The organism is Stenotrophomonas sp. Steno-C15, assembly GCF_056393265.1.
On the sequence record NZ_JBWJPF010000007.1, the window covers coordinates 113236 to 155302 of the forward strand.

Consider the following 42067-nt stretch of genomic DNA (forward strand, 5'->3'; position numbering starts at 1 on the left):
TGGCGCGGTTGGCGTAGGCCACGCTGCCGGCGCCAAGCGCGGTCGTGCCTTCCCCGACCGCGGCGCTCGCCTCGCCTGCGGCCAGCGCGTTGTCGCCGTCGGCGTAGGCGCCGGCATTGCTGTCCTCGCTGCCGGTGGCGGCGAGGTAGGGCACTGGATCAGCCTCGACATCGGCGGCGTACACGATCTGCTCCGGCGCGGACACCTGCTCGACGCCCAGCGCCGTAACGATCCCGCTGGCCAGGGCGGAGCAGGACACCAGCAGCGAGCCGGTGGCCAGCAGCGCCGCGACCTGACGGCGGCGCCCGGACCGCGTCCGGCTGCACGCGATTTCGGACACAACCACCTGCCGGCCCAGCGCGGCGTTCCACACGATACGGTAAATCCGGTTCATTGCTCTGATCCTCGATCTGGAGTGCAGGCCCGTCGTCGTGGCTGCCCGCAGGGCGTCGACGGGTGGGGCGGTGTAGTCGTCGTGTCACGGCAGTGGCGTAGGTGCCCGCCGACAACATGAACGTAGGCCCACCGAAAGGGCATGTCGACTGCAACTCCTGACAGAAATATGATCGGTTTCTCGCCATCTCTTCACGCCGCCCATGCTCCGTTCATTCCTGCGCTGGCTGGACCGGGCGCCGATCGAAGACCCGGTGGACCGCCGCAACGCGCGCGTCATCCAGCTGCTGCTCCTGTTCCTGGGGGTGACCATCCCGGCGACCCTGGCCTTCGCGGTGATCGTGGCCTGGTCCCAACTGGTCTCGAGCGAGGTGCACTGGTCGACGCATGCCTCGTTGGCGATGAGCCTCTCGATCGGTGCAGCCGCATGGATCGGACTGGTACTGACGCGGCGTGGTGCGTTCGCTGCGGCGGTCAAGCTGTTGATCGGTGCCATGCTGCTGGTCACGACGATCAATCTGGGCGTGAACGGCCTGCAACGGCAGATGCCCGACCAGCTCGCCCAGATGCTGGTGCTCGTGCTGAGTGGTCTGGTGCTTGGTCGTGGCGCGCTGTGGACCACGCTGGCGGTCCTGGTGGGCAGCGTGGTGCTGGGTGCAGGACGCGATGCGATGAGCGTCTTCGCCGATGCTCCGGCGCGTGCGTTCTACAACCTGCCCCCACTGCTGTTCACCTACCTCCTGGTCACCCTGCTGATCGACCGGACGACCCAGGCCCTGCGCGAGAGCCTGCGCGAGTCGAACGAGCGCGGGCGGCAACTTGCCGAAGAGATGCGCGAACGCGAGCGCACCCATGCCCAGCTGATCCATGCGCAGAAGAAGGAGATCACCGAACGCATGGCCAGCGGCATGGCGCATGATTTCAACAACATCTTTGCGGTGATCGTCGGCTTCGCCAACCAGCGGCATGAAGACGACGGCGAAGGCAGCCGGCAGCGTCTGGTGCAGCTTGAAGGCCACCTGTCAGACGTGGAGGAGACCGCGCGGCGTGGCATGGCCATCAGCCGGCGGCTGCTCCGTTTCAGCCGTCGTGATGGCGAGCAGGCCGTCGTGTTTGATGCCGCGCAGGCGGTCCGGGAACTTGAGTCGATGCTGCGCCAGTTGCTTGGGCCGGGGATCGTACTGTCCGTGCGCAGCGATGGTGAAGCGGCGCCGGTGCGGATGGACCGCAGCCAGTTCGAGCTGATGCTGTTGAACATCGCGTCCAATGCCCGCGATGCGCTCAGCGATCACGGGCGGTTCGAGATCGACATCGACCGCGATGGAGATCGCGTCCGCATCCACCTGCGTGACAATGGCAGCGGCATGCGCGCCGAGGTGGCGGCCCGGATCTTCGAACCCTTCTTCAGCACCAAGCCGGCGGATTCGGGCACGGGACTGGGGCTGGCGGTCGTGAACGAGCTGGTGACAGAGGCCGGCGGTGGCATCGGCGTCGAGAGCATCTGTGGCGAAGGAACGACGTTCCTGATCAGCCTGCCGTGCGCCCGGCAGGATTCAGCATGTATCCCCGGCCATGAACCACCGTAAGAGGCAGTTCCATGCCACAGCGCTTGCGTGTCTTCACGCGCAGCCGGTAGACCATGGCGTCGAGCCGGTGCGCATCGAAATCGTCTGAATCATCTGCAATGGCCAGGATCAGCTGCTCGCGTGACACCAGCGCCCCGGCGTGCTGGAACAGTTCCGCGCACAGGCTGCGCTCGCTGCGGGTGAGCGCGGCCGAGGTGCCGTCGGGCGCGATCAGGCCCCATTGGTCCTCACTCATCCTCCAGCCGGGCAGTGACCGGTTCGCTGTTGCCGGCGTGGCGATCCGTCGTGCCAGGCTGTGCAGTGCCGCCGCCAGCAGATCGATCTCGATCGGCTTGGAAAAATACACGTCGGCACCTTCGGTCAGGCCGCGGATACGATCACTCACATCGGCAAGGCTGGTCAGCATGATGACGCCGAGGCCCGGTTGTCGTTGGCGCATTTCGCGCGCCAGGCTGAAGCCATCGCCGTCAGGCAGGCTCACGTCGAGCACGAGCAGGTCGGCGGGCTGTCTCTCCATTCCGGCGCGGAAGGCGGCGACGCTGGCGTAGCCGGTCGCCAGGAATCCATAGCGCGCCAGGCCTGGCAGGATGATGCGCTCGCGCAGGGCAGGCTCGTCCTCCAGTACCGCTACCCTCAAGCTTTCTGATTCCTGCACATCCACGTCCAGATGCCTGCGCCCTTTGTCGGTTGATCATAGCCGCATGCGCGCTGCCCCCGGGAGGGGCCGCGCGGGTCGGCGCACCGATGCAGGGGGCCGATTCCCTTCGCGGCGACCGAACGGAAGCCTCTGCCAGGCGCTGGATCGTTCCATGGCCGCGGTTCTCTTCATGAACGACGCATTGCCGATGAAGTCCTGATGACACCGATTTCACTCGTAGTTGCCAGCGGCAGGCGGAGACTGGACCCATCCCGGAAGACAGGAGCTGGCCATGAAGACCTCGACCCGACTGCTCGTGCTGGGCACCCTGATGGCGGCATCGTCGATGGCGGGTGCGCAGACCTACGGGCCCCGCGATGAAGGCCGCAAGTTCAACGACGGCAGCCGTGTGGAATGCAGGAACGTTGAAGTCCAGCGCAACTCGCGCGATCCGAACCGCATTGCCGGTACTGCCACAGGTGCGGTGGTGGGCGGCCTGCTGGGCAACCAGGTGGGCGGAGGCAATGGCAAGAAGCTCGCCACCGTCGCCGGTGCAGTCGCCGGCGGCGCCGCCGGACGACAGATCCAGGGCAACCACCAGCAGAAGACCGGCGATCGGGTGGTGGAACGTCGCTGCGAGCGCGTCTACCGCTGATCGCCGTTTTCCCCTTCCACGTAGTGATGCAACGAACGCCGGCTCCGTGCCGGCGTTTGTCTGTGCTCAGGGGCGCACCCCGCCCGACGGCCTGCCATGCAGCCGCCAGATGGCAAGACCGCCGTAGATCACCAGCAGCGCCGCGAGCGTGGCAAGTTCACGGCTGACTTCGTCCAGGCGTGCGTCCATCTGGTTCAACCGCACCATCAGATTGATGCCGGAGGTGGTCGGCAGCAGCTGCGCCAGCCACACCAGCGGGCGGGGCGTCATCACCGCCGGCCAGGAGAGGTTGGCGAGGAAGAACAGAGGAATGGAGGTGGCGATGATGTACTGGAAGGCGCGTTCGCGGGTGCGGAAGAAGCTGCCGATGAACAGCCCGAAGGCCACGGTGGCGGCAATGAACAGCGTGCCGCCCAGCAGCTGGCCCAGCGGATTTCCGCCGCGCGGGTAGTCCTGTACCCAGGCGGTGAAGCCGGCGTAGTAGAACAGGCCGAACAGCCCGATCAGGCCGAAGCCCATCGCCATGCCTGCCAGGGTCGGCAGATCGAAGTGCAGCCGGCGGCCGAGCACCAGACGCCGCCCTCCCAGCAGTACCCCGATGCCCATCAGCAGTGTCTGGTGCACGATCAGTTCGGCCACGCCGGGTACGATGGCGCTGCCATAGCCTTCCTGCGTGTTGTACAGGGGCCGCTGCACGAGCGTGACCGGCGCTGCCTGCGGCGCGCCCATGAACGCGGCCTGGGTCACGGCGGCGTCGCGGCCGAATGTGCCCAGCGCATCGGCGATGCTGCCCAGCACCCAGCTGGCGCGTCCCAGGTAGGCGCCATTGCCCAGCAGGACCAGCTTGGCTGGCTGGCCACGCAGGATGTCGCGCTCCAGGTTCGCGGGGATGAGCACGATGCCTTCGGCATGCCCCGCTTCCAGCTGACGGCGCGCGCTGTCCAGGCCCGCCGGCTGGCCAACCACGCGCGCCACGCGCAGGCCATCGAGGATGCGCAGCAGTTCGCGGCTGGTGGCACTGTGATCCTGATCGACCACCAGCACCGGCAGATTGCCGGCCACCTGGTGGCGGTACGCGGCGGGATAGAAGAACGAGTACAGGATGACCGCACCGACCATCACCACGATGGCATAGCGGTCGCCGAGCACCGCCAGCAGGGTCTGCCGCAGGCTGCGCCAGACCGTGCTCATGCGTCGGCTCCGGCCGGTCGCGCGGCCTCCGGGGTGCGGCCGAAAGCGATCAACCGCAGGCTGCCGATGCCGCCGGCCACCACCGACATCAACACCAGCGTGGCCAATGGCCACAGCGAGACGGACAGCGGTGCGCCGACGAACTGCTGCTCGGTCTGCACCTTGATGTACGCACTGAGTGGCAGCAGCTGGTGCCAGATGCGGGTGAACAGCGGGCCATCCAGTACCGGGAAGGTGGCACTGGAGAAGGCCAGCGCGGTGCCGATGGTCAGGCCGACCACCGACAGCGCGGTACCCATGTCACGGGCAAGGCCGACGAAGAACAGCGCATATGCGGCCGTGGCCAGGTAGAACGCCGGCTGCGCAGCCAGCAGCAGGAGCAGACTGCCGGCGATGCCGTCCCCGCGCAGCCATGCGAGGTAGCCGACGCCCAGCGCGCCGTACAACGCGAACAACAGTACGTAGGGCGCGAGCTTGCCGGCGATCGAGGCCCACGGGGTGTCACCGAGCCAGGCCGGCAGCGTGCCATCGCGGATTTCCCGGCCCACGCTTCCGGCCACGGCCAGTGCCAGCACCAGCGACAGGACGGCCGGGAAGATCAGCGGCAGCAGGAACAGCTCATAACTGCGTGCAGGGTTGTAGAGGATGTCGGACTGCACGGCGATCGGGGCGGCGCGCAGCTTTGCGGGCCCCACCTGCAGGCCGATGCGCTCGCGCAGCATGCGTGCATTCCAGGCCGACACCGCATCGGCGATATCGCGCGCGGCCGATTGTCCGGTGGTCATGTAGGTGGCGTTGTAATAGGCGAACACCGTGCCCTGGCGGCCGCGCAGGGCCTGACGGGTCACGTCGCGCGGCACCAGCACCACTGCGAACACCTCCAGGCTGCGCAGCTGCGAGCGCGCGGTGTCCATGTCGGCGGGCTGGCGGGCGACGCGGACCCCCGGGCTGGCATCGAGCATGCGCAGCAATTGCCGGCTGTCGCTGCTGTGATCGAGGTCGACCACGGCGATGGGTACATCGCGCATGACCGATGGCGTGAACATCCAGGCCATCAGTACCAGCATCAGCAGCGGCAGCACCGTGACCAGCGCCAGGTCGGCACGGTTGCCACCAAGACCCCGCAGCTCGCGCTGCCAGGCAGCAGCAAAGCCGTTGCCACCAGGGCTCAGTGCTGGGGCCATGCGAACAGCACGCTCATGCCGGGGCGGAAGCCCTCGATGCGGCGTACCGGGCGCACCCGCACCTCGAAGCTGCGGACATCGTAGCCGGACGACTGCCGGGTGGTACGCCAGGTGGCATAGTCGCCGGCCGGGTTGATGAAGTAGACCTTGAACTCGCTGTCCTGACCGAGGGCCGGCACGCTGCCACGCAGCGTGCTGCCGACCTTCAGGCCCTGCATCTGTGATTCGCGCAGGTTCATCGATACCCACATGCGGTCGATGTCGACCAGGGTGAATACCGGGTAGCCGGCGGGTACCAGTTCGCCGGGATCGGCCATGCGCTTGTTGATCTCGCCGGCCACCGGTGCACGGCCCTCCACTTCGACGCGGGCCGCATCCACTTCGGCCACGGCGCCCTGCGCCTGCTGTACCTGGCCCTGCGCGGCACGCTTGTCCTGTTCCCGCGCACCGGCCAGTGCCATGTCGTACTGGGCACGGGCGGCACGGGCCAGCTCGCGCGAGCTGGTGGACTGGGCGAGTGCTTCGTCGCGCTTCTGCCGGGTCATCACCCCTTCGTTGAACAGGTTCTCCACGCGGCGGTAGGTGGCTTCGGCCAGCGTTGCTCCGGCTTCGGCACGCTTCCAATTGGCTTCGGCAGCACGGATGTCCTCACTGCGCGCACCTTCGGCAGCCTTGTCGGCCACCGCCTGCGCAGCGGCCAGAGCGCCGCGTGCCTGCTGTTCCTTCGCCGTCACTTCGGGGCTGTCGAGCAGGAACACGACCTGACCGGCCTGCACGCGGTCGCCTTCGCGAACCTTCAGCTCGGCGACACGGGCGGTGATCTTCGCGGCGACGTTGATCGTGTCCGCGTCGGCCATGCCCTGGATCTGGTCGGCCGGGCTGCGCCAGGCGAGCCACAGGCCCAGCGCCACCACTACCAGCAGCACCACGAGCAGGATCCGGCCAAGCCGGCGCTTGCCTGGTGGTGTCGCTTCATCCTGCAATACGTCACTCATGGTCGATCACCTCATCTGCGCGACGCCGGAATTCCTCGAAGCGGTCCATCTGCCCACTGATCTCCAGCAGCTGTGCCAGCGCGACATCGTACTGGTAGGCGGCCTGTGCACGCTCCACGCGAGCGCCTCCCAGACCCAGCCGCGCATCGATGACGTCCAGCGACGTGGACTGCCCCTCGCGGAATGCCAGCTCCTGCAGGCGCAGGTTCTCCTGTGCCTGGGCGATGCTGCTGTCGAGCAGCACGAACTGCTGGCGTGCCGTTTCCAGCTCGTTCCACGCCTTGCGCACGCCGAGCGCGACCTGGTTCTCGGCTTCGCGCAGTCCGGCTTCCGCCTGCTCCTGCTGCGCACGTGCCGCGCTGATCTGCGCCGGTCGCGAGTTCGGCGACAGGAAGGTGTACTTCAGGCCGATGCCGAACGCCCAGTCCGGATCGGTCAGCATCTCGTCGCGGCGACGGAAGTCGTACTGGCCAAAGGCGAATATCTGCGGCTTGAGCTTGGCCTGTTGTACGCGCACGCCCTGTTCGGCCTGCGCCACCATGGCCCGCAGCCGTGCGATCTGGGGTTGCCGTGCCTGCGCGATGCGCTCGAAGCTGGCGGCCGGCTCCAGCGGCACGCGCTGCACGAACAGGGGGGATACCGGCTGCACCTCGCCGCCACTGCGCAGCAGGGTGGCCAGCGCGGCCTTCAACGTGGCCAGGTCGTTGACGGTCTTCTGGTACTCGCGCTCTGCCTTGTCGCGCGCCACGGTGGCCTGCAGTCGCTGCGCGCGGGTGGCGAAGCCTTCGCGCTCCAGCTTCAGCGCATCGGCCAGGTGGCGTTCCAGGCCATCACGGACGTCACGGCGCACGTCCACCGCCTGCTCGGCCAGGCGCTGGCCGAAGTAGGCCTGGGCCAGCTGCACGGTCAACGACTGCCGCTGTGCTTCGCGTTCCGCGCTGGCCTGCTCGTGGGCTGCGCTGGCGGCACGCTGTGCGGCAGGAATGACGCCACCGGTGTACAGCGGCAGCACAGCGGTGACGATCGGGCGGGTGCGCCAGTCGCGTTCGGTGAACGACAGGGGGGAATCGATGCCAAAGGCCTCGGCCACCGGTGCCAGCGAGCCCAGTGGCAGGGTCAGGGTCTTCTGGAACTGCAGGCGGCGGACCTCGCCGGTGATCTCCGGCAGGCGCAGAAGGCGCGTGGCCTCCTGCAGATCCTGCTTGTTGCGGACGGCGGCGTCGGCCGCGGCCAGCGCGTCGGAAACCTGTTCCAACCGCTGCCGCGCCTGTTCCCAGTCCAATGCCGGTGTATCGGTGATGGCCTGCGCTGACGTGGCAAAGGGCAAGCAGGCCGCAAAGGCCATGCCGGCGACGCCCATCGCGCTGCGCATCCTTGTCCGTGGGCGGCTCACACGCATGCCGTTCCTGTAGTTAAGAAGTGAGCAAACGTTAGTGGTCTGCGCGTGAAGCCGGGGTCTGCGGTCGTCGTGTGGGTCTCAACGCAGGGCGCCGCTGGCCGCAGTGCGCAATGCCTGGGTGATGTGCTGCAGCGTGCTTGAGCGCACGGCCGCGTGCTGCCAGTACAAGGGCACGTCGAGCCAGCGGCGGGGTTCCAGTACCACCACGCGGCCGGCATGCACGGCAGGCCCCACCAGGGTTTCCGGGGCCATGCCCCAGCCCAGTCCGCACGCGGCGGCTTCGACGAAGCCGGTCGAGGAGGGCAGATAATGCAGCGGTGGCTGCAGCCGCGCACGGGTCAGCCGCCGCACGAAGCGCCACTGCAGTTCATCTTTGCGGTTGAACACCAGCATCGGCGCACGTGCCAGCGCCGCAGCCTGCATGCCCTCGCTGAAGTGCCGGCGGGCGAAGCCGGGCGAGGCGATGGCGTGGTAACGCATGGCGCCGAGCGGATGCACGTTGCAGCCCTTCACCGGCTGGCTTTCGGCGGTGACCGCGCCGAGCACGCTGCCATCTCGCAGCAACTGCAGGGTGTGGTCCTGATCATCCATGCGCAGGTCGAACAGATAGCCATGGCGCTGGTGCAGCTCGGCGATGGCCGGCACGAACCAGGTATCGAGCGAGTCGTCGTTGACCGCCAACGGGATCGGTGTGCGCGGGGCATCGCTGCCGCGTTCGGGCAGCAGTTCGGCCAGCGCCTCGGCCTCCAGCGTCTGCATCGGCCGCACCCTGCGCAGCAGCGCTTCACCTGTGGCGGTGGGTCGGCACGGTGCCTGACGTACCACCAGTACCTGGCCGAGCCGGTCCTCCAGTGCCTTGATCCGTTGCGACAGCGCCGACGGGCTGATCGACAGGCGTCGGGCGGCAGCGTCGAAGCTGCCTTCCTCCAGCACCGCAGCAAACGCAGCCAGTTGTGGATGTAGCAGATCCATGCCGGTGCCTCTTCAGTTTTTCTGCACAGGATAAAGAAGAATCAGATTGTCTAAACAGGGGCGGCGGCCGCACTCTGCGCGTCCCCTCCCTGCCAAGCCTGTCCCCATGTGGATCGCCGCTGCCGCCGCCGGCCTGTTCGCAGGTGCCGGCCTGATCATCGCCATCGGTGCACAGAACGCCTTCGTACTGCGGCAGGGCCTGCAGCAGCGTCATGTGGGAAAGGTGGTGCTGGCCTGCGCCGGCGCGGACATCGTGCTGATACTGGCCGGTGTCGGTGGCATGGGCGCGCTGGTGCTGCAGTGGCCGCTGCTGCTGCAGGTGCTGCGCTTTGGTGGTGCGGCGTTCCTGCTGTGGTATGGCCTGCAGGCGGGACTACGCGCGTGGCGTGGTGGCAGCGCGCTGGCCGCCGCCGAGGCGCAGGGCGGCAGCGGGCGCGAGGTACTGCTGACCTGCCTGGCCTTCACCCTGCTCAACCCGCACGTCTACCTGGATACCGTGGTGCTGCTGGGCAGCCTGTCCACGCGCTATCCGGGCGATCTGCGCTGGGCGTTCGCCACCGGTGCCTGCGTGGCCAGCGTGGCCTGGTTCTGCACGCTGGGCTATGGCGCGCGCCTGCTGCAGCCGGTGTTCCGCAGGTCGAGCGCGTGGAGGGTGCTGGATGCCGGCGTGGCGATCTTCATGTTCTGCCTCGCCACCCTGTTGCTGTTGCGTCCGCTCTAGGCCGCGTCCACCGCGCACAACGGCGTCTCGTCTGGGCGCAGCGTCAGCACCCGCACGCCCTTGCGGGTCACGGCCACGGTGTGCTCGAACTGTGCCGACAGCGTGCCGTCGCGGGTATAGACCGGCCATTCGCCCGCGCGCTGGCGGATCGCCGGCCTGCCCTGGTTGAGCATCGGTTCGATGGTGAACACCATGCCTTCTTCCAGCACCCTGCCGGTGTTGGGATGGCCGTAATGCAGGATCTGCGGTTCTTCGTGCATCTCCCGGCCGATGCCATGGCCGCAGTATTCCTTGACTACGCTGTAGCCGTGGCGGCGAGCGTAGCGGGCGATGGCGTGGCCGATGTCGCCCAGGCGCGCGCCGGGCCGTACCACGGCGATGCCTTTCCACATCGCTTCGTAGGCGGTCCGCACCAGCCGCCGTGCGGAAGGGGTGACCGCGCCGACCGGGTAGGTGGTGCTGGAATCGGCGATGTAGCCGTTCTTTTCCAGGGTGATGTCGAGATTCACGATCTGGCCCTCACGCAGCACGTCTGCGGTACTGGGCACCCCGTGGCAGACCACGTTGTCGATGGAGGTGTTGAGCACGTACGGAAAGCCATACTGGCCCTTGCTGGCAGGCCGCGCCTGCAGCTCGTCGACGATCATCCGTTCGACGAAGTCGTTGATCTCCATCGTGCTGCGGCCCTGCAGTGGCCATCTGTCGAGCGCGGCGAACACCTGTGCCAGCAGGCGGCCGGATTCGGTCATCAGCGCGATCTCGTCGGGCCGCTTGATGATGCTCACGTCAGGCCCGTGCGGGTGCCAGCGGCTGTGGCTGCACGCCGGCGGCGCGCAGTTCGCTGGCCACGATGTCCTGGAAGCTCAGCGTCGGGTTCATTTCGCACAGCATGCCCACGCGGATCCAGAAACTGGCCTGGGCGTTGATCGAGCGGCTGGAGACGGTGCAGGCACGGCGCAGCTGGTCGTGCAGGGTGTCATCGATGTTGACGATGCCCATGGGCGGATCCAAGCAAGAGGAATATACGTATCGTATATGTTTCGTATATCCCTCTCAAGCCTGCGAGGACTCAGTCCGTTGCGGTGGCGAAGCGCAGGCGGTTGTGGTCCGGATCGAGCAGCAGCATTTCGCGGCTGCCCCACTCGGTGTCATGCGGCGGCTGTTCGATCGGTACCCCCGCGGCACTGAAGGCGCGGTGCAGCGCGTCGACATCCTCGACGATGAAGTAGACCGCGCCGCCCACTTCGCAGTCGCCGCTGTGCTCGGTGAGGAACAGCGTCTGGCCGTCGCGGGTGAGCTGGGCGAACAACGGAAACCCCGGCTCGAACCGATGCTCCCAGTCGACGACGAAGCCCAGGCCCTGCACGTAGAAGGGCAGGCTGGCATCGGCGTGGCGCATGCGCAGCTGCGGGATGACGGTCTGGCGCATCATGGTGGCTCGCAGGGGTGAGCCGGCAGTGTATCCCCGGCAGGGTGCCGCCACCTTCGTGGTCAGTCCTGCAGGCCGGGTTCCCCCTGGACCAGCGGCACCCGTGAGCCGTCCAGCAGACCGCGGCTGAGCCGGCCATCCTCGATGAACAGCAGCTCGCCGTTCTCGCCGTTCTTGATGCTGCTGTCGATGGCGATCACGCGATCACCATGGAACGTGCTGACATGCGGCATCGACGTGTGGCCGACCACGATGCGCTTGAGCTGCAGCGTGTCAAGCACGTCCTGCACACCCCGTGCATCGAGACGCCCATCGAAGTAGCCGCGGTACCAGATCGGGCTGGTCTTGCCGTCGTACAGCGGCGCAGTTGCGGGGTCGGCCTTCACTTCGGCCTTGGGCAATCCCAGCGAGGCCTGGTAGGCGGCATTGGTGTGTGCCGGGTGCAGTGCCAGTTCCACCGCTTCGGGCGAGATGCCGCCATGCAGGAACAGGGTGTCGCCGATCTTCAGCAGCACCGGCCGCGTCCGCAGCCATTGCCCGATCACCGAATCGGCGCCGTACAGCTGCGGATAGCTGCGGCCGAGCAACTGCGCACTGCGCAGGTACTTCGGATTGACATAGCGCAGGTCGTCGTACAGGACCATGGTCTCGTGGTTGCCGAGCACGAAGTGCACCGCACCGCCGGCGGCCGCCGCCTGCTGCTGCAGGCCATACAACAGCCAGAACGCTTCGGTGACCTGCGGGCCGCGATCGAACACGTCGCCAGCGACCACCAGGGTGTCCTGGCCGAGGGCCCAGCGGTCCTGCGCATCGATCACATGGTGGGCGCGCAGCAGTCGTACCAGCAGGTCGTACTGGCCGTGGATGTCGGACAGGGCGACGATGCGCGGTACCGCAGGCAGCTCCGACACCGAAGGCGCGACCGGTGGCAGCACGTGCACGCTGTGCGGGTAGCCGCACAGGGGCGCGACATCGGCAGCTCCAGTGGCGGTGCCCAGCGAGCGGGTCTGCACAGCGTCAGCGCAGATCCATTTGGCCTGCAGCTGATCGCCGTTGCGGAACACGTAGGGGCCATCGGCCTCGACGTGGGCGGCAGGCGCGGCGACTTCGCGGCCCTGCGCGCCTGGCACGCCCCACAGCAGGAGCAGGGGCAGAAGCACGGACGCGGATCGGGGCAGGGCACGGCGGAGCATGGGCGGAGTCCTAGGCAGCAACGGAAGGGCGGGCCGCAGGGCCCGCCCGTGATCCTACGCTGGCATTGCTACACGCTGCATGCGCGGGCGGCGCGCAGGCTTTGCCGTGGGAGGCGGATCATCGATCCGGCGCATCGCGCTCAGGTGGAACGGCACGCGAGGCTCGGGCTAGCGCATGTCCACCTTGCGGACCGCGGTCTGTTCCGCCAGCAGCGGCGTACCGGTGTGGTCATGCGGCTGCATGTAGGGAAGGGGCGCTCCGCTGGCACGCTCGACAAGCTGCGAGTGCGCCTCACCCGTTGCGAAACGATGGCGTTCGCCCCATTGGCGCAGCGCCACCAGCACCGGGAAAAGTTCGCGTCCGGCTGGCGTCAGCACGTACTGCTGGTAGGCGCTGCCATCGCTGGCAGGTTGCTGCAGCAGCAGCCCGGCCTCGACCAGACGCCGCAGGCGGTCGCTGAGGATGTTGCGCGCTGCGCCGAGGCTGCGCTGGAAGTCACTGAAGCGGGTAACGCCATCAAAGGCATCGCGGATGATCAGCAGGGCCCAGCGATCACCGAGCAGATCGGCGCTGCGGGCAACGGGGCAGGGGCTGGCGGCATGCATGGGCAAGGCTCGTGACGATGTGGTTGCATTTTAAAACCATTGTCGATAGGGTGCATCCAGTTTCAATATGCAACCACATTCATGCCCGTTTCCGTCCTTCCGCGCGCCCTGTTGGGCCTGCTGGCCATCGCGGCGGGTGCCAGTGTGGCCAATGTCTATTACGCACAGCCGCTGCTGGAGCGCCTGGCGCAGGCCTTCGCCATGGAGCGCGCGACGGCCGGCGCTGTGGTTGCCGCTACCCAGGCCGGCAGCGTGCTGGCCCTGCTCGGCCTGCTGCCGCTGGCCGACCGCGGCGATCGTCGCCGCCTGCTGCGCGTGCAGCTGCTGGCACTGGTGATGGTGCTGCTGGGACTGGCGGCAGCACGCAGTACCGCCTGGCTGCTGGGGGGCATGCTGCTGGCGGGCCTGCTCGGGACGGCGCTCACCCAGGGACTCATCGCCTATGCAGCCACGCTGGCACCGTCGGGGCAGCGGGGGCGCGTGGTTGGCATGGTGCAGGGCGGGGTGTTCATCGGCCTGCTGGCTGCGCGTGTGGTATCCGGCGCGGTGGCGGCCCTGGCCGGCTGGCGCGCGGTGTACCTGCTGTCAGCAGTGATGATGGCGGCGTTGGCGATGCTGCTGTGGCGACGCCTGCCTGCCGTGCCTGTTCCCTCGCAGCCGCCGGCGTGGCGCGCGCTGCTCGGCTCGATGATGACGATGCTGCGCAGTGATCGCACGCTGCGCGAGCGTGGCCCTCTGGCGCTGCTGCTGTTCGCCGGCCTCAACGTGTTCTGGGCGGCCGTACCGCTGCCCCTGTCGGCATCACCGATGAACTGGTCGACCGCGGCCATCGGCGCGCTCGGTCTGGCCGGCATGGTCGGTGCGCTGCTGGCTGCACGGGTGGGGCACTGGATGGATCGGGGTTTCTGCCTGCGGGTGAGCCTGGGGGCGCTGCTGCTGATGCTGCTTGCGTGGTGGCCCCTGCTGGGTCTGCCGCACGCCCTGGCATGGCTGCTGCTGGGCGTGGTGGTGCTCGATCTGGGAGGACAGGCACTGCATGTGTCCAACCAGGCGTTGCTGCTGCGCGCGCCTGCCGAACAGCACGGTCGCCTGGTGGCGCTGTACATGCTGTTCTACGCGGTCGGCAGCGGCGCCGGTGCTGCGGCCGGTACGTGGATGCAGGCGCACCACGGCTGGACCAGGGTCTGTGCACTCGGTGCAGGCATCGCGGTGACGGCGCTGGCATGGTGGGCGTTGCATGCCGCTGCACCGGCAGCGCGTCACCCCGGCGGCCACCGGCCCCCTGCGTAGTACCCATCAGCAGGGGTACGCCGAATGAGCGTACTTGGCCCCATGCACATTTGCGAAGCGCTTGCACTGAGTTGACGCATTTGAGAATCAATCGCATTGATGGGAGAATGCGCGCATGGACCGGCCTGCGGAAGATGTGCGGCGCCGCTCCCACTCCCCCGTCGCCGCCTCAAGCCCTTTGCCAGAGGTCCCGTTGCCCTGCCAGAAGGTGTTGAAGATGTCTGCCGTCCTTGTTCCGCCGCCGCGCCCGTTGGCGCTTGCCGTTGCTGCCCTGCTTGCGGGCAGTGCCCTGGGTGCCCATGCGCAGACCGACGCGACCGATATCGATACGGTACACGTCACCGCCTCGCAGATCGCGCGCCAAGCACTGGGTACATCGACAATCACCGCCGAGGACATCGCGCGCCGTCCTCCTGCCAACGACATCGCCGAGCTGCTGCGGACCATGCCCGGCGTCAATCTCACCGGCAACAGTGCGTCCGGCCAGTACGGCAACAACCGCCAGATCGACCTGCGCGGCATGGGGCCGGAGAACACGCTGATCCTGGTGGACGGCAAACGCGTCGGCGCCCGCGACGCCGTGCGCATGGGCCGCAGCGGTGAGCGCAATACCCGTGGCGACACCAACTGGGTGCCGGCGGAGATGATCGAGCGCATCGAAGTGCTGCGCGGTCCGGCAGCGGCGCGTTATGGATCCGGCGCCTCCGGCGGCGTGGTCAACATCATCACCAAGCGCCCGACGGGCGATCTGACCGGAGCGGTCGACCTGTACGGACTGGTACCCGAGCACAGTGCCGAAGGTGGCAGTGAGCGCGTGGGCCTGCAGCTGAGCGGCCCGATGACCGATGCGTTGTCCTTCCGCCTGTATGGCAACCTCAACAGGACCGACGCGGATTCGCTCGAACTCAATCGCGCGTTCGCCACCGCGCCGGGCACCGTACCTCCCGCAGGCCGCGAGGGCGTCAAGAACCGCGATGTCAACGCGCTGCTGCGCTGGGACATCAACGCCGGCCAGGTGGTGGAATTCGAAGCCGGTACCAGCCGCCAGGGCAACATCTATGCGGGCGACCGTGCCGTGAGCAACACCGGTACCTCCACGCCGGTCGATCTGGCGGCGCTGGCCGAGAGCGAGGCAGAGACCAACCGCATGTACCGCACCACCGGGGCGATCACCCATCGTGGCCGCTGGGGCGATGTGACCTCGCGCGTTACTGCTGCGGTGGAAGCGGTCAACAATTCGCGCATCAACGAAGGCCTGGCCGGTGGCCCCGAGGGCAGCTTCAACGGCACCGACTGGTCCACCTCCCGCCTGCGCAATTACCAGCTCGATGGCGAGGTCAGTTTCCCGACCACGATCGGCGCGGCGGAGAATGTCTGGACACTGGGCTTCGAGCATCTCGACAGCCGCCTGACCGATCCGTATTCGATGAGCCAGTCCGGCAGCAGTGGCGGTGGCCTGCCGGGCCTGTCGGCCGATCGCGCGCGCGGCAAGTCCGATGCGCAGACCACGGCGGTCTTCGTCGAAGACAACATCTACCTGGGTGAACGCTGGATCGTGACGCCGGGCCTGCGCTTCGACCACCACAGCCAGTTCGGCAACAACGCCAGCCCCAGCCTCAATGCGCAGTTCCGCATCAATGGCGACTGGGTGGTGAAGGGCGGCATCGCACGCGCGTTCAAGGCTCCCAACCTCTACCAGTCCAATCCGGACTACCTGTACTACACCCGTGGCAACGGCTGTCCCAACGCACTGCCGAGCCTGGGCGCGGGCTGCTACCTGCAGGGCAACGCGGAGCTGGACGCCGAGACCAGCCTGAACAAGGAACTGGGCGTGGAATGGGCTCCGCAGAGTGGCTGGCAGGCCTCGTTGACCTACTTCCACAACGACTACAAGGACAAGATCGAGGCCGGGTATACCCAGGTCGGCCTCACCGCCGATACCCGTGGCCGGATCTTCCGCTGGGAAAATGCACCGAAGGCCATCGTGCAGGGCCTGGAGGGCAACCTGGTGGTGCCGCTGCTGGGCGAGCAGGGCGACCGGCTGAAGTGGAGCAGCAACTTCACCTACATGGTGGAGAACGAGAACAAGAGCACCGGCCAGCCGCTGTCGGTGATACCGCGCTACACGGTCAACACGATGCTGGACTGGCAGGCCACCGAAAAGCTGTCGCTGCTGCTCACCGGCACCTTCTACGGCAGGCAGGAGCCGGCCACCACCAACATCAACAACGATCCTCGCTGCACCGGAAGCTGCGATCCGTCGGTGGTGCTGCAGGATCGGGGGGCATACAACATCTGGGGCGTGAGCGCGCGCTACAGGGTTACCGGGACGGTCAGCTTCGGTTTCGGCGTGAACAACCTGGCCGACAAGCGCCTGTTCCGCGAAGCCAACAGCAGCGACGCCGGTGCGGCGACCTACAACGAACCGGGCCGCGCATACTGGGCCAGCCTGCGTTTCGGCTTCTGAGCGCGCGCGGTGCCTGACAGGCATGGCCCGGTGCAATCGGCGAGCGCCGGGCCACGCCCGGCGCGACCGGCGCCGCACAGCTGCAATGTTATAAACATCGTAATAGTCTCCCCCGCAGCCACGCCGTAGCCTGACCGCATCGCACAGGAGCTGTTGCATGGGCCACGACCACGATCACCTGCCGTCCCAGATCCGCCACGAGAAGCCGTTGTGGTGGGCGTTGGGGCTGACTTCCACCTTCCTTGTCGTCGAAGTCGTCGGCGCGTTCTGGACCAACAGCCTGGCGCTGCTGTCCGATGCGGCCCACATGGCCACCGACGCGCTCGCACTGATGATCGCGCTGGTCGCGGTGCGCTTGAGCCGGCGTCCGCCGGACGCGCGCCGCACCTATGGCTATGCGCGGCTGGAAGCCCTTGGCGCGATGATCAATGGCGCGATGCTGTTCGTGGTGGCCGGCTACATCCTGTGGGAAGCGGTCGGCCGCTTCCGCGAACCGCAGGAGATTGCCTCCACCGGCATGCTGGTGATCGCCGCCGCCGGCCTGGTCATCAATCTGATCTCGATGCGCCTGCTGCAGGCCGGCAGCGGTGAAAGCCTCAACGTCAAAGGTGCCTACCTGGAAGTGTGGGCCGACATGCTCGGCTCGGTGGCGGTGATCGTCGGCGCGCTGCTGATCCGTTGGACCGGCTGGCAGCCGATCGACCCGATCCTGGCGGTGCTGATCGGCCTGTGGGTGCTGCCACGCACCTATGTGCTGATGCGCGAGGCGATCAACGTGCTGCTGGAAGGCGTGCCCAAGGGCATGGATGTGGCGAAGGTCCGCGACAGCCTGTCCGGCCATGCCGCGGTGCTGGACGTGCATGACCTGCATGTGTGGGCACTGGCCTCGAGCACGCCGGCGCTGACCGCGCATGTCGTGATGCGCGACGGTACCGACGCCGACGTGCTGCGCCGTGAGCTGGGAGGTCGCCTGCACGATGACTTCGGCATCGAGCATGTGACCCTGCAGATTGAAGCGGATCACTGCGGAGAGGCATGCGGAGATCCCGCGCCGCCCAGTGCGGCCGCACCGGATGCGCGGCACGATCACGACCACGGCGAGGACGCGCAGGGCCATCGCGGCCACGTGCACCACTGATCTGCCGCTACGCGTCCCGTCGCGACGCCAGCCGATCCGCCAGGCGGGTCGGCTCCGGCAGGCGATAGCCACGCAGCGTGCGCTGCACCCACTGCAGTGCGGTATCGGCGCCGATGCGGTGCCCGCCAGCGACGAACAGCGGCCTGCAGCGGACCTTGCTGCGCAGCACCCAGCCGAGCTGTTCATCGCCATCGAGCAGGGGCGTATGCGCGCCAGCCTCGTCTGCGGGCTCGACGAAGCGACCGACCAGTTTCGACTTGGCCACGCCGATGCTCGGCAGATCGGTGACGACGCCCAGGTGCGCCGCCACGCCCAGCCGTCGCGGATGGCTGATGCCGTGCCCGTCGACGAAGACCAGGTCCGGCGAACGCGGCAGCAGGGCCAGTGCAGCGAGCAGGGCGGGCAGCTCGCGGAAGCTGAGCAGGCCGGGGATGTAAGGCATCACCGTGGGAATGCGGGCGATCTCCCGGGCCACCGGTTGCAGGGTGGCGGCATCCAGCAGCACCGCTGCGGCGCGGGTGGTGCGGCCGTCGTCCTCGAAGCCGACGTCCAGCCCGGCCAGCCAGCGTACGGTACCCGGCAGCCGGTCGCTGCGCTCCACCCGCGCCGCAAGCCGCAGCTGTTGCTCGCGTGCGGCGGCGACGCTGCCCTGCCAGCGCCCGGGATCAATCACGGTATTCATCGATCACAGCATCGCATGGGCCGCGCCACGGCACGGTGAGCGGCCCCGGGGCTACAATGGCGGCCTGCCTTTCCTCGCGTTGGAGATCCTGCAGTGACCCGTAAACTCGTACTGTTGCGCCATGGCCAGAGCCAGTGGAACCTGGACAACCGCTTCACCGGCTGGGTCGATGTCGACCTGACGGAGCAGGGGCGCCGGGAAGCGGCCGCCGCTGGCCGCCTGATGCGCGAGGAAGGCCTGCAGTTCGACGTCGCCCACACCTCGGTGTTGAAGCGCGCCATCCACACCCTGCAGGGCGCCCTGGCCGAGCTGGAGCAGGACTGGCTGCCGGTGAACAAATCCTGGCGTCTTAACGAGCGCCATTACGGCGGCCTGCAGGGCCTGGACAAGGCCGAGACCGCTGCAAAGCACGGCGAGGAGCAGGTCAAGGTGTGGCGTCGCTCCTATGACATCCCGCCGCCGCCGATGGATCTGGAAGACCCGGGCCATCCGATCCACGACCGTCGCTACGCCGGGCTGGACCGCAACGCGCTGCCGGGTACCGAATCGCTGGCCACCACCCTCGACCGCGTGCTGCCGTACTGGCACGACGCCATCGCGCCGCAGCTGAAGGACGGCAAGACGGTGCTGGTCACCGCCCACGGCAACTCGCTGCGCGCGCTGTACAAGTACCTCAACAATGTTTCGCGCGAGGAAATCCTCGAGCTGAACATTCCGACCGGCATTCCGCTGCTGTTCGAACTGAACGATGACCTGACCGTGCAGTCGTTCCGCTACCTGGGCGACCCGGAAGCGGCGCGCAAGGCCGCTGAGGCCGTAGCCAACCAGGGCAAGGCCAAGTAGGAATCGGAAGGCCGGCGCACGCCGGCCTTCGCTTTTTGTGGCGCAGAGCAGGGCTCGGCGCCACATGACGAGCGCTCTGTGACCTTTGGCCGGTCCCTGCCGCGGGCGTCCCCGTCTACCCTGTGGAATTACCCGCAGGAGAGCCTCATGAACGTCCGCAACCTGGCCCCGCTGGGCCTGACCATCGCCATCGCCGCCTCCCTGGCCGCGTGTGGCAAGAACGAAACTGCACCGGCGACCAGTGCCGACGCTACGCCGGCCTTCGACCTGTCACAGATCAAGACGCCGCTGATCTCGCTCAACAGCGCCGATCTCGATCCGGCCATCGCGGCCTGCACCGACCTCAATGGCTTCGTCAACAGCAAGTGGCTGAAGGCCAATCCGGTACCGGGCGACCAGACCACCTGGGGCAGCTTCGAAATCCTGCGCGAGCGCTCGCTGGAAGTGCAGCATGCGCTGGTACAGCAGGCTGCCGCCAGCCAGGCCAAGACCGGTTCGGTGGAAGCCAAGATCGGCGACATCTGGAAGACCGGCAACGACGAAGCGAAGATCGAGGCTGCGGGCCTGGCACCGCTGCAGCCGCAGCTCGACAAGATCGCCGCGCTGAAGGACACCGCCACCCTCACCCAGTACCTGCGCGACAGCCAGGCCGAGGGCAAGGGCGTGCTGTTCTCGCTGTTCGCCAATGCCGATTACAAGGATTCGGCCAATGTCATCGCCTACGTCGGCCAGGGCGGCCTCGGCCTGCCGGAGAAGGGCTACTACTTCGATGATGCGCAGGCCAGGATCCGCGACGCCTACGTGGCCTACATCGCGCAGGTGCTGACCCTGTCCGGCGTGGACGCCGCGCAGGCCGCCGAGCAGGCCAAGGCCGTGATGGCCTTCGAAACCCGCTTGGCCAAGGCGTCCATGTCGCGCATCGAAATGCGTGACCCGGCCAAGCGCTACAACCCGCTCAGTGCTGCCGACGCCGACAGGCTGACCCCGAATTTCAGCTGGACCGCGCTGTTCGACACCCTGAAGGTGCCGGCCGCGCAGAAGTTCTCGCTGGCCCAGCCGGGCTTCTTCTCCGAGATGGACAAGATGCTGGCCGATGTGCCGGCCAGCACCTGGCAGGCCTACCTGCGCTTCCACACCATCGACGACGCCTCGCCGTACCTGAGCAGCCAGTTCGAGAAGGCCAACTTCGATTTCTATGGCACCACCCTGCGTGGCCAGAAGGAAATGCAGCCGCGCTGGAAGCGCGTGCTGGAGTCGGTCAACGGCGGCATGGGCGAGGCGCTGGGCCAGCTGTACGTCGACGCCGTATTCCCGGCCGAGTCGAAGGTGGCCATGCAGCACCTGGTGGAAAACCTGTCGCAGGCGTTGAAGGTGCGCCTGGAGCAGCTGCCGTGGATGGGCGAGGAAACCAAGAAGAAGGCACTGGAGAAGTGGGCCAGCTTCACCCCGAAGATCGGTTACCCGGACAAGTGGCGTGACTGGGCAGGCCTGCAGACCAACGGCGACAGCTACCTCGGCAACATGCAGGCGGCGCGTGCGTTCAACTACCGCTACATGCTGGACAAGATCGGCAAGCCGGTGGACAGGACCGAGTGGGGCATGACGCCGCAGACCGTCAACGCCTACTACAACGCCACCAAGAACGAGATCGTGTTCCCGGCAGCGATCCTGCAGGCGCCGTTCTTCGACGCCAAGGCCGATCCGGCACTGAACTACGGCGGCATCGGCGCGGTGATCGGCCACGAGATGATGCACGGCTACGACGATTCGGGCAGCCAGTTCGCCGCCAACGGCAACTTCGACAACTGGTGGACCGATGCCGACCGCAAGGCGTTCACCGAACGTACCGACCAGCTGGTCGCGCAGTTCGATGGCTACGAAGCGGTGCCCGGCGTGAATGTGAAGGGCAAGCTGACCCTGGGCGAGAACATCGGCGACCTGGGCGGCCTGACCGTTGCCTATGACGCGCTGCAGATGGCGCTGAAGGAAGATCCGAAGGCGAACGTCGAGGTCGATGGCTACAGCCAGGACCAGCGCTTCTTCATGAACTGGGCCACCGTGTGGCGTCGCAACTTCACCGATGGCGAACTGCGCGTGCGCCTGAACACCGATCCGCACGCGCCGGCCAACTTCCGCGCCAACGGTGCGCCCTCGAACATGCCGTCGTTCGCGGCTGCGTTCCAGTGCAAGGCCGGTGACGCGATGGTGCGTGCCGACGACAAGCGCGTGGTGATCTGGTAACCGATCACACGTGAAGCGTGATGCGAAAGGCCCGGCGCAAGCCGGGCCTTTTGTCTGTTCGCCCGGTGGCGCCGGATCTCAGGCCAGCGCAGGTTCCTGCGCCAGCAGGCGATGGAAGCGCCGCAGCACGTAGGGGTCGACCAGGCCGCCGGCCTGGTCATCGAGGATGCGCAGTGCCGTTCCGTGCGCCATCGCCGCCCGGTACGGACGATCACTGGTCATCGCATCGTAGGCGTCGGCGAGCGTGACAATGCGCGCGCCCAGCGGGATGTGCTCGCCGTGCAGGCCGTCGGGATAGCCGCTGCCGTCGAATGCCTCGTGATGGGCCCGGATCAGCCTGGCCACCGCGGCGGCATCGCTGCGGCCGGTGGTCAGGAAGATGTGCTCGCCGCGCACGGGATGCTCACGCATGATCGCGCGCTCCTGTTCGGTGTGCCGGCGAGGGCTCAGCAGCACGTCGTCGGGAATGCCGATCTTGCCGATGTCATGGAATCGCGCGGCCAGCGCGACCCGCGTGCCGGCCTCCTGGTCCAGGTCGCAGTGCACGGCCAGGCGCTGGGCCAGCCGGCCGACCCGGTCACAGTGATGGCGGGTGTAGGCATCGCGCATCTGCAGCGACATGGCCAGGGCATCGATCAGGCAGGCCTGTGCGTGCAGCAGGTCGGGGGCGGGTACGGCGTCAGGCAGCATGGTCGTCCGCCCGCACCGGGTGGGGCCGGTGCGGGGTGGTGGCGGTGGGAAATCAACCCGGGGCGAGGGTCGTCAGCAGGGCGCGGGCCGCATTGAAGCGGTCTTCCGGCAAGGGTAGCGGGTGCTTGATGCGGAGCTTGTCCGGGCCTTCCATCGCATACAGGTTCGGCTGCTTCTGGATCAGCTGGATCACGGCCATCGGGTCGATGTCCGGCTTCGATTCGAACACGATGCGGCCACCGTTCTCGCCCAGGTCCAGCTTGCGGATGCCCAGCGCGTTGGCCCGCAGCTTCAGCTCGGCAACCGCGAACAGGTGCTTGGCCGGGTCCGGCAGCAGGCCGAAGCGATCGATCATCTCGACCTGCAGCTCGCGCAGCGCATCGTTGTCGCGCGCGCTGGAAATGCGCTTGTACAGCGTCAGGCGGGTATGCACGTCCGGCAGGTAGTCTTCCGGAATCAGGGCCGGCACATGCAGCTCGACGTCGGCACCGCGCACTTCCTCGCCGGCATCCAGGTCCGGCAGCTTGCCCTGCTTGATGCTGCGTACCGCGCGCTCCAGGAGCTCGGTATACAGGCTGAAGCCGACTTCGGCCATCTGCCCGCTCTGGTCCTCGCCGAGCAGTTCACCGGCACCGCGGATTTCCAGATCGTGCGTGGCCAGGGTGAAGCCGGCGCCCAGCTCGTCCATGGAGGCGATGGCTTCCAGGCGCTTCTCGGCATCCGGGGTGATCGCACGGCGGTCAGGCGTGATCAGGTAGGCGTAGGCGCGGTGGTGCGAACGCCCCACGCGGCCGCGCAGCTGGTGCAGCTGGGCCAGGCCGAAGCGGTCAGCGCGGTTGATGATGATGGTGTTGGCGTTGGGGATGTCGATGCCCGACTCGATGATCGTGGTCGACAGCAGCACGTTGAAGCGCTGCTTCTGGAAATCCAGCATCACCTTTTCCAGTTCGCGCTCCGGCATCTGGCCATGGGCGATGCCGATGCGCGCTTCCGGCACGAGTTCGGACAGCTCGCGCTGCATGCGGCCGATGCTCTCCACGTCGTTGTGCAGGAAGTACAGCTGGCCACCACGCGCCAGTTCGCGCTGGAAGGCCTCGCGCAGCAGCGCGTTGTCCCATTGCGTGATGAAGGTCTGTACCGCCAGCCGGTTCGGCGGCGGCGTGGCGATGATCGACAGGTCGCGAAGACCGGCCATGGCCATGTTCAGCGTGCGCGGGATCGGCGTGGCGGTCAGGGTCAGCAGGTGCACGTTGGCACGCAACGCCTTCAGCGCCTCCTTCTGGCGTACGCCGAACCGTTGTTCCTCGTCGACGATGACCATGCCCAGATCCTTGAACTTCACGTCCGGCTGCAGCAGGCGGTGGGTGCCCACGATGACATCGATGGTGCCGGCAGCGACCTTCTCCAGTTCGGCCTTGATCTCCTTGGTGCTTTTGAAGCGCGACAGCACTTCCACCTTGAGCGGGTAATCGGCGAAGCGGTCGCGGAAGTTGCGGTAGTGCTGTTCGGCCAGCAGCGTGGTCGGCACCAGCACCGCCACCTGCTTGCCGGCACTGGCAGCGGCGAACGCGGCGCGCACGGCGACCTCGGTCTTGCCGAAGCCCACATCGCCGCACACCACGCGGTCCATCGGCTGGCTGCTGGCGAGGTCGCGCAGGGTCGCGTCGATGGCGGCCAGCTGGTCGGGTGTCTCCTCGAACGGGAAGCCGGCAGCGAATGGTTCGTACATCGCGCGGTCGACCTGCAGGGCCAGTCCGGCACGTGCCTGCCGGCGCGCCTGGATTTCCAGCAGTTCGGCGGCGACGTCGCGCACCTTCTCGGCGGCCTTGCGCTTGGCCTTGGTCCACTGCTCGCCCCCGAGCGAATGCAGGGGGGCAGTCTCGGCGGAAGCGCCGGAGTAGCGGCTGATGAGGTGCAGCTGTGCGACCGGCACGTACAGGCGGTCGCCCTTGGCATACTCGATTTCCAGGAACTCGCCCGGCATGCCACCGACGTCCATCGCGATCAGGCCGCGATAACGGCCCACGCCATGATCCTCGTGCACGATCGGCGCGCCTTCGGTCAGCTCGCCCAGGTCACGGATGATCGCTTCCGGTTCGCGGCCGGCGCGGCGCGTGCGGCGGGTACTACCGGCGCGCTCGGGGAACAGCTGGCGTTCGGTCAGGACCGCCAGGCGCGGATCGTCCAGGGCGAAGCCATCTTCCAGCGGCGCCACGGTGATGGCAAAGCGCACATCGCTGGCGAGGAAGGCGGGCAGGTCGGCAACCACCGGCGGCTTCAGTTCGGCCGCCTGCAGCACTTCCAGCAGGGCTTCGCGGCGGCCCGGTGAATCTGCGGCGATCAATACCCGGCCGGGGTAGTGGCCGAGGAAGGATTTCAGCGCGTCGCCAGCGGGCGCTTCGCGGGCCGCTACCGGCAGCGCCGGCAGGGGCTGGTCGCCCAGCGCATGTGCATCGGCGATGCGTGCATGGTCGGCGGCCCACACTTCGATGCGTGGCGCGTCGTTCAGCCGCTCGCGCAGCTGCTCAGGCGAAAGGTACAGCGCCGAGGGCGGCAGCAGCGGGCGCTCGACATCGTGGCGGCGCTGCTCGTAGCGTTCGCCGGTCTGTGCCCAGAACGCATCGGCGGCTTCGCCGGCGCCGGCACACACCACCGGCAGGCTGCCGGCAGGCAGGTAGTCGAACAGGCTGGCGGTGCGATCGAAGAACAGCGGCAGATAGTACTCGATGCCGGCCGGGGCCAACCCGGACTTGAGGTCCTGGTACAGCGCGCTGCGGCGCGTGTCGACATCGAAGCGCTCACGCAGGGTGGCCAGCACGCGGCCGATGCTGGCCTCATCCATCGGTACTTCGCGGCCGGGCAGCATGTGCACCGACTCGACCCTGTCCAGCGAGCGCTGGCTTTCCGGGTCGAAGGCGCGGATCGAGTCGATGTCCTCGTCCAGCAGCTCCACCCGCAAGGGCTCGTCGGCGCCCATCGGGAACACATCGAGCAGGCCGCCGCGCACGGCGAAGTCACCGGGGTCCATCACCTGCGGCACGTTGCGGTAGCCCGCGCTCTCCAGGCGGCGTTTCTCGGCCTCCAGGTCCAGGCGCTGGCCGACCTTCAGGTCGAAGCTGCCGCCGATCACGTAGCTGCGCGGGGCCAGCTGCTGCAGCAGGGTCTGGACCGGCACCACCACCAGGCCGCGCTTGAGCGCAGGCAGGCGGTGCAGGGCCGCCAGGCGCTGCGAGATGATGTCCGGATGCGGGCTGAAGCGGTCGTAGGGCAGGGTTTCCCAGTCCGGGAAGGCGATCACCGGCAGCGCGGGATCGTTGCCCAGCAGGGTCTGCAGATCGGCTTCGAGCTGGTTGGCGCCGTGGTTGTCACGGGCAACCACCAGCAACGGCGCGTCATGCGCGCGCGCCGCCTGGGCCAGGTACCAGGCCAGGGCGGTCGGTGAAGCGGGGGCGCGCCACCAGGCGCGGAGCTGGCCGGCGCGCGGCAGCGGCGGGGCGGGGTATGAAGTACGCGACATGGACCGCGGATTTTAGCAGAAGCCTCCACCCGCCCCATGATTGCTGCGTGAGCGGGCAGCGCCGGGCCATGCCCGGCGTGCGCAGTGGCTGCAACGGCATCGCCGGGCGGCGCCCGGCGTCACCGTCAGTTGTCCAGTTCCAGCACCATGCGCACCAGCCCTTCGGTGCCGTTCGGGTGCGGAACGGGCTTGAAGCCCAGCGAGGCGGCCAGCTGCTTCATCGGCTCGTTCTCGGCCGCCACATCGCCGTACAGGCGATCCAGGTACTTGCCCCGGCCCCACTTCACCAGCTTGCGCATCAGCTGCCGGCCCAGGCCCTGGCCGATGAGGAAGCGGCTGATCAGGATCGCGTACTCGGCTTCGCGGGTGCCGGGGATGATCGAGGCCCGGGCGACCGCACCGACCACGGCCTCACCGGCGGGCAGGGACTCGGCCGCGACCAGGGTGATCTCGGTCTTGGGATTCGGATGGGTCAGGCGCTGCGTGGTTTCCGGTGACAGCTCGGTCACCGCCTGCAGGAAACGGTCGCGGATTTCTTCCGGCCCGAACAGGCTGAAGGCCGCTTGCAGCGGCGCGCTGTCTTCCGGGCGGATGGGGCGGATCAGCAGCTCGTGGCCGCTGGGAGCCTTGAAGATCTCATGCCAGGGCGGCATGCGGTTGCGAGTGGCCATACCGGGTGATTCCTTGGTGGTCCATCGATTGTGGCATCACCGGGGCTGTCTTCCGTGAACAAAAGGCTCACGGGCGTACAGCCTCGTGAAGGCCATTATTCAGGTGCCTTGAGCCAATCCAGGCGGGTGCTGGCGCCGGGCTCACCCAGGTGCTGGCGCAGCGCCGGCAGGGCCGGACCGACCGCCCGGTCGAACTGCCAGGGGGCGTTGAGCACCAGCATGCCGCTGCCGTTGAGGCGCAGCGGTGAGTCGTCGGGGCGTACCAGGAACTCGATGGTCACTGCCGACTTGACCGGCAGGGCAGTGGCCTTGCGCAGGAAATGCAGGATCGTGCGGCGCTGCTTGATCGGGAACCACACCGCGCAGGTGGCCTGCGGCCAGCGCGCCAGCGTCTCGGCCAGTGCTGCCAGGATGCGCTGGTACTCGGCGTCCTGGGCCTCGTAGGGCGGGTCGATCAGCACCAGGCCGCGGCCGATCTTGCTGCCGTTGACCTTCGGCGGCAGCAGCGAGCGCAGCAGTGCATAGCCGTCGCCCGGGTGCACGCCGACCCGGCTGTCATGGGCGAACAGGGCCTTGAGCGTGCCCACTTCGTCTTCCTGCAGCTCGCATACCGCCATCCGGTCCTGCGCACGCATGGCCTGGGCGGTGAGCAGGGGCGAGCCGGGGTAGTTGGTCAGCGCGCCGACCGGATTGTCGGCCTGCACGGCCTTCAGGTAGCGCTCGACCACGTCCGGCAGCTTCGGCTGCGCCATCAGGCGCATGACCCCGGATTCGGCCTCCAGCGTCTTGCGGCTCTCTTCGCTGGCCAGCAGATAGCGGCCTGCGCCGCCGTGGGTGTCCAGCACGAAGAACGGGCTGTCCTTGCGCTTGAAGCTGTCGATCAGGGCCAGCTGCACGATGTGCTTGAGGACATCGGCATGGTTGCCGGCGTGGAAGGCATGGCGGTAATTCATGCGGGCAGTGTACGGGGCGGCGGCCGCAGCGGCTATGCTGCGCGCCATGACAGCTCCCGTTGCCCATGTCCTGGTGGTCGAGGACGAAGCCGCCATCGCCGAAACCGTGCTCTACGCGCTGCGCAGCGAGGGCTACCTGGCCAGTCACTGCCTGCTCGGCAGCGATGCCCTGCAGCGGTTGCGGGACGGTGGCATCGATGTGGTGGTGCTGGACGTGGGCCTGCCGGACCTGAGCGGCTTCGAGGTCTGTCGTCGGCTGCGTGCGCTGCCCGGTCCGCAGGCGCAGCTGCCGGTGATCTTCCTGACCGCCCGCAACGACGAGCTGGACCGGGTACTGGGCCTGGAGCTGGGCGCCGATGACTACATGGCCAAGCCGTTCTCGCCGCGCGAGCTGGTGGCGCGGGTGCGCGCGCGGCTGCGGCGGGCGGCGCCTGCTGCCAGTGACACCGATGCGGGCTGGCAGACGCATGGCGCCTTCGCCATCGACCGGGAGGGCCGGCGTGTCCGCTTCCACGGCCAGGCACTGGACCTGACCCGCTACGAGTACGCCCTGCTGGAAGCCCTGCTGCAACGCCCCGGGGCCATCCTCAGCCGCGCCCAGCTGATGGATCGCGGCTGGGACAGCAGTGCCGACAGCGCCGACCGCACGGTCGATACGCACGTCAAGACCCTGCGAGCCAAGCTGCGCGCGGCCGGCGCCAGCACCGACCCGATCCGGACCCACCGTGGCCTGGGCTACGCCCTGGAGGCGTGAGCGATGCGTCTGGTGATGAAGCTGTTCCTGGGCTTCTTCCTGATCGTGGGCATCGCCGCGTTCTTCGTCATGCGCGTGTTCGTCAACGAAGTGAAGCCGGGCGTGCGCCAGGCGATGGAATCGACCCTGGTCGATGCGGCCAACGTGCTGGCCGAGATGGCGGCGGCGGACGTCAAGGCAGGCACCATCAACAGCGGCAGTTTCACCCGCAACCTGGCCAAGGCGCGGCAGCGTGACCTGAAAGCGATGGTGTGGCGCTTTCCCAAGCGCGCCCTCGATTACCGGGTGACGATCACCGATGCGAAAGGCATCGTGATCTACGATTCGCTGGGCCGCGACGTCGGTCGTGACAACTCGCGCTGGAACGATGTCTACCGCACCCTGCGCGGCGAGTACGGCGCCCGCTCCAGCCCGGAGACGCCGGGCGAGGAGGGCAACACCGTGATGCATGTGGCCGCGCCGGTGTACGACCCGGGCGATGGCCGCACTCTCATCGGCGTGCTCACCCTGGCCCAGCCCAACCGCAGCATCGATCCGTTCATTGCGGCCAGCCAGCGCGCCATCATCGAACGCGGCGCATGGCTGATCGGGCTCTCGGCGCTGGTCGGGGTGCTGGTGACGATGTGGTTGACCACCGGCCTGGGCCAGCTCAGCCGTTATGCGCGCGCGGTCACCGCCGGTGAGCCGGTGCCGCCGCCACGCCGCCGCCGCGATGAGATCGGTGATCTCGGCCAGGCGCTGGAGACCATGCGGCGCAAACTCGAAGGCAAGGCCTACGTCGAGCAGTACGTGCAGTCGCTGACGCACGAAATGAAGAGCCCACTGGCCGCGATACGCGGTGCCGCCGAGCTGCTGCAGGAACCGATGGCCGATGCCGACCGTGCGCGCTTCGCGCGCAGCATCCTCGAGCAGCAGGAGCGGTTGACCGAAACCATCGACAAGCTGCTGGCGCTGGCCGAAGTGGAGCAGCATGGCTGGCTGCAGACGCGTGCGCCGATCGCACTGCCGGACCTGCTGCAGCAGACCGTCGCAGCCGCGCAGGTGCGCGCGCAGGCGGCCGGCGTCGAGGTACGCACTGATGCCGTGGCGGATCTGAGCGTGCGGGGTGATGCCTATCTGCTGCGGCAGGCGCTGAACAACCTGGTCGACAACGCGGTTGCCTTCTCTCCATCGGGGACGGAGGTGGTGCTGCAGGCACAGGTTGAGGACGGCGGCGTGCGCCTGCAGGTGGCCGACCGGGGGGCCGGCATTCCCGACTATGCCCGTGACCGCGTGTTCGAGCGCTTCTACTCGCTGGCCCGTCCCGGCAGTGGCCGCCGCAGCTCCGGCCTTGGGCTGCCGTTCGTGCAGGAAGTAGCGCGCCTGCACGATGGCCGTGTCCAGCTGCAGGCCCGCGACGGCGGCGGGACCGTGGCCAGCCTGTGGTTGCCGCTGGGCATGCCCGGCCCGCGCACGCGGCGCTGACTTCACATCCGCTTCAAATTCGCCACAAACCCCGCTCACCGCGACGGTCCATGCTGCAGCCCTCTCCAACGAGGATGGACCATGAAATCCCTGAAGATGCTGCTGCGGTTCGCCATTGTCGGCGGACTGATCCTGCTGCTGCTGATTCCGCTGATGATGATCCGCAGCGTGATCAACGAGCGCAGCCAATACCGCGACGAAGCCTTCGCGCGGGTCGCTGACAGCCGCGCCGGCGCGCAGCAGCTGGTGGGGCCGGTGCGGGTGGTGCCGTGGGTGGAGCGCCAGCAGGTGGAAGTCGTCGACGCCAAGGGCAACAAGAAGACCGAGGTGCAGGTCAGCGAAGGGCACTGGCTGCAGATGCCGGCCTCGCTCGACGTTGGCGGCGAGATGCTGCCCAGCCAGCGTGAGGTCGGGCTGTTCAAGGTGCCGGTGTACAGCTGGAACGGCCAGTTGAAGGCCTCTTTCGCGGCTGACGACTATCCGGTCAAGCCAGGCCGGACCTATGGCCAGCCCTATGTGGCGTTGGGCGTGTCTGACGCGCGTGGCCTGGTCGGGACGCCCAACCTGCGCGTGGATGGCCGCCAGGTGCGCCTGCTGCCGGGTGTCGGCGCCGCTGCGGAACTGGGGCGCGGCCTGCATGCCCCCGTGGCGGGCTTTGCCGGGGTGCAGGGTGGACAGCTGGCAGCAAGCACGGTGGAGCTGGAGCTGCGGCTGGACGGCAGCCGGATGTTGTCGGTCGTGCCGGTAGGCGATGACAACCGCATCGCACTGCGTTCGCGCTGGCCGCATCCATCCTTCGCCGGCGCCTTCCTGCCGAACGAACGCCGCGTCGATGCGCAGGGCTTCGACGCACGCTGGGCGGTGTCCTCGCTGGCCTCCGATGCCCAGCGCCAGCTGCGCAGCGATGGCGCGGTGGCGTCGCAGGCGGTGAGCGTGTCGCTGGTCGATCCGGTCGACGCCTACACGCAGGCGGATCGCGCCTCCAAGTATGGCGTGCTGTTCGTGCTGCTCACCTTCGTCGGCTTCATTCTGTTCGAGCTGATCAGATCGCTGCGCATCCACCCGCTGCAGTACCTGATGGTGGGCCTGGCGCTGGCGATCTTCTTCCTGCTGCTGATCAGCCTGTCCGAGCACATCGCCTTCTGGAAGGCCTATCTGGTCTCGGCGGCGGCCTGCATCGGCGTGCAGGCGGTGTATCTGGCCAACGTGCTCGGTCACTGGAAGCGCGGCCTGGGCTTCGCCGCGCTGCTGACCGTGCTGTATGGCGCGCTTTACGGGCTGCTGGTCTCGGAGAACAACGCGCTGCTGATGGGCTCGCTGCTGCTGTTCGTGATTCTGGCGCTGGCGATGTGGGTGACCCGCCGCGTGGACTGGTATGCGCTGGGCGCGGAAGCAAAGTGAGGAGATCGCGATGGGATGGCGCCAGGGATTGCGGCTGAGAGCCCAGCAGGGCATTCCGGCTCTGCTCGAAGTGGATGCACTGCTGCAGGCGCATGGCGTGCTGGCGGCCCTGCCGGGGGCACGGATCGCCCCCGGCCTGGTCCGCTTCCAGCTGGCAGCGGCCACCTGCGAAGGATTGCTGGGGCAGGGGCTGGAGTGGCTGGACGGTGCACGGCAGGGACGCGGCGTGCTGGGTGGAAAGGTGCCGTGCTACCGGCCCTGGAAGGCCGGGCCGGGGGCGTTGGCCGAGATCGGCATCGCCGGCCTGCCCGGCGACTGGCCTGCGCATGCTGCGGTTTACGGCTGCAGCAGCATCGACCGGCGGCACTGGTTGCTGCTGCTGCCCATGCGCGCCCAGCTGTGGCTGGGCTGGAGCGGATGAGGCGCCTGCACCGCCCATGACCGATGGGACGGGGGGCGGGCGCCCCCGCTGGCTAGACTTCAGGGGTTGATGATCGAGCCGAAGGGCAGGGGTGGGATGTGCTGAAGTGGGGTGTGCTGGCGGTTGCGCTGGCAATGAGCGGCAATGCGACGGCGCAGCAGCGCGAGCCGGTGGACCTGGACATGGTCAGCCGCATCCGCCAGGAGGCGTTCCATCGCTCGCAGGTGATGGACACCTTCAGCTATCTCACCGAGCGCATCGGGCCGCGCCTGACCAACTCCCCGGCGATGGGGCGCGCAAACGCGTGGACCCGCAGCAAGTTCACCGAATGGAAGCTGGACAATGTCCACGACGAAGCGTTCGATGACTTCGGCCGTGGCTGGGAGTTCACCTCGGCCAGCGTGGAGATGCTCGGCGACCGCGTGATGCCGCTGCACGCACTGCCCAAGGCCTGGACGCCGGGCACCGGAGGACCGGTCGAGGGCGAGCTGGTACAGGTGGACATCAAGAAGCCGGAAGACATCGAGAAGTACCGCGGCAAGCTGCGCGGGAAGATCCTGCTGCTCGGCGAGGCGCGCGAGTACAAGCGGGGTACCGAGCCGGACTCGCATCGTCACGACGCCACCTCGCTGGAGGGACTGCAGGAATTCACCCTGCCCAAGGACAAGGACGCCACCGCCGAGCGCGCCAAGCGGGTGAAGGAGTACCAGGAGCGGCAGGCGCTGGCGGCCAAGGTCAACGCCTTCTTCGTCGAGGAAGGCGCATTGGCCTCGATCAGCATCAGCAGCTGGGACAACGGCATCATCCGCGTGGCCGGTGGTGGCTCGCGCAAGGCCGGGGAATCGGTCGGCATTCCGGAGCTGGCGATGATCGCCGAGCACTTCAATCCGCTGGTGCGTGCACTGGAGGCCAAGCAGCCCGTGCGCCTGCGGGTGGACGTGAGCGCGCGTTTCACCGACGACAGCGATCAGCCCGGCTACAACACGCTGGCGGAGATCCGGGGCAGCAGCAGGCCGGATGAGGTGGTGATGATCGGCGCGCACCTCGATTCCTGGCACAGCGGCACCGGCGCGGCCGACAACGCGGCCGGCGTGGCGGTGATGATGGAAGCCATGCGCATCCTCAAGGCCACCGGTGCCAAGCCCCGGCGCACCATCCGGGTGGCGCTGTGGAGCGGCGAGGAGCAGGGCCTGATCGGCTCGCAGGCCTACGTCGCCAAGCACTTCGGCCAGTTCCCGGAACCGGTGGACGCTGCGCAGAAGGCGTTGCCGGCCTCGCTGCGCGACCCCACCGGACCGCTGCGCAAGACCCGCGACTACAGCAAGTTCCAGGTCTACTTCAACATGGACAACGGCTCCGGCCGCTTCCGTGGCATCTACGCGCAGGAGAACCTGGCGGCGATGCCGATCTTCGAGGCCTGGCTCGCCCCGTTCCATGATGTCGGCGCCACCACGGTGGCGACCCGCAACACCGGCAGCACCGACCACATCAGCTTCGATCGCATCGGCCTGCCCGGCTTCCAGTTCATCCAGGACCGGCTGGATTACTTCACCAATGTCCACCACAGCCATCTGGACACCTGGGACCACGCCGAGCCCGAAGATCTCAAGCAGGCAGCGGCCATCGTGGCCTCCTTTGCCTACAACGCGGCGATGCGAGAGCAGTCGTTCCCGCGCAAGGCCGAGCCGCAGCCGTGACGTGAGCCGGAGGGGCGGACCCCGTCCGTCCCTCCGTGCCGGCGCGGGGCTGGTGGTAAAATCGGGGAATTCCCGTTCCTCGAGCCCCACATGACCTGCCGCACCCGCTTCGCCCCCAGTCCTACCGGTTATCTGCATATCGGTGGCGCCCGCACCGCGCTGTACTGCTGGCTGGAGGCCCGCCACCGCGGCGGCGAGTTCGTGCTGCGCATCGAGGATACCGACCGTGAACGCAGCACCCAGGGGGCGATCGACGCCATCCTGGAGGCGATGGAGTGGCTGGGCCTGGACTACGACGAAGGTCCGATCTACCAGACCGACCGGGTGGCCCGTTACCGGGAAGTCGCCGAGCAGCTGATTGCCGACGGAAAGGCCTACTACGCCTATGAAACCCGGGAAGAGCTGGACGCGATGCGCGAAGCCGCCATGGCCAGGCAGGAAAAGCCGCGCTACAACGGTGCCGCGCGCGAGCTGGGCCTGCCGTACCGGGACGACCCGAACCGCGTCATCCGCTTCAAGAATCCGCTGCAGGGTACGGTGGTGTTCGATGACCTGATCAAGGGCCGGATCGAGATCGCCAACAGCGAACTGGATGACATGGTCATCTTCCGTCCGGACGGCTATCCCACCTACAACTTCGCGGTGGTGGTGGATGACTGGGACATGGGCATCACCGAGGTCATCCGCGGTGACGACCACATCAACAACACGCCGCGCCAGATCAACCTGTACGAAGGCATCGGTGCACCGGTGCCGAAGTTCGGCCACATGCCGATGATCCTGGACGAGCAGGGCGCCAAGCTGTCCAAGCGCACCGGCGCCGCCGACGTGATGCAGTACCGGGATGCCGGCTACCTGCCGGACGCACTGCTGAGCTACCTGGCCCGCCTGGGCTGGTCGCATGGTGACCAGGAACTGTTTACCCGCCAGGAACTGATCGACCTGTTCGATGTGAAGGACTGCAACTCCAAGGCGTCGCGCCTGGACATGGCCAAGCTGGGCTGGGTCAACCAGCACTTCCTGAAGACCGTGGAGCCGGCCGACATCGTGCCGCACCTGGTCTACCAGCTGCAGAAGCTGGGCCTGGACGTGGCGGCGGGCCCGGCACCGGTAGACGTGGTGATCGCCCTGCGTGAACGCGTGCAGACCCTGAAGGAAATGGCCGAGAAGGCCGTGGTCTGGTACCAGCCGCTGAACGACTACGACGAAGCCGCAGTGGCCAAGCACTTCAAGGCCGGGGCCGAGGTCGCCCTGGGCAAGGCCCGTGAACTGCTGGCGGCGCTGCCGGAATGGACGGCCGAAGCGGTCGGCACGGCCCTGCACGACACGGCCGCCGCGCTGGAGATCGGCATGGGCAAGGTCGCCCAGCCGCTGCGCGTGGCCATCACCGGTACCCAGGTCAGCCCTGACATTTCCCACACCGTGTACCTGGCCGGCCGTGAGCAGGCCTTGAAACGCATCGACGCGGCCATTACCAAGGTAGCAACGGTCTGAGGCATCCTTGCCAGGCCGAACCGGAGAACGCGCATGCCCGCCAAGACTGCCACTGCCTGTACCGCCCCCCACCACCACGTCCATGACGCATCGGATTTCGTGGCGGTGGTCGAGCGTGTCTCGCGCGAACGCGGGCTGCGCCTGACCCCCATCCGCGCCAACGTACTGAAGCTGATCGCCGAAGCCGGCAAGCCGGTCAAGGCCTACGAGCTGCTGGAATGGGTGCGCAACGGCAAGGGTGTGGGTGCCGATGCCCCGCCCACCGTGTACCGCGCGCTGGACTTCCTGATGGCCAATGGCTTCGTGCACAAGCTGGAATCGGTGAATGCCTTCGTGGCCTGCCACCACCCCAGCAGTGCGGCGCATTCGGTGCCGTTCCTGATCTGCAACAGCTGCCACAGCGCGGTGGAGCTGGAAGACCGCGAGATCGTCGGCCAGCTGGAGAAGCGGGCCAAGGAGCTCGGCTTCCAGCCGCAGGCGCAGACGCTGGAAGTGCACGGACTCTGCGCCCGCTGCGCAGGCTGAGCGGCCGGTGGGATTGGGGTCAGATCCCTTTTGCCTTGGAAAAAGGAATCTGACCCCGTTTCACGAGCTCGACCCTACCGGGCCGGCGCAGGCTCGGCCGCCGTATCCACCCGTGCGATCACCGACATGCCGGGACGCAGTCGCGCGGCCAGCTCCTGCCCCGGATCGATCGAGATCCGGATCGGCAGCCGCTGCACCACCTTGGTGAAGTTGCCGCTGGCATTGTCCGGGCGCAGGACGCTGAATTCCGAGCCGGTGGCGGGGGCGATCTGCTCCACATGGCCGCGCAGCACCTGGCCCTGGAACGCGTCCACGGCGAACGTCGCAGGTTGGCCGATGCGCATCTGCCAGGTCTGGCCCTCCTTGTAGTTGGCGACCACCCACAGCGCGTCGGGCACCAGGAACAGCAGCTGCGAGCCGGCGGCCACGTACTGGCCGGTCCGCACGCTGGCCTCGCTGATCTGCCCGTCGCGCGGCGCATGGATCACGGTATTGGCCAGGTCGATGCGTGCCAGTTCCAGTTGCGCCTGTGCGCTTTCCACCTGTGCCTCCAGGCTCTTGCGTGCCACCTGGGTGGAGATCAGCGTTTCCTCGGCGATGCGGATCTGCGCCTGCGACTGCTGCACGCTGGCCTGCGCCGACGCCTGGGTCGTGCGGAAGCGGTCGCGGTCATTGATCGATACCAGGCGTTGTGCGGCGAGCTGCTCGTATCGCTTCAGCTCGTTGCGGGAGCGCTCAAGCTCGGCCTTGCCGGCGGACAGGGTGGCCTGGGCCGCAGCGATCTGCGCGCGGTTCTGCGCCTGCGACTGATCGGAGTTGGCCAACGCCGCGCGCGCGCTGTCCAGCGTGGCCTGTGCCTGCGCCACGCGCTGCGCATAGATGCGGTCATCGATGCGCAGCAGTGGTTCGCCCTTCTTCACGTGCTGGAAGTCCTTCACCAGCACCTCGGTCACATAGCCATTGACCTGGGGTGCCATCACCGTGATCTGCCCGCGCACGTAGGCGTTGTCGGTGACCATCACGCTGCTGGCAAACGGCCACAGGTGCCACGCGCGCAGGATCAGTGCGATGCCCAGCAGGGCCACCACCACCATCACTGCCACGCTGCGCGCACTGGGTCTGAGGTACTTCGGCGCGACCGCCGGCTCAACCGGCGTGGGCGCAGGTGCCGCGTCGGTTGGCGGCGGTGGAGTCACGTTGTCGGCATCGTCGGGACGGGGCGGGACGGGAGGCATGGCGAAGGACTCAGCGGGGCGCTGCGGGGGAGGCCGCAGCGGAGGAGGGCGGATGGCGCTTGCGCCACTGCTTGAGCACGGCGGTACGCAGCGACAGCAGCAGCAACCAGCACAGGAAGCCGATCGCCAGCCAGCCGCTCAGGGTGAACACATCATTGAACCCACGGACATTGGCCTCGCGGCGCGTCGTCTGTGCCAGCTGCGCGGTGCCCTGCGCGCTGCGCAGCACCGGATCGGTGATCTGCGCGGCGTACAGCTGCTGCTGGATGCGCAGGCGCTGCGCCACCACCGGGTCGGCGGGATCAAGCTGGCTGGTCAGCGCGCTGGAATACAGCTGTTCGCGATGCAGCTGGAAGGTTCCCAGCAGCGCCGAGCCGGCCAGCCCGCCCAGCGTCTGGGTGATCGACAGCGTTACCAGGAAGGTGATCATGTGGTCCACACCCTGTTTCAGGGCGGCGGAGATGCCCAGCATGATCAGCGGGCCCATGAACATCCCGGCACCGACCGAGGCCAGGAACTGGCTGAGGTAGAAATCGTGGGGACGGTCCATGCTGGTGCGGTTCTGGTCGAAGAACGCCGCCGAACCCAGCAGCAGGATCGCCATCAGCAGCTGCGGGATCAGCCGCTTCGGGCCGAAGGTCACGGCGGTACCGATGATACCGGTGACAACCCCTGCCAGAATCACCACGAACAAGGGGCGCAGCTGGTCCGGGCCCATGCCCAGCGTGCGCATCAGGCTGACCACGCCGTAGGACTGCTCGGTGGTCAGGAAGCGGATGAGGAACGCACCCACGATGAAGTGCAGTACCGGCAGGCTGGCCAGCCAGCGCGTCTGCAGCAGTGGATTGCGCCGGTAGTGCTCGATGATGAAGGCGGTGGTCGACAATGCGATCGAGGCGACCAGCGCCCAGCCCAGCCACGGTGTGTCCAGCCACCAGCGCGTGTAGCCCTGGGCCAGCACCACCACCAGCAGCGCAACCGCCGGGGCAAGCAGGCTGAAGGTGAGGAAATCCATGGGCTCGAAGGCCTTGATCTGCACGCCTGGCGGCAGCTTCAGCACCACCACCGCCGCGAACGCACACAGCGCCAGCCCTGCTTCGAAGGAATACAGCTGGTGCCATTGCCCGGTATCGACCAGGCCGGGCGACACGATCCAGGCCAGCGGAACCGCCAGCTGCGACAGACCGACGCCGATCACCAGCAGGTTGCCGGTGAAGCGCCGCGGCAACGCCTGCAGCATGTACAGCGTACCCAGCGTCGAACACGCCGCACCGGCGAAACCGCTGGCCGCGCGCGTCAGCATCGTGGTTTCGAAGCTGCCCACGAACAGGTGCAGCACGGCCAGCGCGGCATACAGCCCCAGGCCGATCTCGGCGAACAGGCGGATGCCGTACTGCTGGCGGAACTTGAAGGCCAGCAGGTTGGCGGTGACGTTGACCATCGCGTAAGCGGCCACCAGCCAGCTGCCCTGGGTCGGGGTGAGCTGCAGTTGCCCCTGCAGGAACGGCAGGTTGGCGGTGACCAGCGCATTGCCGAGGCCGCCGGTGATGGCCACCAGCAGCGATACCAGGGCATAGGCTGCACGCCGGTACGGAGGGTGCCACGGCATGGAAGCCGATCCGGGCATGGTGGGCTTCTCATGCTCCTCCCAGTCCGGCACCGGCTTCAGATACGGCTGCACCATCAGCGTGCTCCGCTGGCTGCTCCCTGGAGTCCTCCGCGCAGCAGTTGCAGGGCACGCCCGGCCAGACGGGCGCGCTCGTCACGGGTCTTGCCGCGAAGGGCCGCTCCCAGCATGCCGGAGATCAGTGAAATATCCGTTTTTTCCAGATCGGGACGGCACAGGCCTGCGGCGATGGCCCGCTGGATCGGTGCTTCCAGCAGGTCGCGTACGGTCTCGCGCGCGGCGCGCATGGAGGGCACGTCCGAATCAACGGCGCGCCAGTAATCGGCCAGCGCAGGTGAATCGATGATGCGCTGGGCCATCCCCTCGAACACCTCGAACAGGGCGTCGTCACGGTCGCCCAGCTGCTCCACCTGGCGGCGGATGCGGTCGACCGCACGCTGCAGCAGGGCCTGGATCAGCGCGGTGCGGTCGGGAAAATTGCGGTACAGCGTGGCCCGGCCCACCTGGGCGCGTTCGACCACCAGGTCCAGCGGAGCGGTGACGCCGTGTTGCCCGAACACATGGTCGGCGGCGTCGAGAATGAGGGCACGGCGGGCAGCGGCATCAGCGCGTTGAGCGGTCATGGGTTCATTTTCGGACAGAAGTGTCCGATGTGCGAGACATTGAGTGACGGGATTGTCCGGTTGTTGTCCTACGCACATCTTTGTGATCGGTGTGTGAATTCGTATCCATGGCAGGTGGGAGGTGCCACCAGGCCATATCGATAGCGTCACGGCGCGGCTCATGTCCGAAGCCGTACCGGGTCCAAAAAAAGCGGGGGGCCAGCAGGCCCCCCGGGAGAGAACGACAACGAGCGTCGTCAGGGATCAGTGGAACGGCGTCCTGCTGCTGGAGGGGTCAGAAGTACGCACGGATGCCGAATGCGACACCGCGGCCCGGCAGCGGCGAGTAGTCGCGCAGCAGCGAGGTGTGCGGGCGCACTTCACGGTTGGTCAGGTTGCTGCCATCCAGGAACACCTCATAGCTGTTGCTGTCGTTGCGATCCCAGCGGTAGGCCAGGTGCGCATCGACCAGGGTGTAGCCGTCGCTCGGCTCTTCGTTCTGCGCCACGTCCTTCTGCCGGCTGTAACGCACGGCGCCCACCGACGCGCGCCAGCCGTCCTTCGCCCAGCGCAGGTCGGCACCAACGCGGGCCGGGGCGATGCGCGGCAGGTAGCCGGTGTTGGCCAGCTCCACGGTGTAGTTGTGGTTGTGGTCACCGTGCGGCACCGCGATGTCGAGGTTGCGGCTGCCGTTGCCGTCCAGCTTGGCCTGCACGTAATCGCCGAACAGGCGCAGATCCCAGTCGCCTGCGACGCCTTCGAACAGATGCACCAGGGCTTCCGCCTCGGCACCCTTGAACACCGCATCCTGCTGCGTCCATGCACGCACCGGCAGGCCTTCGGTGACGCCGGTGTCGGCCAGGTAGATGAAGTCCTTGAACTTCGTCTGGTAGATCGAGGCGGAGAAGTCCAGGCGATCGCTGTGGGTGTGGATGCCCAGCTCGACACGCTGGCCGCGCTCGGTCTTCAGGTTGGCGTCGCCGATTTCCAGCGAGCGGGTGGCAATGTGCGCGCCAGCGGCATACAGCTCTTCATTGGTGGGGGCACGTTCGGAGCTGTCCACGCCGATGCGCAGGTCGACCGCGTCGTTGAGCTTCCAGATGCCGGCCGCGGACAGATTGGTGGCATCGAACTGCCGGCGGCGGTAATCGCCGGTCGGGTCCAGCTTGACCTGGTCGTGGCGGCCGCCGAGTTCGAGCTTGAACGGGCCGAACTGCTTCTCCTGCAGCACGAACAGGCCGATGTTTTTCGTTCCGGTGTCCGGCACGAATGCTTCTTCGCCCTTGGCGCCGAAATCGCTGTTGCCGAACTGCACGCCGAAGGCGCCGTCCCAGCCACCGACCTGCTGCTGTACGGCTTCCAGGCGGGTTTCGATGCCGCGGTTGGTGAAGCGTGTGGAGGGCGTGCCGGCCTCCAGCTCGACATGCTCGTAGTCGGTGTAGGCCACGCGGGCATTGATGTTCTTCAGGAACGAGACCGGGTTGTAGATGCCGGCCTTGGTCTCGAAGCGGTTCTGCACCATGTCGATGCGTACGTCATGCTCGTCGCCGCCTTCCTCCTCCTCGCCGTGATCATGATCATGATCATGATCGTGGTCATGATCGTCGCCGTCCGCGTGGACGTGGGCCCCATTGGGGATGCCATAGTTGGTGCGATAGGTGCTGGCCGACACGCCGAAGTAGCCGCCCTCGCCCAGCCAGGTGGCACCTACGCCACCGGCCCGGGTGCGGATGGAGCTGTTGTCCAGGCGGCCACGGCGCGGCTCGTCGCCTTCCTCGCCCGCGTGGTCGTGGTCATGGTCTTCGTGGTGGTCTTCCAGGCTGTCGATCACCGCGTAGCCGGGAATGCGGTAGTCGTCGCCGTTGCGCACCAGGCCGTCGACATGCAGCACGACGTTGCCGCTGACGCCGTCGAGGCGGAACATGCCACTGCGTTCGTCATTGACGGAGTTGCCGCGCAGTTCAGCGCGGCCGCTGAGCGGACGGTCGGGCAGCTCGCGGGCGATGCGGCCATCGACGACGTTGACCGCGCCGCCGATCGCACCGCTGCCGAACAGCAGTGTCGCCGGGCCCTTCAGCACTTCGATCTGATCAGCCAGGAACGGTTCGATGCTGGTGGCATGGTCGGCGCTGACGGTGGAGGCATCCATGTTGCCCATGCCGTTGGACAGCACGGCCACCCGCGGGCCTTCCTGGCCGCGGATGATCGGACGACCGACACCGGGGCCGAAGAAGGTGCTCTGCACGCCCGGCAGCTTGGCCACCGTATCGCCGAGGGTGCCTGCCTTCTGTTCGTCCAGGCGCTCGCCGGCGAGCACTTCGACCGGCCGCGCCAGCGACTCGGCATCGCCCTGCAGCGGCGAGGCGGTGACCTGCACCGACGACAGCTCGGTCAGGTGGCGGTCACGGTGCGCATCGTCGTCGGCTGCGGCGAATGCGGCGGACGGCAGCAGCGCGGCGAGCGCCAGGGCGAGGGTGTGCGGCTTGAACCGCAGGGAAGGGGCGGGCATCGAGAAGTCCTTGTTACTGTGTATCAATTGTGAAGCGCACGTATCCCGTCGCGGGACAGGGGGAGAGGAGATCGTGCGGACCAGGAAGGGATGTTATATTATTCCATAACGATTCGCCGACCCTGCTGGAAGTCATGTCCCTCTCCTCCCACCTGCGCCATCTGCTCGACCGTTTCGGTGCCACCGGATCGATGCTGTGCGCAGTGCACTGTGCGGTGATTCCGGTGTTGCTGGCCGCAGCGCCTTCGCTGGGCCTGTCGTTCTGGCTCAGCGATGGCGTTGAACAGGCGCTGGTCGTGTTCGTGACCCTGCTGGGTCTGTTCAGCCTTGTCTGGGGCTACCGCCGGCATGGCGCCCTGCGCGCGCTGGCGTTCCTGATTCCCGGGCTGGTCGCGCTGTGGGCTGGGGTTCTGTACGACCCGCTGCATCACAATGCCGTGCCGCACGCGGTGGTGATGACCATTGGCGGTCTGCTGGTCGGCGTTGCCCATCTGGTCAATCTGCGGCTCAACCACAGCCACGTACACGACGCCAGCTGCGCGCACTAGGCGCTCCGTGATAGGCTTTCCGATCGTGCGCGGGGGCGTCCAGCAAGGCGGCCCCGCCGAACCCGTGTCAGCACGGGGTAACCAGATTTCACATTTGAGGAGTTGAAGACATGGGTAAGGGTGACCGCAAGACCGCCAAGGGCAAGCGCTACAACGCCAGCTACGGCAACGCCCGTTCGCACACCGCGAGCAAGGTCGCCGTAGGCGCCGCTGCCCCGGTTGCCAAGAAGACCGTGGCCAAGGCTCCGGCGAAGAAGGCCGTGGCGAAGAAGGCCGTCGCCAAGGCCTGATCGGCCGGCCGATGGGTCAACGGAGAACGCGGCGCCTGGCGCCGCGT

38 protein-coding genes (1 of these 38 cut by a window edge) are annotated in these 42067 nt (G+C 67.6%); 17 read left to right on the forward strand and 21 right to left on the reverse strand.

What is annotated here, in order from left to right; translation table 11 throughout:
- Positions 1-394 carry the 5' end (the start) of an ESPR-type extended signal peptide-containing protein gene (locus AC06FB_RS08140; RefSeq protein ID WP_340044071.1) on the reverse strand. It extends 1898 nt beyond the left edge of the window, so the window shows 394 of its 2292 coding nt (coding positions 1-394); its start codon is at positions 392-394; its stop codon lies beyond the left edge, outside the window.
- Between the two features lie 202 nt (positions 395-596).
- Between AC06FB_RS08140 and AC06FB_RS08145 the strand changes: the two genes are divergently transcribed.
- Positions 597-1979 carry a sensor histidine kinase gene (locus AC06FB_RS08145; RefSeq protein WP_111185863.1) on the forward strand — a complete coding sequence of 461 codons (1383 nt, stop codon included), beginning with the start codon at positions 597-599 and terminating at the stop codon, positions 1977-1979.
- On the opposite strand, the gene AC06FB_RS08150 is transcribed toward AC06FB_RS08145, so the two are convergent.
- The gene (locus tag AC06FB_RS08150; RefSeq protein ID WP_461287648.1) at positions 1921-2616 is read right to left on the reverse strand and encodes a response regulator transcription factor; all 696 of its coding nucleotides are present in this window, start codon (positions 2614-2616) and stop codon (positions 1921-1923) included. The two genes, AC06FB_RS08145 and AC06FB_RS08150, sit on opposite strands and share 59 nt — an antisense overlap.
- A gap of 292 nt (positions 2617-2908) precedes the next feature.
- Between AC06FB_RS08150 and AC06FB_RS08155 the strand changes: the two genes are divergently transcribed.
- A complete protein-coding gene (locus AC06FB_RS08155; RefSeq protein ID WP_081284341.1) occupies positions 2909-3271 on the forward strand; it encodes a glycine zipper 2TM domain-containing protein in 363 nt (120 codons plus the stop codon).
- 66 nt (positions 3272-3337) lie between these two features.
- Here AC06FB_RS08155 and AC06FB_RS08160 read toward each other — a convergent pair whose 3' ends face one another.
- From AC06FB_RS08160 to AC06FB_RS08180, 5 genes are all read right to left on the reverse strand, one after another.
- On the reverse strand, positions 3338-4462 hold the full coding sequence (locus AC06FB_RS08160; protein ID WP_164150756.1) for an ABC transporter permease: 1125 nt from the start codon (positions 4460-4462) through the stop codon (positions 3338-3340).
- Entirely contained in the window at positions 4459-5646 is a 1188-nt protein-coding gene (locus AC06FB_RS08165) for an ABC transporter permease (RefSeq protein ID WP_164150758.1), read from the reverse strand. The genes AC06FB_RS08160 and AC06FB_RS08165 overlap by 4 nt, the downstream gene beginning before the upstream one ends.
- Positions 5631-6641: an HlyD family secretion protein gene (locus AC06FB_RS08170; protein WP_253118974.1), complete on the reverse strand. Its 1011-nt coding sequence runs from the start codon at positions 6639-6641 to the stop codon at positions 5631-5633. The genes AC06FB_RS08165 and AC06FB_RS08170 overlap by 16 nt, the downstream gene beginning before the upstream one ends.
- Entirely contained in the window at positions 6634-8040 is a 1407-nt protein-coding gene (locus AC06FB_RS08175; RefSeq protein WP_430542967.1) for a TolC family protein, read from the reverse strand. The genes AC06FB_RS08170 and AC06FB_RS08175 overlap by 8 nt, the downstream gene beginning before the upstream one ends.
- A 78-nt stretch (positions 8041-8118) precedes the next feature.
- Positions 8119-9012 carry a LysR family transcriptional regulator ArgP gene (locus AC06FB_RS08180; protein WP_065181141.1) on the reverse strand — a complete coding sequence of 298 codons (894 nt, stop codon included), beginning with the start codon at positions 9010-9012 and terminating at the stop codon, positions 8119-8121.
- 106 nt (positions 9013-9118) lie between these two features.
- Here AC06FB_RS08180 and AC06FB_RS08185 point away from each other — a divergent pair, with 106 nt between their 5' ends.
- Positions 9119-9733 carry a LysE/ArgO family amino acid transporter gene (locus AC06FB_RS08185; protein ID WP_164150760.1) on the forward strand — a complete coding sequence of 205 codons (615 nt, stop codon included), beginning with the start codon at positions 9119-9121 and terminating at the stop codon, positions 9731-9733.
- Here the strand turns inward: AC06FB_RS08185 and map are convergent.
- From map to AC06FB_RS08210, 5 genes are all read right to left on the reverse strand, one after another.
- Positions 9730-10512: a type I methionyl aminopeptidase gene (gene map, locus AC06FB_RS08190; RefSeq protein WP_111185887.1), complete on the reverse strand. Its 783-nt coding sequence runs from the start codon at positions 10510-10512 to the stop codon at positions 9730-9732. The two genes, AC06FB_RS08185 and map, sit on opposite strands and share 4 nt — an antisense overlap.
- A gap of 7 nt (positions 10513-10519) precedes the next feature.
- Entirely contained in the window at positions 10520-10732 is a 213-nt protein-coding gene (locus AC06FB_RS08195) for a ParD-like family protein (RefSeq protein WP_053517372.1), read from the reverse strand.
- A gap of 70 nt (positions 10733-10802) precedes the next feature.
- Entirely contained in the window at positions 10803-11162 is a 360-nt protein-coding gene (locus AC06FB_RS08200) for a bleomycin resistance protein (RefSeq protein ID WP_065181379.1), read from the reverse strand.
- Positions 11163-11224: 62 nt separating this feature from the next.
- Positions 11225-12355 (reverse strand): metallophosphoesterase, encoded by a 1131-nt coding sequence (locus AC06FB_RS08205; RefSeq protein WP_478053569.1) that lies wholly within the window; start codon positions 12353-12355, stop codon positions 11225-11227.
- A gap of 168 nt (positions 12356-12523) precedes the next feature.
- The gene (locus AC06FB_RS08210; RefSeq protein ID WP_065181143.1) at positions 12524-12961 is read right to left on the reverse strand and encodes a winged helix-turn-helix transcriptional regulator; all 438 of its coding nucleotides are present in this window, start codon (positions 12959-12961) and stop codon (positions 12524-12526) included.
- A gap of 81 nt (positions 12962-13042) precedes the next feature.
- Here AC06FB_RS08210 and AC06FB_RS08215 point away from each other — a divergent pair, with 81 nt between their 5' ends.
- The 3 genes from AC06FB_RS08215 (at position 13043) to AC06FB_RS08225 (ending at position 17856) form a co-directional block, all read left to right on the forward strand.
- Entirely contained in the window at positions 13043-14251 is a 1209-nt protein-coding gene (locus AC06FB_RS08215) for an MFS transporter (RefSeq protein WP_277381521.1), read from the forward strand.
- A 217-nt stretch (positions 14252-14468) separates the two neighbouring features.
- A complete protein-coding gene (locus AC06FB_RS08220) occupies positions 14469-16718 on the forward strand; it encodes a TonB-dependent siderophore receptor (RefSeq protein ID WP_065174656.1) in 2250 nt (749 codons plus the stop codon).
- 157 nt (positions 16719-16875) lie between these two features.
- Complete coding sequence (locus AC06FB_RS08225) at positions 16876-17856, forward strand: cation diffusion facilitator family transporter (RefSeq protein ID WP_053517376.1); 981 nt, start codon at positions 16876-16878, stop codon at positions 17854-17856.
- Positions 17857-17863: 7 nt separating this feature from the next.
- On the opposite strand, the gene nfi is transcribed toward AC06FB_RS08225, so the two are convergent.
- A complete protein-coding gene (nfi, locus tag AC06FB_RS08230; RefSeq protein WP_164150765.1) occupies positions 17864-18538 on the reverse strand; it encodes a deoxyribonuclease V in 675 nt (224 codons plus the stop codon).
- 93 nt (positions 18539-18631) lie between these two features.
- Here nfi and gpmA point away from each other — a divergent pair, with 93 nt between their 5' ends.
- Positions 18632-19381, forward strand: a complete 750-nt coding sequence (gene gpmA, locus AC06FB_RS08235) for a 2,3-diphosphoglycerate-dependent phosphoglycerate mutase (protein ID WP_014036448.1) — start codon at positions 18632-18634, stop codon at positions 19379-19381.
- A gap of 147 nt (positions 19382-19528) precedes the next feature.
- Positions 19529-21622 (forward strand): M13 family metallopeptidase, encoded by a 2094-nt coding sequence (locus AC06FB_RS08240; protein ID WP_193395625.1) that lies wholly within the window; start codon positions 19529-19531, stop codon positions 21620-21622.
- Positions 21623-21700: 78 nt separating this feature from the next.
- Here the strand turns inward: AC06FB_RS08240 and AC06FB_RS08245 are convergent, their stop codons facing one another.
- The 4 genes from AC06FB_RS08245 to AC06FB_RS08260 all read right to left on the reverse strand — a co-directional run bounded on the left by AC06FB_RS08245 (position 21701) and on the right by AC06FB_RS08260 (position 27453).
- The gene (locus AC06FB_RS08245) at positions 21701-22312 is read right to left on the reverse strand and encodes an HD-GYP domain-containing protein (protein WP_253118979.1); all 612 of its coding nucleotides are present in this window, start codon (positions 22310-22312) and stop codon (positions 21701-21703) included.
- Positions 22313-22364: 52 nt separating this feature from the next.
- Positions 22365-25829, reverse strand: a complete 3465-nt coding sequence (mfd, locus tag AC06FB_RS08250) for a transcription-repair coupling factor (RefSeq protein WP_193395624.1) — start codon at positions 25827-25829, stop codon at positions 22365-22367.
- A 125-nt stretch (positions 25830-25954) separates the two neighbouring features.
- Entirely contained in the window at positions 25955-26500 is a 546-nt protein-coding gene (locus AC06FB_RS08255; RefSeq protein ID WP_053517384.1) for a GNAT family N-acetyltransferase, read from the reverse strand.
- Positions 26501-26595: 95 nt separating this feature from the next.
- Complete coding sequence (locus AC06FB_RS08260; protein ID WP_128990187.1) at positions 26596-27453, reverse strand: 23S rRNA (adenine(2030)-N(6))-methyltransferase RlmJ; 858 nt, start codon at positions 27451-27453, stop codon at positions 26596-26598.
- Between the two features lie 34 nt (positions 27454-27487).
- On the opposite strand from AC06FB_RS08260, the gene creB reads away from it, so the two are divergent.
- From creB to AC06FB_RS08295, 7 genes are all read left to right on the forward strand, one after another.
- Positions 27488-28207 carry a two-component system response regulator CreB gene (gene creB / locus AC06FB_RS08265; protein ID WP_164150769.1) on the forward strand — a complete coding sequence of 240 codons (720 nt, stop codon included), beginning with the start codon at positions 27488-27490 and terminating at the stop codon, positions 28205-28207.
- 3 nt (positions 28208-28210) lie between these two features.
- The gene (creC, locus tag AC06FB_RS08270; RefSeq protein ID WP_461287652.1) at positions 28211-29671 is read left to right on the forward strand and encodes a two-component system sensor histidine kinase CreC; all 1461 of its coding nucleotides are present in this window, start codon (positions 28211-28213) and stop codon (positions 29669-29671) included.
- A gap of 81 nt (positions 29672-29752) precedes the next feature.
- Positions 29753-31072 (forward strand): cell envelope integrity protein CreD, encoded by a 1320-nt coding sequence (gene creD / locus AC06FB_RS08275; RefSeq protein WP_461287653.1) that lies wholly within the window; start codon positions 29753-29755, stop codon positions 31070-31072.
- Positions 31073-31082: 10 nt separating this feature from the next.
- Positions 31083-31493 carry a hypothetical protein gene (locus AC06FB_RS08280; RefSeq protein WP_461287654.1) on the forward strand — a complete coding sequence of 137 codons (411 nt, stop codon included), beginning with the start codon at positions 31083-31085 and terminating at the stop codon, positions 31491-31493.
- A 98-nt stretch (positions 31494-31591) separates the two neighbouring features.
- A complete protein-coding gene (locus tag AC06FB_RS08285) occupies positions 31592-33190 on the forward strand; it encodes a M20/M25/M40 family metallo-hydrolase (protein WP_263177841.1) in 1599 nt (532 codons plus the stop codon).
- Between the two features lie 90 nt (positions 33191-33280).
- A complete protein-coding gene (gltX, locus tag AC06FB_RS08290; RefSeq protein ID WP_053517391.1) occupies positions 33281-34684 on the forward strand; it encodes a glutamate--tRNA ligase in 1404 nt (467 codons plus the stop codon).
- 33 nt (positions 34685-34717) lie between these two features.
- The gene (locus AC06FB_RS08295; protein WP_053517393.1) at positions 34718-35209 is read left to right on the forward strand and encodes a Fur family transcriptional regulator; all 492 of its coding nucleotides are present in this window, start codon (positions 34718-34720) and stop codon (positions 35207-35209) included.
- A 74-nt stretch (positions 35210-35283) separates the two neighbouring features.
- Here the strand turns inward: AC06FB_RS08295 and AC06FB_RS08300 are convergent, their stop codons facing one another.
- From AC06FB_RS08300 to AC06FB_RS08315, 4 genes are all read right to left on the reverse strand, one after another.
- Positions 35284-36444 (reverse strand): HlyD family secretion protein, encoded by a 1161-nt coding sequence (locus tag AC06FB_RS08300; RefSeq protein ID WP_193395620.1) that lies wholly within the window; start codon positions 36442-36444, stop codon positions 35284-35286.
- 10 nt (positions 36445-36454) lie between these two features.
- Positions 36455-38128 carry an MFS transporter gene (locus tag AC06FB_RS08305; RefSeq protein ID WP_065174667.1) on the reverse strand — a complete coding sequence of 558 codons (1674 nt, stop codon included), beginning with the start codon at positions 38126-38128 and terminating at the stop codon, positions 36455-36457.
- The gene (locus tag AC06FB_RS08310) at positions 38128-38694 is read right to left on the reverse strand and encodes a TetR/AcrR family transcriptional regulator (protein ID WP_053518751.1); all 567 of its coding nucleotides are present in this window, start codon (positions 38692-38694) and stop codon (positions 38128-38130) included. The genes AC06FB_RS08305 and AC06FB_RS08310 overlap by 1 nt, the downstream gene beginning before the upstream one ends.
- Positions 38695-38968: 274 nt before the next feature.
- Entirely contained in the window at positions 38969-41182 is a 2214-nt protein-coding gene (locus AC06FB_RS08315; protein WP_478053570.1) for a TonB-dependent receptor, read from the reverse strand.
- 134 nt (positions 41183-41316) lie between these two features.
- Here AC06FB_RS08315 and AC06FB_RS08320 point away from each other — a divergent pair, with 134 nt between their 5' ends.
- Both AC06FB_RS08320 and AC06FB_RS08325 read left to right on the forward strand, forming a co-directional pair.
- The gene (locus AC06FB_RS08320; protein ID WP_053518754.1) at positions 41317-41730 is read left to right on the forward strand and encodes a MerC domain-containing protein; all 414 of its coding nucleotides are present in this window, start codon (positions 41317-41319) and stop codon (positions 41728-41730) included.
- A 110-nt stretch (positions 41731-41840) separates the two neighbouring features.
- Complete coding sequence (locus AC06FB_RS08325) at positions 41841-42020, forward strand: 30S ribosomal protein THX (RefSeq protein ID WP_004150462.1); 180 nt, start codon at positions 41841-41843, stop codon at positions 42018-42020.
- The last annotated feature ends 47 nt before the right edge of the window (positions 42021-42067 follow it).

What these genes read in the sequence shown, in the direction of transcription:
- AC06FB_RS08145 (WP_111185863.1), top strand. Translation starts at nt 597, where the DNA reads ATGCTCCGTTCATTCCTGCGCTGGCTGGACCGGGCGCCGATCGAAGAC.
- AC06FB_RS08155 (WP_081284341.1), top strand. Translation starts at nt 2,909, where the DNA reads ATGAAGACCTCGACCCGACTGCTCGTGCTGGGCACCCTGATGGCGGCA.
- AC06FB_RS08160 (WP_164150756.1), bottom strand. Translation starts at nt 4,462, where the DNA reads ATGAGCACGGTCTGGCGCAGCCTGCGGCAGACCCTGCTGGCGGTGCTC.
- AC06FB_RS08165 (WP_164150758.1), bottom strand. Translation starts at nt 5,646, where the DNA reads ATGGCCCCAGCACTGAGCCCTGGTGGCAACGGCTTTGCTGCTGCCTGG.
- AC06FB_RS08170 (WP_253118974.1), bottom strand. Translation starts at nt 6,641, where the DNA reads ATGAGTGACGTATTGCAGGATGAAGCGACACCACCAGGCAAGCGCCGG.
- AC06FB_RS08175 (WP_430542967.1), bottom strand. Translation starts at nt 8,040, where the DNA reads ATGCGTGTGAGCCGCCCACGGACAAGGATGCGCAGCGCGATGGGCGTC.
- AC06FB_RS08180 (WP_065181141.1), bottom strand. Translation starts at nt 9,012, where the DNA reads ATGGATCTGCTACATCCACAACTGGCTGCGTTTGCTGCGGTGCTGGAG.
- AC06FB_RS08185 (WP_164150760.1), top strand. Translation starts at nt 9,119, where the DNA reads ATGTGGATCGCCGCTGCCGCCGCCGGCCTGTTCGCAGGTGCCGGCCTG.
- AC06FB_RS08195 (WP_053517372.1), bottom strand. Translation starts at nt 10,732, where the DNA reads ATGGGCATCGTCAACATCGATGACACCCTGCACGACCAGCTGCGCCGT.
- AC06FB_RS08200 (WP_065181379.1), bottom strand. Translation starts at nt 11,162, where the DNA reads ATGCGCCAGACCGTCATCCCGCAGCTGCGCATGCGCCACGCCGATGCC.
- AC06FB_RS08205 (WP_478053569.1), bottom strand. Translation starts at nt 12,355, where the DNA reads ATGCTCCGCCGTGCCCTGCCCCGATCCGCGTCCGTGCTTCTGCCCCTG.
- AC06FB_RS08210 (WP_065181143.1), bottom strand. Translation starts at nt 12,961, where the DNA reads ATGCATGCCGCCAGCCCCTGCCCCGTTGCCCGCAGCGCCGATCTGCTC.
- AC06FB_RS08215 (WP_277381521.1), top strand. Translation starts at nt 13,043, where the DNA reads ATGCCCGTTTCCGTCCTTCCGCGCGCCCTGTTGGGCCTGCTGGCCATC.
- AC06FB_RS08220 (WP_065174656.1), top strand. Translation starts at nt 14,469, where the DNA reads ATGTCTGCCGTCCTTGTTCCGCCGCCGCGCCCGTTGGCGCTTGCCGTT.
- AC06FB_RS08225 (WP_053517376.1), top strand. Translation starts at nt 16,876, where the DNA reads ATGGGCCACGACCACGATCACCTGCCGTCCCAGATCCGCCACGAGAAG.
- nfi (WP_164150765.1), bottom strand. Translation starts at nt 18,538, where the DNA reads ATGAATACCGTGATTGATCCCGGGCGCTGGCAGGGCAGCGTCGCCGCC.
- AC06FB_RS08240 (WP_193395625.1), top strand. Translation starts at nt 19,529, where the DNA reads ATGAACGTCCGCAACCTGGCCCCGCTGGGCCTGACCATCGCCATCGCC.
- AC06FB_RS08245 (WP_253118979.1), bottom strand. Translation starts at nt 22,312, where the DNA reads ATGCTGCCTGACGCCGTACCCGCCCCCGACCTGCTGCACGCACAGGCC.
- mfd (WP_193395624.1), bottom strand. Translation starts at nt 25,829, where the DNA reads ATGTCGCGTACTTCATACCCCGCCCCGCCGCTGCCGCGCGCCGGCCAG.
- AC06FB_RS08255 (WP_053517384.1), bottom strand. Translation starts at nt 26,500, where the DNA reads ATGGCCACTCGCAACCGCATGCCGCCCTGGCATGAGATCTTCAAGGCT.
- AC06FB_RS08260 (WP_128990187.1), bottom strand. Translation starts at nt 27,453, where the DNA reads ATGAATTACCGCCATGCCTTCCACGCCGGCAACCATGCCGATGTCCTC.
- creB (WP_164150769.1), top strand. Translation starts at nt 27,488, where the DNA reads ATGCTGCGCGCCATGACAGCTCCCGTTGCCCATGTCCTGGTGGTCGAG.
- creC (WP_461287652.1), top strand. Translation starts at nt 28,211, where the DNA reads ATGCGTCTGGTGATGAAGCTGTTCCTGGGCTTCTTCCTGATCGTGGGC.
- creD (WP_461287653.1), top strand. Translation starts at nt 29,753, where the DNA reads ATGAAATCCCTGAAGATGCTGCTGCGGTTCGCCATTGTCGGCGGACTG.
- AC06FB_RS08280 (WP_461287654.1), top strand. Translation starts at nt 31,083, where the DNA reads ATGGGATGGCGCCAGGGATTGCGGCTGAGAGCCCAGCAGGGCATTCCG.
- gltX (WP_053517391.1), top strand. Translation starts at nt 33,281, where the DNA reads ATGACCTGCCGCACCCGCTTCGCCCCCAGTCCTACCGGTTATCTGCAT.
- AC06FB_RS08295 (WP_053517393.1), top strand. Translation starts at nt 34,718, where the DNA reads ATGCCCGCCAAGACTGCCACTGCCTGTACCGCCCCCCACCACCACGTC.
- AC06FB_RS08300 (WP_193395620.1), bottom strand. Translation starts at nt 36,444, where the DNA reads ATGCCTCCCGTCCCGCCCCGTCCCGACGATGCCGACAACGTGACTCCA.
- AC06FB_RS08305 (WP_065174667.1), bottom strand. Translation starts at nt 38,128, where the DNA reads ATGGTGCAGCCGTATCTGAAGCCGGTGCCGGACTGGGAGGAGCATGAG.
- AC06FB_RS08310 (WP_053518751.1), bottom strand. Translation starts at nt 38,694, where the DNA reads ATGACCGCTCAACGCGCTGATGCCGCTGCCCGCCGTGCCCTCATTCTC.
- AC06FB_RS08315 (WP_478053570.1), bottom strand. Translation starts at nt 41,182, where the DNA reads ATGCCCGCCCCTTCCCTGCGGTTCAAGCCGCACACCCTCGCCCTGGCG.
- AC06FB_RS08320 (WP_053518754.1), top strand. Translation starts at nt 41,317, where the DNA reads ATGTCCCTCTCCTCCCACCTGCGCCATCTGCTCGACCGTTTCGGTGCC.
- AC06FB_RS08325 (WP_004150462.1), top strand. Translation starts at nt 41,841, where the DNA reads ATGGGTAAGGGTGACCGCAAGACCGCCAAGGGCAAGCGCTACAACGCC.